At 41.9% G+C, this 57,671-nt stretch carries 55 protein-coding genes, 1 pseudogene and 1 riboswitch (2 of these 57 cut by a window edge); of the genes and pseudogenes, 6 read left to right on the top strand and 50 right to left on the bottom strand.

Annotated elements, in window-relative coordinates:
- The 19 genes from O3644_RS03160 to O3644_RS03070 all read right to left on the bottom strand — a co-directional run.
- Positions 1-145, bottom strand: the beginning of a protein-coding gene (locus O3644_RS03160; protein ID WP_371595069.1) for a DNA/RNA non-specific endonuclease. Its footprint begins 149 nt before the window's first position; only the first 145 of its 294 coding nucleotides appear in the window; it begins with the start codon at positions 143-145; its stop codon lies off the left edge, out of view.
- 56 nt (positions 146-201) lie between these two features.
- Positions 202-495, bottom strand: coding sequence for a DUF4176 domain-containing protein (locus tag O3644_RS03155; protein ID WP_371595068.1), 294 nt, complete (start codon positions 493-495; stop codon positions 202-204).
- An 826-nt stretch (positions 496-1,321) separates the two neighbouring features.
- A complete protein-coding gene (locus O3644_RS03150) occupies positions 1,322-1,594 on the bottom strand; it encodes a hypothetical protein (RefSeq protein ID WP_371595021.1) in 273 nt (90 codons plus the stop codon).
- 222 nt (positions 1,595-1,816) lie between these two features.
- A complete protein-coding gene (locus tag O3644_RS03145) occupies positions 1,817-2,227 on the bottom strand; it encodes a hypothetical protein (RefSeq protein ID WP_371595067.1) in 411 nt (136 codons plus the stop codon).
- Between the two features lie 197 nt (positions 2,228-2,424).
- The gene (rlmD, locus tag O3644_RS03140) at positions 2,425-3,795 is read right to left on the bottom strand and encodes a 23S rRNA (uracil(1939)-C(5))-methyltransferase RlmD (RefSeq protein WP_371595020.1); all 1,371 of its coding nucleotides are present in this window, start codon (positions 3,793-3,795) and stop codon (positions 2,425-2,427) included.
- A gap of 182 nt (positions 3,796-3,977) precedes the next feature.
- The gene (locus O3644_RS03135) at positions 3,978-5,315 is read right to left on the bottom strand and encodes an LCP family protein (protein WP_371595019.1); all 1,338 of its coding nucleotides are present in this window, start codon (positions 5,313-5,315) and stop codon (positions 3,978-3,980) included.
- Entirely contained in the window at positions 5,312-6,160 is an 849-nt protein-coding gene (gene pheA / locus O3644_RS03130; RefSeq protein WP_371595018.1) for a prephenate dehydratase, read from the bottom strand. The genes O3644_RS03135 and pheA overlap by 4 nt, the downstream gene beginning before the upstream one ends.
- Positions 6,157-6,633: a shikimate kinase gene (locus tag O3644_RS03125; RefSeq protein WP_247951322.1), complete on the bottom strand. Its 477-nt coding sequence runs from the start codon at positions 6,631-6,633 to the stop codon at positions 6,157-6,159. The genes pheA and O3644_RS03125 overlap by 4 nt, the downstream gene beginning before the upstream one ends.
- Positions 6,626-7,909 carry a 3-phosphoshikimate 1-carboxyvinyltransferase gene (gene aroA / locus O3644_RS03120; protein WP_062005210.1) on the bottom strand — a complete coding sequence of 428 codons (1,284 nt, stop codon included), beginning with the start codon at positions 7,907-7,909 and terminating at the stop codon, positions 6,626-6,628. Before aroA ends, O3644_RS03125 begins: the two co-directional genes overlap by 8 nt.
- Before the next feature lie 213 nt (positions 7,910-8,122).
- Positions 8,123-8,314 (bottom strand): DUF3272 family protein, encoded by a 192-nt coding sequence (locus O3644_RS03115; RefSeq protein ID WP_062005208.1) that lies wholly within the window; start codon positions 8,312-8,314, stop codon positions 8,123-8,125.
- A gap of 38 nt (positions 8,315-8,352) precedes the next feature.
- Positions 8,353-10,017 carry a DNA polymerase III subunit gamma/tau gene (dnaX, locus tag O3644_RS03110; protein ID WP_048764276.1) on the bottom strand — a complete coding sequence of 555 codons (1,665 nt, stop codon included), beginning with the start codon at positions 10,015-10,017 and terminating at the stop codon, positions 8,353-8,355.
- Positions 10,017-10,514: a GAF domain-containing protein gene (locus tag O3644_RS03105; RefSeq protein ID WP_048764274.1), complete on the bottom strand. Its 498-nt coding sequence runs from the start codon at positions 10,512-10,514 to the stop codon at positions 10,017-10,019. Before O3644_RS03105 ends, dnaX begins: the two co-directional genes overlap by 1 nt.
- 221 nt (positions 10,515-10,735) lie before the next feature.
- The gene (locus tag O3644_RS03100) at positions 10,736-11,338 is read right to left on the bottom strand and encodes a lysozyme family protein (protein ID WP_048764272.1); all 603 of its coding nucleotides are present in this window, start codon (positions 11,336-11,338) and stop codon (positions 10,736-10,738) included.
- Complete coding sequence (locus tag O3644_RS03095; protein ID WP_371595017.1) at positions 11,338-12,312, bottom strand: nucleoid-associated protein; 975 nt, start codon at positions 12,310-12,312, stop codon at positions 11,338-11,340. Before O3644_RS03095 ends, O3644_RS03100 begins: the two co-directional genes overlap by 1 nt.
- A gap of 1 nt (position 12,313) precedes the next feature.
- Complete coding sequence (glyA, locus tag O3644_RS03090; RefSeq protein WP_371595016.1) at positions 12,314-13,576, bottom strand: serine hydroxymethyltransferase; 1,263 nt, start codon at positions 13,574-13,576, stop codon at positions 12,314-12,316.
- Positions 13,577-13,623: 47 nt separating this feature from the next.
- Positions 13,624-14,214 (bottom strand): L-threonylcarbamoyladenylate synthase, encoded by a 591-nt coding sequence (locus O3644_RS03085; protein WP_371595015.1) that lies wholly within the window; start codon positions 14,212-14,214, stop codon positions 13,624-13,626.
- Positions 14,207-15,037 (bottom strand): peptide chain release factor N(5)-glutamine methyltransferase, encoded by an 831-nt coding sequence (prmC, locus tag O3644_RS03080; protein ID WP_371595014.1) that lies wholly within the window; start codon positions 15,035-15,037, stop codon positions 14,207-14,209. Before prmC ends, O3644_RS03085 begins: the two co-directional genes overlap by 8 nt.
- Complete coding sequence (prfA, locus tag O3644_RS03075; RefSeq protein ID WP_005589827.1) at positions 15,037-16,116, bottom strand: peptide chain release factor 1; 1,080 nt, start codon at positions 16,114-16,116, stop codon at positions 15,037-15,039. Before prfA ends, prmC begins: the two co-directional genes overlap by 1 nt.
- 35 nt (positions 16,117-16,151) lie before the next feature.
- Complete coding sequence (locus O3644_RS03070; protein WP_048764258.1) at positions 16,152-16,724, bottom strand: thymidine kinase; 573 nt, start codon at positions 16,722-16,724, stop codon at positions 16,152-16,154.
- Between the two features lie 161 nt (positions 16,725-16,885).
- Between O3644_RS03070 and O3644_RS03065 the strand changes: the two are divergent.
- Positions 16,886-17,074, top strand: a pseudogene (locus O3644_RS03065) (4-oxalocrotonate tautomerase); the annotation flags it as partial.
- A 53-nt stretch (positions 17,075-17,127) separates the two neighbouring features.
- Here O3644_RS03065 and O3644_RS03060 read toward each other — a convergent pair.
- The 12 genes from O3644_RS03060 to nox form a co-directional block, all read right to left on the bottom strand.
- Positions 17,128-18,468 (bottom strand): MATE family efflux transporter, encoded by a 1,341-nt coding sequence (locus O3644_RS03060; RefSeq protein ID WP_048764255.1) that lies wholly within the window; start codon positions 18,466-18,468, stop codon positions 17,128-17,130.
- Between the two features lie 87 nt (positions 18,469-18,555).
- Positions 18,556-19,821, bottom strand: coding sequence for a nucleobase:cation symporter-2 family protein (locus O3644_RS03055; protein WP_048764253.1), 1,266 nt, complete (start codon positions 19,819-19,821; stop codon positions 18,556-18,558).
- 1 nt (position 19,822) lies between these two features.
- A complete protein-coding gene (locus O3644_RS03050) occupies positions 19,823-20,404 on the bottom strand; it encodes a xanthine phosphoribosyltransferase (protein WP_048764251.1) in 582 nt (193 codons plus the stop codon).
- A 101-nt stretch (positions 20,405-20,505) separates the two neighbouring features.
- Positions 20,506-20,603: riboswitch (purine riboswitch) on the bottom strand.
- A complete protein-coding gene (gene guaC, locus O3644_RS03045) occupies positions 20,598-21,581 on the bottom strand; it encodes a GMP reductase (RefSeq protein WP_061423003.1) in 984 nt (327 codons plus the stop codon). It overlaps the preceding riboswitch by 6 nt.
- Before the next feature lie 170 nt (positions 21,582-21,751).
- The gene (locus tag O3644_RS03040; RefSeq protein WP_239192387.1) at positions 21,752-21,937 is read right to left on the bottom strand and encodes a twin-arginine translocase TatA/TatE family subunit; all 186 of its coding nucleotides are present in this window, start codon (positions 21,935-21,937) and stop codon (positions 21,752-21,754) included.
- On the bottom strand, positions 21,937-22,644 hold the full coding sequence (gene tatC / locus O3644_RS03035) for a twin-arginine translocase subunit TatC (protein WP_371595013.1): 708 nt from the start codon (positions 22,642-22,644) through the stop codon (positions 21,937-21,939). The genes O3644_RS03040 and tatC overlap by 1 nt, the downstream gene beginning before the upstream one ends.
- Positions 22,637-24,334, bottom strand: a complete 1,698-nt coding sequence (locus O3644_RS03030; RefSeq protein ID WP_371595012.1) for an FTR1 family protein — start codon at positions 24,332-24,334, stop codon at positions 22,637-22,639. The genes tatC and O3644_RS03030 overlap by 8 nt, the downstream gene beginning before the upstream one ends.
- Positions 24,312-25,520 carry an iron uptake transporter deferrochelatase/peroxidase subunit gene (gene efeB, locus O3644_RS03025; protein WP_048764294.1) on the bottom strand — a complete coding sequence of 403 codons (1,209 nt, stop codon included), beginning with the start codon at positions 25,518-25,520 and terminating at the stop codon, positions 24,312-24,314. The genes O3644_RS03030 and efeB overlap by 23 nt, the downstream gene beginning before the upstream one ends.
- Positions 25,521-25,524: 4 nt before the next feature.
- Positions 25,525-26,397, bottom strand: a complete 873-nt coding sequence (gene efeO / locus O3644_RS03020) for an iron uptake system protein EfeO (RefSeq protein ID WP_005589812.1) — start codon at positions 26,395-26,397, stop codon at positions 25,525-25,527.
- A 127-nt stretch (positions 26,398-26,524) separates the two neighbouring features.
- Positions 26,525-28,078: a ClC family H(+)/Cl(-) exchange transporter gene (locus O3644_RS03015; protein ID WP_048764246.1), complete on the bottom strand. Its 1,554-nt coding sequence runs from the start codon at positions 28,076-28,078 to the stop codon at positions 26,525-26,527.
- A gap of 183 nt (positions 28,079-28,261) precedes the next feature.
- Positions 28,262-29,080: a PrsW family intramembrane metalloprotease gene (locus tag O3644_RS03010; protein ID WP_048764243.1), complete on the bottom strand. Its 819-nt coding sequence runs from the start codon at positions 29,078-29,080 to the stop codon at positions 28,262-28,264.
- Between the two features lie 203 nt (positions 29,081-29,283).
- Positions 29,284-30,663: a H2O-forming NADH oxidase gene (nox, locus tag O3644_RS03005; protein WP_048764240.1), complete on the bottom strand. Its 1,380-nt coding sequence runs from the start codon at positions 30,661-30,663 to the stop codon at positions 29,284-29,286.
- Between the two features lie 240 nt (positions 30,664-30,903).
- Between nox and O3644_RS03000 the strand changes: the two genes are divergently transcribed.
- The 3 genes from O3644_RS03000 to O3644_RS02990 are packed head-to-tail and all read left to right on the top strand — an operon-like array spanning position 30,904 to position 33,716.
- Positions 30,904-31,833 (top strand): FAD:protein FMN transferase, encoded by a 930-nt coding sequence (locus O3644_RS03000; protein ID WP_338107681.1) that lies wholly within the window; start codon positions 30,904-30,906, stop codon positions 31,831-31,833.
- Between the two features lie 19 nt (positions 31,834-31,852).
- Complete coding sequence (locus tag O3644_RS02995; protein WP_048764236.1) at positions 31,853-32,461, top strand: NADPH-dependent FMN reductase; 609 nt, start codon at positions 31,853-31,855, stop codon at positions 32,459-32,461.
- A 22-nt stretch (positions 32,462-32,483) separates the two neighbouring features.
- Positions 32,484-33,716, top strand: a complete 1,233-nt coding sequence (locus tag O3644_RS02990) for an NAD(P)H-dependent oxidoreductase (protein WP_048764234.1) — start codon at positions 32,484-32,486, stop codon at positions 33,714-33,716.
- A 48-nt stretch (positions 33,717-33,764) separates the two neighbouring features.
- Here O3644_RS02990 and sdbB read toward each other — a convergent pair whose 3' ends face one another.
- The 12 genes from sdbB to brnQ all read right to left on the bottom strand — a co-directional run bounded on the left by sdbB (position 33,765) and on the right by brnQ (position 46,629).
- Entirely contained in the window at positions 33,765-34,316 is a 552-nt protein-coding gene (gene sdbB, locus O3644_RS02985) for a thiol-disulfide oxidoreductase-associated lipoprotein SdbB (RefSeq protein ID WP_015604721.1), read from the bottom strand.
- A gap of 12 nt (positions 34,317-34,328) precedes the next feature.
- Positions 34,329-35,036, bottom strand: a complete 708-nt coding sequence (ccdA2, locus tag O3644_RS02980; RefSeq protein ID WP_045496866.1) for a thiol-disulfide oxidoreductase-associated membrane protein CcdA2 — start codon at positions 35,034-35,036, stop codon at positions 34,329-34,331.
- Positions 35,037-35,222: 186 nt separating this feature from the next.
- Positions 35,223-36,926 carry a sensor histidine kinase gene (locus tag O3644_RS02975; protein WP_048764232.1) on the bottom strand — a complete coding sequence of 568 codons (1,704 nt, stop codon included), beginning with the start codon at positions 36,924-36,926 and terminating at the stop codon, positions 35,223-35,225.
- Positions 36,923-37,657 (bottom strand): response regulator, encoded by a 735-nt coding sequence (locus tag O3644_RS02970; RefSeq protein ID WP_048764231.1) that lies wholly within the window; start codon positions 37,655-37,657, stop codon positions 36,923-36,925. The genes O3644_RS02975 and O3644_RS02970 overlap by 4 nt, the downstream gene beginning before the upstream one ends.
- A gap of 59 nt (positions 37,658-37,716) precedes the next feature.
- A complete protein-coding gene (msrB, locus tag O3644_RS02965; protein ID WP_048764229.1) occupies positions 37,717-38,835 on the bottom strand; it encodes a peptide-methionine (R)-S-oxide reductase MsrB in 1,119 nt (372 codons plus the stop codon).
- A 15-nt stretch (positions 38,836-38,850) separates the two neighbouring features.
- Complete coding sequence (locus O3644_RS02960; RefSeq protein ID WP_048764293.1) at positions 38,851-39,414, bottom strand: redoxin family protein; 564 nt, start codon at positions 39,412-39,414, stop codon at positions 38,851-38,853.
- A gap of 68 nt (positions 39,415-39,482) precedes the next feature.
- Positions 39,483-39,803, bottom strand: coding sequence for a hypothetical protein (locus tag O3644_RS02955; RefSeq protein ID WP_048764227.1), 321 nt, complete (start codon positions 39,801-39,803; stop codon positions 39,483-39,485).
- 27 nt (positions 39,804-39,830) lie between these two features.
- Complete coding sequence (gene ccdA2 / locus O3644_RS02950; protein ID WP_048764226.1) at positions 39,831-40,541, bottom strand: thiol-disulfide oxidoreductase-associated membrane protein CcdA2; 711 nt, start codon at positions 40,539-40,541, stop codon at positions 39,831-39,833.
- Positions 40,542-40,684: 143 nt separating this feature from the next.
- The gene (locus O3644_RS02945; protein WP_048764225.1) at positions 40,685-41,719 is read right to left on the bottom strand and encodes a HAMP domain-containing sensor histidine kinase; all 1,035 of its coding nucleotides are present in this window, start codon (positions 41,717-41,719) and stop codon (positions 40,685-40,687) included.
- On the bottom strand, positions 41,716-42,414 hold the full coding sequence (locus O3644_RS02940) for a response regulator transcription factor (protein ID WP_048764224.1): 699 nt from the start codon (positions 42,412-42,414) through the stop codon (positions 41,716-41,718). The genes O3644_RS02945 and O3644_RS02940 overlap by 4 nt, the downstream gene beginning before the upstream one ends.
- An 80-nt stretch (positions 42,415-42,494) precedes the next feature.
- The gene (locus O3644_RS02935) at positions 42,495-45,059 is read right to left on the bottom strand and encodes an SSURE domain-containing protein (RefSeq protein WP_371595011.1); all 2,565 of its coding nucleotides are present in this window, start codon (positions 45,057-45,059) and stop codon (positions 42,495-42,497) included.
- A 238-nt stretch (positions 45,060-45,297) separates the two neighbouring features.
- Entirely contained in the window at positions 45,298-46,629 is a 1,332-nt protein-coding gene (gene brnQ / locus O3644_RS02930; RefSeq protein ID WP_125381694.1) for a branched-chain amino acid transport system II carrier protein, read from the bottom strand.
- Between the two features lie 230 nt (positions 46,630-46,859).
- Between brnQ and O3644_RS02925 the strand changes: the two genes are divergently transcribed.
- A complete protein-coding gene (locus O3644_RS02925) occupies positions 46,860-47,873 on the top strand; it encodes a YdcF family protein (RefSeq protein WP_371595010.1) in 1,014 nt (337 codons plus the stop codon).
- Between the two features lie 55 nt (positions 47,874-47,928).
- Complete coding sequence (locus O3644_RS02920; RefSeq protein WP_048764217.1) at positions 47,929-48,612, top strand: B3/4 domain-containing protein; 684 nt, start codon at positions 47,929-47,931, stop codon at positions 48,610-48,612.
- Between the two features lie 91 nt (positions 48,613-48,703).
- Here the strand turns inward: O3644_RS02920 and O3644_RS02915 are convergent, their stop codons facing one another.
- The 7 genes from O3644_RS02915 to O3644_RS02885 form a co-directional block, all read right to left on the bottom strand.
- Positions 48,704-50,476 carry an ABC transporter ATP-binding protein gene (locus O3644_RS02915; protein ID WP_048764215.1) on the bottom strand — a complete coding sequence of 591 codons (1,773 nt, stop codon included), beginning with the start codon at positions 50,474-50,476 and terminating at the stop codon, positions 48,704-48,706.
- 9 nt (positions 50,477-50,485) lie between these two features.
- On the bottom strand, positions 50,486-52,222 hold the full coding sequence (locus O3644_RS02910) for an ABC transporter ATP-binding protein (protein WP_148876467.1): 1,737 nt from the start codon (positions 52,220-52,222) through the stop codon (positions 50,486-50,488).
- A gap of 157 nt (positions 52,223-52,379) precedes the next feature.
- Positions 52,380-52,607 (bottom strand): hypothetical protein, encoded by a 228-nt coding sequence (locus O3644_RS02905; protein WP_187423309.1) that lies wholly within the window; start codon positions 52,605-52,607, stop codon positions 52,380-52,382.
- 111 nt (positions 52,608-52,718) lie between these two features.
- The gene (locus O3644_RS02900) at positions 52,719-53,315 is read right to left on the bottom strand and encodes a response regulator transcription factor (RefSeq protein WP_148876465.1); all 597 of its coding nucleotides are present in this window, start codon (positions 53,313-53,315) and stop codon (positions 52,719-52,721) included.
- Positions 53,296-54,024, bottom strand: coding sequence for an ATP-binding protein (locus O3644_RS02895; protein ID WP_262366226.1), 729 nt, complete (start codon positions 54,022-54,024; stop codon positions 53,296-53,298). Before O3644_RS02895 ends, O3644_RS02900 begins: the two co-directional genes overlap by 20 nt.
- A 926-nt stretch (positions 54,025-54,950) precedes the next feature.
- On the bottom strand, positions 54,951-56,966 hold the full coding sequence (locus O3644_RS02890) for an FtsX-like permease family protein (protein ID WP_371595009.1): 2,016 nt from the start codon (positions 56,964-56,966) through the stop codon (positions 54,951-54,953).
- 12 nt (positions 56,967-56,978) lie between these two features.
- Positions 56,979-57,671, bottom strand: partial view of an ABC transporter ATP-binding protein gene (locus O3644_RS02885; protein ID WP_371595066.1) — the 3' portion only. The gene runs 42 nt beyond the window's last position; only the last 693 of its 735 coding nucleotides appear in the window; the start codon falls outside the window, past its right edge; it ends in the stop codon at positions 56,979-56,981.

Genomic DNA, 57,671 nt, shown 5'->3' with positions numbered 1-57,671 from the left:
TCCATTCTCTCTCAAGACGACGATGCTCTTTCAAGTTAACATCTTTCGCTTGTGATAATAAATGAAAAATTAAAGCAAGCCAAATGACTCGCTTATATTTGATGCAATAACCATCTCGGTTAGTGAAGTAGTTGTACTCACCCACTTCAACAACCGATTCTGTGAAGCTACTCTGGTAAAAATAATAGTATAAAAATGATACTATTTCGTTCTTCCTTTTACCACTTTCTCCTTGTTTTCCTCCAACCACTGTAGATAAAGCTTTGCATAGCGCTCTTCCTCATCATTACGGTAACCTTCAAATATGACTTCGTCAATATCTTCTTCGTTAAAATAATAAATCTCTTCTGGCTTGAGACCGTCTGGAAAAACAGAGCCTGTATAGTCAAAAACAACATCTGTTCCCTCCTGATTAACAATCATTCCACGACCAATAATCACAACTTTCTGGTTGCCGTCTGCTAGGTAAACAATACTCCCTAATGGTAATAACATTTTATGCCTCCTATGCTCCTGTGTATTTTTAATTTGAAACTTATATTTATTTAGAGTTATTTCTATAAAATAAGGGTACAATATCAAAGCATATCCCCCAACAAAAGTGAAGAAGAATAATGTAAAATAATTTGATGTGAGTATTCCGACTATAAAGCAAGCGGATAATCCTAAAACAAAGGAAATAAATTTTGCTAATTTTTCAGGTAAATATGTTTTCTCAGATTTAATTACTGTAGTAGGGCTTATTATTTTATGGTCTAATTGTCCAAGGTCAATGCTTTTATCCAAGCCTAAATTTAAAAAAGTAATAATCAGTAGCAGACCTACAACAAATACAACTAAAATCGGAAGCCATAACTGAGGGATTTTATCATTATGAGCAAAAGTAGGTGGAAAGAACAATAACCACAATGCTACCACTAAACTGATAAAACTACTAGCATTGATACTTTTAAAAACAGATAACCATTTTGGATTAGGCTTAATTTTATATCTATCTGATATATCTGTAACATCATAAATATTATAACTTGAAAAATGTTTTGGAAAAAATCCCCACAAATAATTCCGAACGTCTCTAGGATTAAAATAATCTATTACATAAAGACGGTTATGGACTTCTATTAAATAATAACGATTGTCTAGTCTACCTACTACACGGGCTACATATTTATCTTTTTTTTCCATTATCCAAAAACTCCTTTAATTGCTTTAAGTGGATTGCTAAATAAAATAATAAACTAGCGTTTTTTAATTGCTGATTCAAAAATTCTCTATATTCTCCATTTGAAATATAAAAAGGACTCAGAGATAATTGATTATATTAATGACGATTTACGGATTTCACAGCTACCACTGCCACAATAGTCGCTAAAACAAATAGAGTCATTTTAACATAACTATTTTCTAAAATGGTTAGAGGATAACTCTTCCTTATGATAAACAGAGCTACTAATACTGCACTGAGAATCCAACCATTTATTTTGTAAGGAATTTCTTTTGACTGAGATACTTTAAGACTTCCTTCATTCAAATCGTAATAGACTGGATTCTTTTTATAGTAGCTAAAGGGAATTATTTTTTTATAATCGTACATGTCTTTTACTCACTTGAACAACACTTCCAATAGTCAAGTAATTACTCATTCTCTAACTCCTTTATCAATTGTGAAAAGGCAACACTTTGATACAATTCCAATAGATACATCTTTCATCCTCTCAATATTTGAAAAACTAACCGAGATTCTAAGCAACTTACAATCAAATTATATATCCTTAGTATACAAATGTATTATATAACGAAGATAATTAAGTTTGGTTTATCCAGGATCTACATCTATAGAAGTTATTTTGTAGCCATCCTCATTGTATAAAAATTCTAATTGTAGGGTTAAATCTACCAATTCAGAATCGGAGGTCATCTGATATTCAACAGCAAAGCCAGTTTGATCATTAAATTCATAAACTTGTAATTGAGAATACTCATAATTCGGATTGAAATTACATTCGACACCATATTCATCAATTTTATCAAAATCATTTAATTGTAATGAATCGTCAATATATTCAAGTAACTCTCTTACATCATCAACTTCTGAACCATCAACACAATCCATAATATCTCTATAGTTATTTAGATGAATTGCTCTTAAAATCTTTTTAAGTACTTCAATTACTTTTTCTTCATTTTGGTAGTTTTCTTTGTACTCAAAATCATCGAATATTCCCATGATAATATTTCCTTTTTTAGTAGTCATTTTTAAATCTTATGAAGATTAAAAATGTTTTTCTAACAAACTCACACACTCGGCGGTTCAGACTTACCGTAATATCTCGTCGGTGCCCCTCCTCATTCTACGAGTCCTTTACCCCAGGGCACCTTCTCGACCTTCGGTCTCACCTTATCGCATGGGCGGAGCATCTAGTTCTACTTCGCTGATACCTCAGCTCGAACAAGCAGTGCTACCGCCTCAACATGATGCGTCTGCGGAAATAGATCAACAGGCTGGACTTTCTTCAGTTCGTAGCCTAGCTCTTGATAGAGTTTGATATCACGCGCCATGGTGGCAGGATTGCAGGAGATATAGACAATCCGCTGGGGCTCCATGCTGACACTAGAAGTGATAAAGCTCTCTGTCAAGCCCTTGCGCGGCGGATCGACTAGGATGACATCCGCCTTGATACCCTGATCCAGCCAAGTTTGGATGGCTTTTTCTGCAGGGGCGCAAACATAGCTGGCATTGGTGATACCGTTGAGCTCTGCGTTTCGCTGACTATTTTCCACAGCCTCAGGAATGACCTCGACTCCATAGACCTGCTGGACTCGGTCAGCCAGCGACAGACCAATAGTGCCAATGCCTGAGTAGGCATCCAGCACAATATCCTCTTTTTTAAAATCAGCAAAGTCAAAGGCCGTCTGATATAGCTTTTCTGCCATCTCAGTATTGACTTGGTAAAAGGCTGGCGCAGCAATCTGGAATTGCTTGCCCAGCATGCTGTCAGTGATGAAGTCTTGGCCATAGAGTGTCCGAAATTCCCGACCGAAAATAGCATTGCCCGGCTGGTCGTTGATATTTTGCATGATAGACTTAATTGCTGGGAAAGCCTCTGTCAAACGTTCAACCAGCTGCTCCACTCGAAAAATCTTAGGCCGACTGGTCACCAAAATCACCATGATTTCACCCGAATAATGGCCACGACGAACAACCAGATTGCGGATCAGACCAGTGCCTTCCTTCTCATCGTAAGGCTTGAGGTCAAATCGGCGCAGCAAGTCACGTATAAAAACAATCACTTGGTCAATAACTGGATCCTGAATATAAAAGTCCTCAATCGGCAGGAGGTCATGGGAATTTTTTCGGAAAAAGCCAGTTTCCAGCTGGCCATTGACACGACGGACTGGCACTTGAGCTTTATTACGGTAGGCCAGCGGCTGATTCATGCCCAGTGTTTCCAGCACTTCTACACCCGAAATGCCAGCAATTTTATAGAGACAGTCCTGCACTTGCTTGCCTTTAAAAGCTAGCTGAGCTGGGTAAGCCAAGTGTCCCAAATCAGCAATTCCAGTCCGCAAATAGGCCAAATCGACATGCTCATTGCGCTGAACAGACTTCTTCAAAAACTCCTCAACTCGGCCGAAGCCGATTTTTTTATTGACCTTGAGGACACGCATGCGAATCACTTCACTCGGCAGGGCATTTTCAATGAAAAAAACGCGGCCGTCTACCTTGGCCACACCCGCTCCCTCATGACTCAGATCTACAATTTCTACTTCAATAATATCGTTCTTTTTTAACATTTCTTTACTTTCTAATCCATCCTGCGCTCAACTGCAATTATACTAAAGCAGGGAATCACAGGCTTTTCTACTGTTTATTTCTTTCTTCCTATTGGAAAATATGTTCACATTTCTGCTCTGCTATTTTCCAAAAAGAAAGGGAAGAGACAAAATCTGCCACTTCCCATTATATCATAAGAGCCCTATCTTAAGCCCATTTGTTTCAATCTTTCTTTATAGGCTTCAAAATCAATCAAGAGTCCTTGTCCACCATACATATCATAGGTATCCGTCCAGTCGCCTAGTTCTGGTATAGTGAGGCGCTCTATCCCATTGCGTGAATCAAGCACCAAGGATAAGCCTTGTGACCAAATAAAACTCTGAGGTACATTGGTCGAGGTCAAGGCAAAAACTTTTCCTAACGCTTCAGATCCTGTAAAAAGCTTCGTAGGGTCTTTTATCTGCTGCATGATAGCGGTCAAGACTTCTTGCTGGCGGCGTGTACGTCCAAAGTCACCCTCATCGTCCTTACGGAAGCGGGCATAGTTTAAGAGCGTCCGACCATCCATGTGCTGACGACCAACTTTGATGGTTTGAGTAGGAACCACTCCATCCTTCATGTTCAAATCATCTGGGACTTCCACTTCTGTGACTTTTTCGCCATCAATCGTCGAAAATTTAGCATCCATAAATACACCATTTGGAAAGAGGGTGTCAATTGCAGTCGCAAAGGTGTTAAAGTCCACTAGAGCATAGTATTTAATGTCAATATCGAAGTTATCTTTCAAAGCTTGACGAACTGCCTCAGCTCCACGATGATTGTCTTGTTCACCAAAAGTATAGGCGGAGTTCAATTTTTGATCATAATAATCATCATCCGTCGGCTCCGTGTAGGAATTGCTGACACCGTCAATATGAATCAAGGTATCACGCATAAAGCTGACCAACTTCATTTTATGGTCTTTATTGCCAACGTTCAAGACCATAATTGAATCGGTCCGAGTCTCCGTTGAATTTTCTCCAATTCGTCCGTCTGTCCCTAAAACAAGAATATTGATCCCATCTCGAGCATCATGACCATCAAAGTACTCAACATCAGCTGCTTTAAGATTTCCTGGTCTCGCTGTATTTAAGCCTTTGAAAAACATAAAGAGCATGCCAGAAACGACCAAAAGCACAAAAATCAGGAGCCACATCAGCACGCGCTTCGGACGAATTTTTTTGTAGGTTCTCGGAGTTTTCTGAGTTGATTTTTTCGTTTCTTGCTTTAAAGAATTACGGGAATTCTTTTGACTTCTGCTGAGAGAACCTTTACCCGGGTATTTGGGTAACAAACCGGATGAATCCGTCTTCGGATCTTCTGATGAAGCCTGCACATTCTCCCTAGTAGACGCCTTTTGCGCAGCATCTGGCCGTCCTTTCGACTTTTGGCGGAGGTAATTATACTCCTCTTTTTCATGTTCGTTAAGATAGTAATAGTTTGTATGGAGATAATCCAGCCTTAACTGCTCGTGTCGACTCAGATTTTCTGTTTCTCTCATCTCTGCTCCAATCTATAATCCTGAATTTGAAAAACGGGATAACTGCCTAGAATTTTATAGGTTATACCAAGTGCGGTAAGCTCTTGGTAAGCGAAATCCACTAATTCTTTCCGTTCATTATCAATATCAATAATAAAGAAATATTCCCCTAGGGCTGTTTTAAGAGGGCGACTTTCAATCTTTGTCAGATCAATGCCACGCCAAGCAAAGGTTGATAGTGCCTTATACAATGCACCGGGCAGATTATCCGGTAAGGTCAGAGCTAAACTCTGCTTTTCCTCTTGCTTTAGAAGCTTAAGAGTAGGGGTGGTTTGTCCCAAAATCCAGAAACGAGTGAAATTTTCCTCCATTTCCTGAATATCCTGAGCCACCACTTGCAAGCCATACTCAACTGCCGCAGTCCGCGGTGCAATAGCCGCAAAAGGTTGGTCAGGATGCTCTGCTACAAAGCGAGCCGCATAAGCTGTACTAGCTGTAATTTCTATTGCTGCTTCTGGATAATGCTGGCGAATATAGCCTTTCCCCTGAGCAAGCGCCTGAGGATGGGAAAAAACTTTCTCAATGGGCTTGTCCAAACTGGTCGCCAATAACTGCTGCTTAATGGGCTGAACAATCTCTGCTACCGCTTGGATCTCAGCTTGATGGAAAAGATAATCCAAGGTCTCATGGACACTTCCTTCAATCGAATTTTCCACGGGAACGACTGAATAATCCACTTCTTTCCCTTCATAGGCCTTCATCACTTCTGTGATATTTTGGTAGGGCACCAAGTCTGCTTGGGGAAAGGCTTCTTGGGCAACATGGTGGGAAAAAGATCCCTTGGGTCCTAAAAAAGCTACTTTCATTGAATTTCCTCAATAATTTCTTGTGGCGTTTTTCCTACCACGTCAATTGTTTGTGTCGCGACCGTCTCATAGAGAGCCTGGCGTTGTTCAAAAATCTCCTGCAAATCTGCCCTGCTCTTTGTCAGATACAAGGGACGCTGATTTTCCTGATCTCCCTCAATCCGACGAAAGAGGGTCTCAAAGTCAGCTTTCAAATAAATATTTTGGGAGTTTTGAGCCAATAAGTCACGGTTTTGGGGGCTCAAGACGACACCGCCTCCCGTAGAAAGCACGACATCCTGCTGGATACACTCAGCCAAGACTTCAGCTTCAATTTTTCGAAAGGCTTGCTCGCCGTATTGAGCAAAATACTCTTGGATGGACATGCCGATTTTTTGGACAATCAGCTCGTCCATATCCAGAAAATCTGCTGACAAGGCTCTCGCAATCGTTGATTTTCCCGCTCCCATGAAGCCAAGTAAAATCTTAGCCATTCACTAAGCCCTCCAAGTCTGAGAAGAAGCTTGGATAGCTGGTATTGATTGCTTCTGCCCGCTCCAGCTCCACCTCTCCATCCGAAACTAACAGGGCCGCAATGGCTGCCATCATTCCAATACGGTGGTCACCGAACGTATTGATGGTTGCACCATGGAGAAGCGTTTTTCCATCGATAATCATGCCATCTGCTGTAGGGCTAATGGCTGCTCCCATGCTATTTAAGGCGTCTGCGACAACCTGAATCCGATCGGTTTCTTTGACCTTTAACTCCTCGGCATCTCGGATCACCGTTCTGCCCTCAGCTTGGGTGGCTAAAAGGGCAATTATCGGAAGCTCGTCTATCAAGCGCGGAATAATTTCTCCGCCAATCTCAGTTCCTTTCAGCTCAGAAGTCTCAACGGTAATCGTAGCGGATTTGGCCACCTCATCTATATTAGAAAGGGTCATCTTACCGCCCATTGCCTTGATAACATCAAGAATCCCCGTCCGAGTTTCATTGATTCCAACATTTTCTAGGACGATTTTGGAATGGGGAAGAATCAAGCCTGCAACTAGCCAGAAGGCTGCACTGGAAATATCACCAGGCACTCTCACTTCTTGCCCAGTAAAGGTCTGACCACCCTGCACACGGATTTCTTTATCCTTGACCTCAATTTGACCACCAAATTGGACAATCATATCCTCTGTATGGTTACGGGTAATTTCCTTTTCAATAATGACTGACTCGCCTTGAGCCTGTAAAGCCGCAAAAATCAAGGCTGATTTGACTTGAGCGGAAGCCACTGGCAGCTGGTAATGGATAGGCTTTAAATCTTTTCGGCCATGAATGTGTAGTGGCGGTAAATCTCGTTCTGTCTGACCCCAAATATCCACACCCATTTGACTAAGAGGCAGGGTTACCCGATCCATCGGACGCTTGGACAAACTATCATCGCCAAACATCTCTGCTGCAAAATCCTGACCTGCCAAGAGACCCGAAATCAAGCGGATAGAGGTCCCTGAATTTCCCATGTCTAATTTATTGTGTGGCGCCTTGAGACCATCAAACCCAACACCATGGATCTTGACAGTCTTTCCATCATCCTCTATCTTAACGCCTAAATCACGAAAGACCTGCATCGTAGAAAGGACATCCTCACCTCTCAAAATATCGTGAACCACTGTAAGGCCCTTGGCCAAGCTCCCGAACATAATCGAACGGTGACTGATTGATTTGTCGCCCGGCACACGGATGCGACCATTCAGGCCTTTTACCTTTGTTCTTAACTTCATAGATGCCCCTTTCAATTGCTACTAACTTCTATTTTATCATAAAAATAGCAATTTTCTAAAAAATTCTTGTATTCATTCCGACTTCTTGCTCTTTTCTCCCTTTTCTACATCATAAAAGAGGCTGCGACAATCGTCTCTCAGCCTCCCTTTGTTCCTTGTCAAAACCACTCTAGAGTGCCAGATTCTCACTCTAGTCAATCTCTGATTTAGTCATTATTTGTGTCCTAGATGCTTATCAATCTCATCCATAATTCGCCCCATCACATAGCTAATCTGCAGATTACGACCAATCAGAATGGCCCAGAAAATAGCCATCAGATAGTCTTCAGACATGATTGATTTATTAAAAAAGTACGTTTCTAGGGCTGTAAAAGCCGCCATTACAATAAATTGTCGTCTATTCATTCTTCCATTATAGCATGAAAAATCATAAAAATCTAAATTCAATCATCCTGCACGGTGATTTTTTCCGCTAGAAAATCAAAGCCTTCCGGTATCAAACTTTCTTCCTGCTTTTCAACTGCTTCTGCTTTATTGCCGCGACTTCTAGCTGAAAATTCTGCCCGAATCTGAGTCCAGTCTTCGAGAGAAATAGCCAGAATATCTGGTGAAAAGCCAGCAGCATTGCTCAGCAGATTTCCAAACATGGTATTGAGATTTTCTCTTTTCATGGTCTGCTCAGCGTTGAAATGAGACTCAAAAGCCAAAATAGCATGATTTTCGTTAGCTGCAACTGGCTGCGAACCGATGAGCAGCGCCTTGTCCGCTCCTGCCAAACTCTCGATAATTTCACCCCAAGCATTTTGCAGCTTGGTCAAATTGCTGCGAGCCAAGTCAGGATTTTCCACTGCCTCTTCCAAAATGGCATTGACCTTATTGCGATCTACTCGATAGGTCTTAGCCTTCTGAGGTCGTGCCTCTGATTTCTTAGCTGCTGGAGCTGGCTGACTGCCGACATTGGCCAATTGCTGCTTGAGCTCTTGAATTTCCTGCTTGAGATTAGACAGTTCTTCTGCCAAGTTGTCAGGAATCTGGTCCAAGCCTGCTTTTTCCTCAGCCAGTCGAATAGTCATCATTTCTGTATAAATCTTAGGCTGCAGGGTATTTTTGATGTCTGCTAAACTCTTGGTCGCTATCTCAATCATGGCAAAGAGAGTCTCCTGCGGTGTCTTGATATTTTCCAGAAAGAGCTCACTAGTATGATGATTTTCTCCGCCAGTTTTGACAATGATTAGGTCACGCAGGTATTGCAGGAGGTCCGTCACGAAGCGAGCCATGTTTTTGCCACTGTCAAAAATCAGATTGAGATTATCCAAGGCTGCTACTGCATCATGAGCAATCAAGGCTGCTACATAGGCATCCAAGGCACCTAAGCTGATAGAGCCTGTGATCTCTTCAGCAATATCAGTAGTCAAACGATTTTCTTGGGTCAAGCTAAGAGCCTGATCGAGGATAGACAAGGCATCTCGCATACCGCCCTCAGCTCGACGGGCAATAATCTGCACACCTTCTTGCTCAAAATCAATGCCTTCCTGCTCCAGAATCCACTCAATATGACCAATGATGTCCTGCGTCTTGATAGACTTAAACTCAAATCGCTGAACACGAGAAAGAATGGTCGCTGGAATCTTATGCAGCTCTGTCGTCGCTAGGATAAAGACCACATTTTCGGTTGGCTCTTCCAAGGTCTTGAGCAAGGCGTTAAAGGCTCCAGTCGAGAGCATGTGCACCTCATCAATGATATAGACCTTGTGCTTGGCAAGACTGGGCGCATAGGTAGACTTGTCCCGAATATCACGAATCTCATCGACACCATTATTAGAAGCCGCGTCGATCTCAATGACATCTTCAAGACTCCCCTCAGTGATGGCCTGGCAGATATAGCAGTCATTGCAGGGCTCACCATCCTTTTGATTAGGACAGTTCATAGCCTTGGCAAAAATCTTGGCAACACTGGTTTTTCCTGTTCCACGTGGACCAGAAAAAAGATAGGCATGGCTGATTTTCCCTTGCTCAACAGCCTGCCGCAGAGTGGTCGCTACTACCTGCTGACCCACCAGCTGACCAAAGGTCTGACTGCGGTACTTTCGATATAAAGCTTGATACATTAGGCTTTTTCTCCAAACATTTCAAAATTCCAGGTCGTTTTTTCAAGCAAAATCTGGACAAACTTTTCCAGATATTCCTGGTCTGCGTCATCATAATCCCCAGTCAAGGCCGAGTCCAAATCCAACACTCCAAGTAGGCGACCGTCTTTTACCATGGGCACCACAATCTCGCTCTTAGCACGGCTATCACAGGAGATATAGTTGGCATGCTGGGTCACATCATCTACGATAATCGTCTGCTCTTTCTCAGCAGACTCCCCACAAACACCCTTGCCTAGAGCAATATGGACACAGGAAACACCGCCCTGAAAAGGTCCCAGAATCAGCTCACTCCCATCAAAAAGATAGAAACCAGTAAAAACCGAATGAGGCAGGGCTTGATTAAGCAGGGCGCTAGCATTAGAAAGATTGGCCAAAGCATTGGTCTCACCCTCCAATAAGGCTTCTAGCTGAGCCAGTAACAGTTGATAATTTGAAATTTTTTCCCTTTTATTCATACTTTCTATTATATCAAAAAGCCCGTCCTACAGAAGAAAAAATCAAAACTTTTTAGCTTCTTTTCTAGTTCGAAGCTCAAGTTGAAAAATATCTTCTAATTCTAATCACTACAAAAGAGAGACCAAATCCTTATTTGTCCTTCTTTAAAAATAAGAAGCTGAGATTATCCATCCCAACCTCTTATTCCTATAGAAAGGCGAGCTATACTCCAATCATCTGTTTACAGCCAACCTATAAAGCGGATAAGGTACATATTTAGTCGCACCTGCCGTGAATAATAGTAATTTCCACCATTGATATAAAGCTTGGGACCGTAAAAAATGGAAAGCACATTATAGTATGAATAGGTTTTTCCAGTCACGTTGCCAAGACTCGGAGCAACCACTTCTTTTGAGTATTTTTTTGCTAGCTCAAGCGTATTCTCACCGCCATTTTGCGCCACATAGTCGATATAGGCCTGACCAAAATTGTAGGCCTGAACCGCTGTCCAAACATCTACCTTTTTCTCGCTGGCCAGCTCTAGATTGTCCGATAGAGTCTGAATCCCTTGCCGGACACTTTCTTTATTGTCTGTAATCGAATTGATTTCGCCTGTTGCACTCTCACTAGACTGCATGAGGTCGTTGTTTCTTCCCTTGGTTTCTGTGTAGATCATGGCTAGGACAAGCTCTTCATTAGCCGCAGTGTCCTGCTCGTCTAGCACTTCTCTAACCAAGCTTTGATAGGTCATAACCTGCTTAACATCACGATGGACTTGATAGCCTTTTATCGCGATGGCAGCCAGAATGATGAGCAAAATCAATCTTCTGATAAATTTAAACATTATTTACTTTGTATATCCTCTATATTTTTGATGAGAATAGAGTAGGTCCCGTTGTCGTTCTGGATAAATTCCACGGATTCAGCATCCTGATAGACATTATTGGGAACGATCAGCTCTATTCCATTAGAGAGGGATAATTTTTGATTTTCGAACTTCTTTTTCTGGCGACTGCTGTCAATCTCATCAAACTTGATTGGCTCTGGCACAGTTTCCTTAACCTGGTCAATAAAGGTAAGTCGGGCTGTCAGATTGCTGTCAAACAGCTCGTCTGCCAACTTTTCAGGAGACAATTCGTCATTTTCTTCCAGATTTTTGAAAATGCTGGATTTGACCTTAGACTGGAACTGAAAGTCATCTGTATTAAAGCTTTCAGCAATCTTTTGAGCTGTTTTTTCCAGAGTCTTGATAGATTTTTTTGGTGAAATCTTAGGACTGACCTGCAAGAGATTATCCGAAAAATAGTTGAGAAAGGCGCCATTGTACTTGATACGCTTTTCAATCAGATGGTACTTGCGAGACTGGAGATTGATGACCAAAGCCTCGTCCGCCCCCGTACCAAAGCCAGGCAAATTGTTCTGCGTCAGTTTGATTGGATTGTCCGTCTCGCCACCCAAGTGGGTCAGGGTTTCCCGCAGGGCAATCCGCAGAAAAGCGAAGTGCTCCACGCCTTCCTTGTCAAACTGAACGAAAATCAAATCATTTGTTTTCTGGTTTTCACTGACAGAAAACTCCTCCTGCCAAAGCTTAGCCACTGTCACGGATGTTTCCAGTAAGTCGTCTGAAAGCTGGGCTAAAAAGACATTTTCGGGATCGAAAACACCTGTTTTCGCCTCATCAGAATAAACTCGCTCGATTTTCTTACGCAAGTATTCTTCAATCTTGGGAGTAATGTTGAGAAACTTATCCGCCAGCAGCAGTTCGGTATCAGCTGGACTGAATTGATGAATGATGGCCTTTTTTACGTAAATGTCCATCTTAGTTCAAACCTTCATAGAGCGGAAAAGCATCCGTCAGTTCGCGAACTTCCGCTCGCACTTGGTTCAGCACCGCTTCGTTTTCAGCGTTTTCCAGAGCCTTGATAATAAGCTCAGCCACCTTGATACTTTCTGTGACACCAAAACCTCGAGCTACAATAGCTGCTGTACCGATACGAATGCCGCTGGTTTTAAATGGTGACAAAGTCTCGTAAGGGATGGAGTTTTTATTAAGAGTGATATTGACCTCATCTAAGAGATTTTGAGCGACTTTCCCATTTTCTACAACCTTAGTGACATCAACCAAGAAAAGATGATTTTCAGTACCGTCAGAAATCACACGGAACTTATCATGCTGACGGAAGACTTGCGCCATGGCTTGGGCATTGTCCAAAATCTGTTGGGCATAAACCTTGAAAGCTGGGTCCAGCACTTCTTTGAAAGCCACAGCTTTGGCTGCAATGACATGCTCTAATGGTCCGCCTTGAATACCTGGGAAGATAGCTGAATTGATTTTCTTAGCTAAGTCTTCATCATTTGTCAAAATCAAGCCACCGCGAGGGCCGCGCAAGGTCTTGTGGGTTGTCGTGGTTGTGATATCCGCATAAGGAACTGGACTTGGATGGAGACCTGCAGCAACCAAACCAGCAATATGAGCCATATCGACCATAAGCTTGGCACCTACAGCGTCAGCGATTTCACGGAATTTTGAAAAGTCAATGATATGAGAATAGGCTGAAGCACCCGCCACAATCAGTTTAGGCTGAACCTCTTTGGCTTGCTTTAGGATGGCATCAAAGTCCAGTAATTCTGTTTCAGGATCAACGCTATAGGATACAAAATTGTAGGTTTGACCAGAGAAACTGACTGATGCACCATGAGTCAAGTGGCCGCCCGCAGACAGATCCATGCCCATCACTGTGTCGCCTGGCTCAATCAAAGCCATATATGCCGCACAATTGGCCTGACTGCCTGAGTGAGGTTGCACATTGGCAAACTTGGCACCAAAAATTTCCTTAGCGCGCTCAATGGCCAAGCTCTCCACTACATCCACTACGTCTGTTCCACCATAATAGCGGCGACCTGGGTAGCCCTCAGCGTATTTATTGGTCAAAATAGAACCTTGAGCCGCCATAACAGCTTTAGAAACGACGTTTTCTGAAGCAATCAGCTCGATATTATGTTGCTGACGCTCTTCCTCATTGGCAATGGCATCCCAGAGTTCTTTGTCAAATGCTTTGTAGTCTTCTTGGTCAAAAATCATAAAGTGTCTCCTTCTTTTGAGAAAATAGGGCGCTAGGCTCCTAATAGTTAAAATATTATATCATTTACTTGGGCGAGAATATCCTCGCGAGTGATGGCACCCTGACGCAGAATACGTGCCTTTTCTCCAGATAAATCCAGAATGGTTGAATCCTGACCTGTCAAAGCGGCATCATCTTCTACTCCCAAGACTTGCTCTTGAAAATCCAGCATAATCTGCTGGAAAGAAGTTCCACTGGCTTCTCCAGAAAGATTGGCGGATGGACCAATCAAGGGACCATACTTGCGAATCAAGTCTAGCGTAACCGGATGCTTAGGAATCCGAAATCCTACGGTTTCCATACCAGAGTTAATCCAAGATGGTACACGGTCATTAGCTTGGAGGATAATAGTCAGCGGCCCAGGTAGAAAGGCTTGATAGAGTTGATCCAGATAGCTGGGCTGGTTCTTGGAAAAGGCATAAATATCTTCCAAGCTAGCCACATTGAGATTGAGAGCCTTGTCACGCGGTCTTCTTTTTAATTCGTAGACTCGTTCAACCGCCTCTTGGTTTAAAGCCTGGGCAAAGAGGCCATAAACAGTTTCTGTCGGCAGGACAACCGCTCCGCCTGCTGCCAGAGTCTTTTCTATCTTATCCATTGTCAACCACCACCATTCTATCTTTGCCAAATTGATCCTTCAGGACTCGGATTCGTTTTTGCGGGAAAGATTTTTTGAATAACTCCGCAACACCGTCTCCTTGCTTGTAACCAATTTCCAGATAAATTTTTCCTTTTTCTGTCAGATAGTCTCCTGCCTGCTCGGCTATTTTCCGATAGACGGCATAGCCATCCTCCTCAGCAAAGAGGGCCATGTGAGGCTCTGACGTCAGAACATTGAGGCCGACTTCGTCCTTATCCGCTTCTGAAATATAGGGCGGATTGGAAACGATGATGTCAAAGCTCCCACTGATTGCTTCAAAGCAATCGGATCGGACAAAAGTAGGATTGAGGCCGCAGGACTGAGCGTTTTCCGCCGCCAAGGCAAGAGCATCGCCAGAGAGATCAGAAGCAGTAATCTGCCAGTCTGGGCGACTGCTTGCCAGTGCCAGAGCGATGGCCCCACTACCCGTTCCGATATCCAAGACAGACAGAGAACCTTCGAGATTTTCTGACAAAATCAACTCCACTAGCTCCTCCGTCTCAGGCCTTGGAATCAACACCCGCTCATCCACCTTGAGAGTCAAGCCGTGAAAGTCACTGCTCCCAATAATATACTGGGCTGGCTTATGAGCGAGCAGCTGTTCATGAATTGCTTTCAGCTGGTCACGATCTTCCTGACTAACCTCTGTCTGAAGCTTGAGAACAAAATCGGTAAAGGAGAGCTCATTGAGAGCTCGATAAACGAAAGACAGGCTTTCCGCTTCTTCTCCCGCTACTACCAGTTCCAGCTCTAACTCAGCCAAATATTGAGCTAAGGTCATTATTTATTCAGCTCTTCTAGTTTTTGCGTTTGGTCATAGAGCACCAAGGCATCTACAACTTCGTCCAATTTACCAGACAAAATGGTATCTAGTTTTTGAAGAGTCAAGCCGATACGGTGGTCTGTGACACGATTTTGTGGGAAGTTATAGGTACGGATCCGCTCTGAACGGTCACCAGTACCAATCGTTGACTTACGTTCAGCGTCTTGCTCATCCTGAGCAATCTGCGCAAAGTGGTCAGCCACACGCGCACGGATAATCTTCATGGCCTTCTCACGGTTCTTCTGCTGGGTCCGTTCTTCCTGCATCTCAACCTTGATATTGGTTGGCAAGTGAACAATACGAACGGCTGTCGCAACCTTGTTGACGTTCTGTCCACCAGCACCTGATGCGTGGTAGATGTCGACACGAAGGTCTTTTGGATCAATATCGTATTCTACTTCTTCGATTTCTGGCATAACCAAGACAGTTGCTGTTGAGGTATGAACACGGCCTTGACTTTCTGTTACTGGAACCCGTTGCACACGGTGGGCTCCAGACTCATACTTGAGTTTAGAGTAAACGGATTGCCCTGAAACCATGGCTACTACTTCTTTGAAACCACCTACACCGTTCATAGAAGCTTCCATGACTTCAAAACGCCAGCCTTGGGCTTCTGCATATTTCTGATACATCGTCAGCAAATCTCCAGCAAAAAGTGCCGCTTCATCTCCGCCCGCTGCTCCACGAATTTCAAGGATGATATTCTTATCGTCGTTCGGATCCTTTGGAAGGAGCAAGATTTTCAGTTTTTCTTCGTACTCTTCTTTTTCAGCCTTAGCATCTTTGAGCTCTTGCTTGGCCATTTCTTCCAAGTCTGCATCTCCGCCTGATTCCTTAATCATCTCTTCAGCATCAACGATGTTTTGAAGGACTTGCTTGTATTCGCGGTAAGCTGTTACCGTATCACGAGTGGAAGCCTCTTCTTTTGAAAGCTCCATGAAACGCTTGGTATCAGATACCACATCAGGGTCACTGAGCAATTCTCCAAGCTCTTCATAGCGGTCTTCCACTGCCTGTAACTGGTCATAAATATTCATCTTTGTAATCTATCTCCTTGATTTTCTAATTCATTCTACTTAATGGGTGGATTGAAATAATGCTTGCGGCAAACCGAAATATAGGTCTCATGGCCACCGATTTTGATCTGTTCGCCATCATAGACAGGTTTCCCATTATCCGTCCGCAAAACCATGGTTGCCTTTTTAGAGCAATATTGGCAAATGGTCTTGATTTCGTCAATCTTATCAGCCAGGAGCAAGAGGTGCTTGGAGCCTTCAAAGAGTTCATTGCGAAAGTCATTTTTCAGACCAAAAGCCATGACTGGAACATCCAGCTCATCCACTACTCTAGCCAAATCATAGACATGATGGCGTTTCAAAAACTGAGCCTCATCAATCAAAACACAATAAGGTTTTTCAGGAAGCTGCTGGATATAGCCAAAAATATCCGTCTGGTCTTCAATAGCTATGGCATTTCGTTTCATGCCGATACGACTAGAAACGACGCCAAAGCCATCACGTGTATCGACAGCTGAGGTCATGATTACTACGCTTTTCCCCTGCTCTTCGTAGTTGTGGGCCACTTTCAAAATTTCAATGGTCTTGCCCGAATTCATTGTGCCATATTTATAATATAACTGAGCCATTTTATTCTTACATTCTCTCTAAGTATTGTCTTTCTAGGACTTTCAACTTTATCCATAGACTCGGCTGAAAAGACCGACCGTACTTCCTATTATTTTACCACAATTCACTATTCTTTAAAACCTAATTTGTGATAAAATAAGATTAGCAAAAGAAAAGGAGAAATCATATGCCATTTGTCAGAATTGATTTATTTGAAGGCCGCAGCTTGGAACAAAAGAAAGCTTTGGCTAAAGAAGTCACCGAAGCCGTTGTCAGAAATACTGGCGCACCTCAGTCTGCTGTCCATGTCATCATCAACGATATGCCAGAAGGCACTTACTTCCCTCAAGGTGAAATGCGAACAAAATAAAATCAAAAGGGCTGAGATAATAACTCAGCCTTTTGATTTTATGATGAAAACGCTCAGCGGCGCTTCTTTTGGATATAATTCAATCGCAGTTGGTAAAGGATGGCGCTCACGACCAAACTTGCAATTAGTCCAATCCAGTAACCATACGGTCCCAAGTCCGTAGCCTGATCTAAAAACAAGCCCAGAGGCAAGGAAACGCCCCAGTAAGCTAGTAAGCCCAAGTAAAATGGAGCTTGAGTATCCTTATAACCTCGCAAAATTCCTTGCAAAGGAGCGGCAATCGTATCAGCTAATTGGAAAAAGAGGCTAAAAGTCAGAAAGATTGAGGTCAGACGAATAAACTCTGGATCAGAGCCATAGAGACTGGCAACCTTGTCTCGGAAAATATAGAGAAAAATCAAGGTAAAGACCGCGAAAATAGATGCCACAATTCTCCCCAAAGTACAATATTTCTTCACATCGTCAAGTCTTTCAGCTCCCAACTCATAAGAGACGATAATGGCCATAGCTGTAGAGATACTCATAGGGAAAGCATACATGAGAGTAGAAAAGTTCATAGCGGACTGATGGCTAGCGATAATCAAAGATGAAAATTTTGACATCACCAGTCCGACGATTGAAAAGATGACAACTTCAGCAAAGACTGTCCCTCCTATTGGCAAACCTAAGCGAAAACCTTCAGCCAAACCAGCTTTGCTCAAGGGACGAATTTTCCAGAGTTGGTATTGGCGGACTTTAGGATGTTTGATGGCCAGTAATAGTGATATGACTAATAAAACCCAATAAGCTAAAGAAGTGCCTAGTCCCGCACCAGCCCCGCCCATCTCTGGAAAGCCAAAAGCCCCATAAATCAACACATAATTAAAGCTAGCATTCAAAGGTAGGAGCAAAAGCATCAAATACATAGAAAGTCGAGTCAGCCCCAAAGCGTCCAAGAGAGAGCGAATAACACTAAAGAGCAAGAAGGGAATGATACCGATGGACAAGTACCAAAGATAATGCTGGGCCACATCTTTTACCAAAGGGTCTAAGTCTAGACGCTGCAAAACCAAAGGGGCGCCCAAAAATACCAGCGCAAATAAAATCAGCGATAAAGCCAAAGAAAGATAGATGAACTGATAAAAATCTGATGCAATTTTTTCATCTTTCCCCTGTCCCAAATGATGACCAATGATCGGAACCAAGGCAGACACAATCCCCGTCAGAAAGGAGAAAAATGACCCCCACAGACTGGTCGCCATAGAGACGCCTGCCAGATGCAAGGTATCGTATTGGCCCGTCATGGTCGTGTCAACAAAGGAAGCCGAGAAATTTGCCAGCTGATAAATCAAGATAGGAAGAAAAATTGAAACAAACAAGCTTAGGCGTTGTTTCAAATGATAAGTCTGATACATGTCGAATTCCTTTTTTTAATCTTCTTTTTTAACTATACTACAAGCTAGCTGAATAGTCAAAAAAAGCCGGAACATCCAGCTCTTTTCTTATTTATTTTTGCGATTTAAGATGGCGTTTAGGACAATAGCAATCAGACTGGCCATGACAATTCCATTTGAAAAGAACATCTGAAGGCTGGTCGGTAGGCTGTTGAAAAGACTGCTACCATTGAGTCCGACACCTGCTGAGATAGAAATCGCTGCAATGAGGAAATTATGCTCACTGTGCACAAAGTCAACACGCGCTAAGATTTGCATCCCCTGAACGGACACAAAACCAAACATGACCAGCATGGCACCACCAAGGACTGGACTTGGAATAATCTGCGCCAAGGCTCCGAATTTTGGCAAAAGGCCGAGAAGAATCAGGAAACCAGCGGCATAATAAATCGGCAACCGCGTCTTGATACCAGATAATTTGACCAAGCCAACATTCTGAGAAAATCCTGTGTAAGGGAAGGTATTGAAGACACCACCCAGCAGCACCGCAAGTCCTTCTGCTCGGTAACCATTTCGTAAGCGGGTGCTGTCAATTTTATCTTTGGTAATGTCAGAAAGAGCTAAGTATACACCCGTTGACTCCACTAGAGAGACCGTTGCGATGATACACATCATTACGATAGAAGAAAATTCAAACTTCGGTGCTCCGAAATAGAAAGGTGTTGGCACATGGACCAGCGGAGCCTGTGCGACGGGCGTCAGATCCACCAAGCCCATGGCTCCGGCAATGCCCGTACCGACAATCAAACCAATCAAAATAGAGATGGATTTGATAAAACCTTTGGTAAAAATGTTAATCAAAAGAATAATCAGAACCGTCACAGCTGCTAGAATCAGACTTTGGGCGGTCGGCTTGTCTACATTATTTCCCATATTGCCAATGGCAACTGGAATCAAGGTCAACCCAATGGTCGTAATGACCGAACCAGTCACCACTGATGGAAACAGATTAGCGATTTTTGAGAAAATCCCAGCGATCAGAACCACATAAAGCCCTGATGCAATCAAGGCACCAAACATAGCGCCACTACCGTGACTCTGCCCAATGATAATCAAAGGAGCAACAGACTGGAAGGCTACGCCCAGCACGACTGGCAGACCGATACCAAAATATTTATTTAGCTGGAGTTGCAAGAGAGTGGCAACACCACACATAAATATATCAGTCGAAATCAGATAGGTCAGCTGCTCGGCCGAGTATCCTAAAGCCCCAGCAATCATAATCGGTACCAGAATGGAGCCTGAATACATAGCCAACAAATGCTGCAAACCTAAAATGGCTGCCTGTGAATGTTTTTCTTCATTATAGTTCATCTTATAGATCTGCCTCTCTAAATACAACTTTTCCATTTTCAAATCGGTCAATTCGGGCCAAGGAAAAAACTGTTTGGCCTTGAGCTTCTAGCAAGCTTCGACCATCTTGGAAGGATTTCTCAATCACGATTCCAACGGCTGCTACTTCAGCGCCAGCTTCTTCAATAATTTTAATCAAGCCCTTGGCTGCCTGACCATTTGCCAAGAAATCATCAACAACCAGGACCTTGTCACTTGACTCCAAAAACTTGCCAGCGATGGAGACCGTCGAAGTGACCTGCTTGGTAAAGGAATATACTTCTGCCGTTAAAATTCCTTCAGTCATGGTGATGTTCTTAGACTTTTTAGCAAAAATCATTGGAACACCCAAGGCTTCCGCCGTATAGACAGCCGGTACAATCCCTGAAGCCTCAATCGTCACAACCTTTGTAATGCCTGCATCCCTGAAATGCTCAGCAAATACTTGTCCGATTTCTTTCATGAGCGAAAAATCAACCTGATGAGTCAGGAAAGAGTCAACTTTGAGAATATTTTCTCCTAAAACGTTCCCGTCTTGCAGAATTCTCTCTTCTAATTTTTTCATGTATCTCCTTTTAACATATCTTGGTTCAATGAAGAAAGGACCTGCCACGATAAGCAAGTCCTTCCTTTTAATGACAAATAGCCTGACACTGAAAGTACCAGAAAGTCATTAGACTCACTTATTGTTAGATGTTTGGCATCTTGTAGAGACCTTGCCCCAATCATTAGCAAGATAAATAAGTTATTCTATTTCATTAATGAGCATCGCCGTTCCAGATGGAATTTTTGACGATGACATAGTCCACACGAGTCAGGCTATGCAAGTCACGACCACCAGCATAGGAAATGGAACTCTGCAAATCCTGCTCCATTTCAGTTAATGTGTCTTGCAAGTGGCCCTTGGCCGGCAGCAAAATCTTCTTACCTTCGACATTTTTATAAGCACCTTTTTGATACTCGGATGCAGAACCATAGTATTCTTTAAACTTATCACCATCTACCTCGATGGTTTCACCTGGGCTTTCAATGTGGCCGGCAAAGAGCGAACCAATCATGACCATGCTGGCTCCGAAGCGGATCGATTTGGCAATATCACCATGCGTTCGAATCCCTCCGTCTGCAATAATAGGCTTACGGGCAACCTTTGAACACCAACGAAGAGCAGACAACTGCCAGCCGCCCGTACCAAAACCTGTCTTGACTTTGGTAATACAAACCTTACCTGGACCAATGCCGACTTTAGTTGCATCCGCGCCAGCATTTTCCAGTTCCCGCACAGCTTCTGGAGTTCCGACATTGCCAGCAATGACAAAGGTCTCTGGTAATTCTTTCTTAATGTGTTGGATCATTTGAATCACACTGTCTGAGTGCCCGTGCGCAATATCAATGGTAATGTATTCAGGCGCATCATCTTTGAGGCTGCTAACGAAGTCATACTCATAGTCTTTCACACCGACGGAGATCGATGCAATCAGGCCTTGCTCATGCATTCGTTTAACGAATGGTTTGCGACCTTCCTCATCGAAACGGTGCATAATGTAGAAATAGCCTCCTCGAGCAAGCTCTTCAGCGACAGATTCGTCAATAATCGTCTGCATATTGGACGGAACGACCGGCATCCGAAACCTATGTTTACCAAATTTCACACTGGTATCAGCCTCTGAGCGACTTTTCACAATACATTTCGCTGGAATTAATTGAATATCTTCATAATCAAAAACCTGAAAATCATTGAGCATGGAAAACTCCTTATCAATACTTAAAAATGACCTACCTATGCTCTTCAGCATCGCTACATCTATCCAGACGTTTCCAGAAAAAGTATATCACAAGGTACAGGTTTTGTAAAATATTTCAAATATATTATTGATAATGTTCGGAAATTAAGAAAAACACGGTCGCCCGTGTTTTATTCTTTCTTATCTTTTTCTGAGTTGGAGTTTTCTGCTCCTCCGTCAACTGCCTTTTTAAACTCTGAAAACATTTTTCCAATAGACTGCCCTAGCTCTGGCAGACGTTTTGGTCCAAAAATCAATAAAGCTCCTAGGACGATAACGATAAGGCCCGGTAGTCCGATGTCTTTTAAAATTCCCATTACGATGTTCTCCTTTTCTCAATCATTTTACTCAGTAGGATACTGACTTCGTAGAGTAAAATCAGTGGCACTGTCATTGATAAGTCACTGATGAAATCAGCTGGCGTCAAGATTACTGCTAATACTAATAAAACGAAATAAGCATAGCGTCTATATTTTATCAAAAATTGCGGTTTGAGCAAACCGATTGATGTCAGAAAAGCCACAATGACAGGCAATTCAAATAAGCAAGCAATCGGAATGGTCGTGTGAAACAGAAAGGCCAGATAGTTTTGCGCTGTCATCTGGACGGCAAATAAACCATCTCCTAAAGAGAGCAAAACTTGCAAAATAGCGGGGCTGACAAAGTAAAAACCAAAGGCCAAGCCCAAGACAAAGCTGAAAAATGTGGCTGGTATATAAGCAAAAATCGCTTTTGCCTCACTATTTCTAAGAGCAGGGCGGATAAATTCCCAAATCTGATAGACCATAAAAGGCAGGGTCAGTGAGAAAGCCACAAGACTAGCCAAGCTAATATAAATCCAAAGAATGTCGTCTGGTCCCAATACAATCAACTTCTGCTCAAAAGAAGCGGTCAACCATTTGTAAATATCCGCTGCAAAAAGCAGACTGACCAGAAAAATCAAACCGAAGCAGATTAAGACAGCTATAAAACGCCATCTAAATTCCGTCAGGTGTTCAACAACGGTCTGTTCCTTATTAGACATCTGCTCGCTCCTTTTGCCGATTTCTAAAGGTCACATAAAGGACAACGACCAGAAAGATGGCTTGACTTAGAAGCACTTCTAGGCTCGGATAAATTCCCAGCCAATCAATGGTTGGAAGATGAGAAATCAAGTGACTAGGGAAAATAGCTGTTAATTGCAGGGCATGAATGCTGACACCCAGCATCTTAAAGGCCAGCGCATAAATCAGCCAAGTCAGACCAAAGAAAATTCGATGAGGCCGAATGAGACTGCTGGCCTTGGTCATTAGAATTGCAAGCAAAACTAAAACCAAGATAGCAAGTCCCAATCCTAAAAAGAAATCTAGAGCAGTAATGCGCGGTAAAATTCCTGCGTAGAACAAGATGGTCTCTGCTCCTTCACGAAAGACAGCGAGAAAGCTCAGGGCAAACATGGAAATAAAACTACCACTAGCTGTCACTGCCTGCATCTGACTTTCCATGAAGTCATTCCATTTCTTGACAGAGGACTTACTGTGGAGCCAAATGCCGACCAAAATCATCATGACAACCGCAAAAATCCCCACTGCCCCCTCAATAATTTCACGATTGGAGCCAGAGGCGACGGCTGGAAAAAGAGTTTGCAGCAAAATGGCAATGGCAGCGCTGGCTAGTACTCCCAAGCCAGCACCAGTATAGACCCATTTGAGACCTTTTTTCATCTTGGAAGCCTTGAGCGTCGTGACAAGTGCCATCACGATCAAGAGAGCCTCAACGCCCTCACGCAGCAAAATCAGCATAGCATCAAAGAAAGTATAAGATCCGCTGGTGTCAATCTGTTCTAGCTCACTGATTAAGGACGCGAGCTGGTCTTGATACTCCTTATCCTTGCCCTTCACCATGATGACAGGCGACTGGCTTTCTACTTTGGTATAGAGGGAGGGATTTTTAGTGCTGACATCTCCTTCAACGCTTGGCCAAATCGTGATAAATTTCTTCATCACAGCCTTGCCCTGCTTCTCGTCTCCTTTTTGGAAAGCAAGCAGAGCCTTTTTCAGAAGGCCAATACCATCCGCCAATGTAAGATTCTCACTGCTAGCAGACGCCTCTTCTCCCTTGACAAAGCTATCAATCGCTGCTCTCAAGTCATCATAGGAAGTTTGAATAGCTTCAAAATCCGTTGGCTCTGTCTCGATGGCACTCCGTAAAAAGGAAATGGCCGTCTCCACTTTGCCATAATGAGCCGTACTATGATCCCTTACCACGCCTTCATTGGCGGTCCAAGTCGAATTCATTTTTTTATAGGCTTCACGAATTTTTTCAAGATCCTTACTCTTAATCGCTGCCTGAAGAGCTTGAAATTTTGATTCTAGTTTATTGACCAGCTTAGTTTTTTCCGCCTCAAGATCAACGGGATTCTGCTCCTTTTCAAAAGCCAAAAGAGCAGCTGAAACCTTGGTCAGCTTGTCCTCTGTCACATCGCCTGAGATAGTCAAGGCCTTGTTGACTTCTTTCCCTGCAGCTGAGTCATGGTTGCTTAAAGCCGCAAATTCAGTCTGGATTTCTTCCAGCAACTCTTTGGCACTAGCTTGGTCACCCTTTTGAACGGCGGTACTGGCATCCGTAATCTTGATAAAGAGACTGCTATAGGAATCCTCAGCCGATACAGGCTGAGCTAGGAGTACGAGCGCCAAAAGTAAAAACAAGATCTTATTCAAATAATTTCTGACCAAGATATTCTCCTTCTTTGACGCCGCCGAAGCAAGCAAACAAGCCACTGCCCACATGGGTGATATATTCATTCATCTTATCCTGTGCTCCAAGATTGGTCTGCACTTTGATAAAGCTGTCAGGATCCTTTTGGAAAGAGATAAAAAGGAGGCCTGTATCAAATTGACCCGTTGTTTCGTCAATACCATCCGAATAAGAATAGGAACGGCGATAGAGAGGCCTGTCCACTTCTTTGGCCAGCCGTACATGAGCATCAACTGGAAGCAGGTCCAAGTCTACCTCGTCAAATTCATTCTTCTTGCCAAAGGGCGCTCCACTCTCCTTATAACGACCAAAGGTGTTTTCTTGCTCTTGCAAATTGGTCCGATCCCAAGTCTCAAGAAACATCTGGATCCGACGGACAGCCATGTAAGAGCCACCCTTCATCCAGTTCTTGCTATCACACCAAACCACCTTATCAAAGTCTTTTTCCTTGGTGACATTGGCCGTACCGTCTTTAAAACCAAATAGATTACGAGGAGTAGACATACGATCACCTATAGCAGCAAAACCAGCCTGACTCCATTTCATGGTGACAGCATTTCGCGCTTTACGAACCAGATTGCGAACAGCATGAAAAGCCACCTGCTCATCATCAGCACAAGCTTGAATGACAATATCACCACCAGTATATTTCTCTTTTAGTTGTTCCTTAGGGAAAGGAGGCAGGTCGCGAAATTCCTTGGGCTTTTTATTCTCCAAGCCCATTTTTTTCAGGAAAGAGGCGGAGACGCCAAAGGTCAAGGTCAGTCGGTAAGGGTTGAGTCCGACCGTTTCTCCAGTATCCGTAGGTGGCAAGAGGGCATTAGAACCATCTTTTTTGACTAGCTCCCCATTGACCAACTTTTCACTGTAAGCGGTCCAGTCCTTGAACATCTGGATAACGGTCTCTTTATCCGTCGTATGCAGGTCCAGAATGACAAAATAGATATTCTTTTGCATGGCTGTTGTGATGCCAGCTTGATGCTCACCGTAAAAACTGATTTCTTCTTCACCGTCAGCTAATTTTTTGTCTTCTTTTGCTTGATTAGCGAAAAAAGCAGATGCACTGGAGACACCAAGTGCTAAGCCTACGCCTCCAATCCCTGCTTTTTTAAGAAATTCCCGACGATCCATTTTTTTATTAAACCATTTTTCGTCCTTGGTCATCTTCTTACTTCCCATCTAGGATGATACCCATTTGAGAGAGAGGCTCGCCCAGTTTTGTGACAGCTTCTCCTAGCTCTTTAGTATCTTCCTTGCTCAATTCGGTATAAAGTTTATAATTCTTAGAATCAGTCATGTGCTTGTCTAGCAAACTATTGACATTCTTGAACTCAGTTTCTATACTTTTTACCAGTTTTTCATCTTTCTTCTCAATCAAAGGTTTAAAGAGTTCGAAAATCTTTTCTGCCCCTTGGATATTGGCGCGGAAATCATACAAATCTGTATGTGAAAAGATTTCTTCTTCACCAGTAATCTTGCTGGTCGCCACTTCGTTAAGGAGATCGACTGCACCAGTCAGCATAATGTCTGGTGTGACCTCAACAGTCGCGATTTTAGCCTTTAATTCTTTGATGTCATTGACCAACTGGTCTGCATATTTCTCTGTACCAGTCGTTGTATTACTTTCCCACAGAATTTTTTCAATCCGGTGGAAGCCTGACCAGCCTTCTTCGGTCTTGTTTTCATCCACATAGTCAGCTAAGCGGAAGTCAATTTTCACATCAGACTCTCCGAAGCTTTCGGCAATCGGCTCTGAACGCTCGTAGCTCATGCGAATTAGCGGATACATTTTCTTGGCTTCATCAAGCTTGCCTTCTTTGAGCGTATCTCTGAATTTCTCCGTATCCGTCAATAATTGATCAATTTCTTTCTGTACAAAGGCTTTATACTCTGCTGTTGCCTTATCCAAAGCTTTCTGGTCAGAAGCCGAAAGACTCGTTTTAGCTTCCGAACTGCTGGCACTTGTATTCGATTTTTGATTAGCAGCACAGCCAGTCAGTAAAATAGCTGTTGACAATAAGACAATTCCAAGTTTTTTCATCTTGACTCCTTTATTTTCCCTAAAAGGGGCGAATTCATATAAATTATAACAATTTATTTCTCATATTTCAATAAATTGTCAGATAATTATAATAAAACTCTTCTTTCTGAGTCAAGAAACAAGTATTTTAAAGCAAAATATCTTTAATTTTGCCAATTTCCGTTTTCTTAACGACTACATAAATCGTATCTCCTAGGTAGAGACGACTGGTTCCGTTGACCGTCTGAGTCTTGCCCTTATGGATATTCATCGTGATTAAAACACCATGCGGTAGCTCCAACTCATGCACCTGCCGACCTGCGATCTTTTCTGAAACAGGAATTTCAATCAAGGTTGTCTCTCCGTCATCTTCAATCCGATCTGGCAGCATTTTTTCAAGCATGGCTTCATAAACAGGTGCTCCCTTTAGCAGATCCATAGCAATATAGGCCATCAGAGTGACCAAGCCCAGTGGCATGAGGTTTCGAATATCTCCCACCATCTCCGTCACGAGAATCATAGCTGTTAGCGGAGCTTTGGAAATGGCGCCAAAATACCCACTCATTCCCAAGATGATAAAAATTGGAAATTGTTCTTGCGTGATGAAACCAGCTTCTACACAAAGGGCTCCAATTGCTGCGCCTAGTAAAGAACCCAAAGCCAGAATGGGCAGAAAAATGCCACCAGGAAGTCCGCTACCATAACTAATCATACTCCATACAAAACGGAGTAAGAAAAAGAGAATCAATGTTCCAACTGTGTAATGAGCACTCGTCAAAGACAAAATCAGCTGATTCCCGCCGCCCAGCAAATGAGGCAGAAAATAGCCAATCGGAATGATTAAAACAAAGGCAAAAATCGGATAGTAAGCTTTTGGTATTCTAAAAAATTTGCCTAGGGCTTCATAAACTAGATGAATATTAAGGACTGCTTTTTCATAGAGAAAACCTGCCAATCCTAAAAACAGGCCCATCAAGATATAAATCCAGTACTGATTCAGCCCCATGAAAGGAATATTATCCGGCATATCCAAAACAGGAGTCAGGCCAAATATAGACAGCGAAATAAAATTTGCCACTAAACTTGCAGCCAAGGTTGAAACCCAAAAGAAGCGGGAAAAATGATGGTACACTTCCTCAACAACAAAAAGCAAACCTGCAATTGGCGCATTAAAAGCCGCAGCCAAGCCCGCAGCTGCACCACTAGCAATCAAGGTCCGCTCCTCTACCGGACTCAAGTTCAGCCACTTAGATATGCCTTTTCCACTCATCGCTCCTAGCTGAATACTCGGTCCCTCACGTCCCAGCATCAAGCCACTGGAAATCGCTAAAATACCAACTAAGAATTTTTTCCAGAGAATGCTCCACCAAGAAAGTGACATCAAGCCTTTCAACTCGGCCTCAACTTGTGGAATCCCTGAACCTTTTATGTCCTTTTCTGTAGCTACCAATCTAGCATTGATAAAGACAATGAAAGTATACAAGAAAAGTAAACCCACCAGCCAAATCCACTCGCTCCTGCCCCTCATATAAGCCGCCTGAATCAAGTGAAAACTTTTCTCAATCAATAAACGAAATGCTCCCACTACTAGTCCAGCAAAAATGCCCACCAGAATCCCCCTGAACACTTGGGAAATGATGGAGCTGGACATAAAATTAAATTCTTTTCTCGTATCAGAAATCTGTTCTTTTTGTTTGATCATAATCTCTCTCCAAAAGATCTTATAGCAACATTTTAGCACAACATGTGGTCAAGAAACAAGGCGATATCCATGAACATTTTGCTTTTGGACATAAATTTTTTAACATCAACTTTATCAGATTTAAAAGAATGCCAAAAATGTAGTTTGAGCATCAAAAAAACGACCTTGAAGGTCGTTTCGTGTTTAGATTGACAAATCTTCTCGATCAATCTTGCCAGATGTTCGATAAGCTTGGTAGAAAATGAAGACAGCCACAGCAGTCATGATGGGAACGATAACTGGGATATCCGTTTCAATAGAAGTCAATGGAGAGTTCCAGAAGAAGTGGAGAACAAAAGCTGATAAGAAGTAAAATAGACCAGCTTTAAAATAGGTTTTTTGAGTCTTAGCAAATCGGAACATCAGGGCTAAGCCGATAGTGGTCAAAGCAGTGTAGAGCCAGTGAGAAGCTACCCCACCAGTGATACGGCCTAAGATACCAGAGATAGTAAAGGAAAAGCCTTCAGGTAGGTCAGAGAGGATATATGAGAAATCTTCACTGATTTGGAAGCCCATACCAGCTGTAATTCCTAGCAGTAAAAAGGCTTTCAGTTTCTTAACTGGAACTAGATAGACAGCGAAAGCAACTGCCAAAAGCTTAAGCGGCTCTTCAACCAGCGGAGCTGCGAGAGCATTCTCCAGATAACTAATCACTGTATTTGGAAAGCTCGTACTAACCCACTCGTGGATATAAGTATTAGCTAAGCCAGATGTCCATCCAGAAATGAATAGCCCACCTAGCAGAGCAATCCCAAGGCTAAGTGCAGGCGTCTGCCATTTTTTACCCAAGCTGCGGATCAAAAGCAGAGCTGGGATGATATAGAGCAGGGCCAAAAGGGCTGACAGTCCGACAATTCCATAACCAGTACCTGACATACTGCCAGTAGTATAAGCTTGCGTCTCGTATTCCAAGCCAATCGCGCTTAGAAGGAGAAAAATGAAAAGAACAATATTTTTCTTCATGAGTAACTTTCTAAAATTTTATTTTCATCTTAGTATAACAAAAAAATCTAAAATAGAACTAATTTTAAAACTCATTAGAATGATTATTAATTATTGTACTAGTTGATAAACTTATAATATATATGCCTTGTTCTGTATTGTATTGACAATTCAACTCGATAAAACAAGCGACAAAAAAGTCCCTTATCGGGACTTTTGATAGATTATTTTTCAGCTGTTAGTGCAGCCATAGTGATGTAATTGTATGGTTTATTGAAGTGTGGCAAAAAGAAGAGATCTGTCAAGGCCAATTTATCAATTGTCACATGCTCTTGGATAGCAAGTGAGAACATGTGGATTCCCATGCTAATTGCAGAGTCACGAGACACCATCTGCGCACCAAGGATTTCGCGACTGTCTTTGTCAAAAACAATCTTAATCGCAACTTCGTGGTTATCATGCTTCATAAATTCTGGTTTTTGAAGATCGTTAAAGCCTGTTTCAGTTGCATTGTAACCTGCTGCTTTTGCTTTTTCAAGAGTCAAACCAGTTGAAACCATGTGAAGACCGTAGATAGAGATACCATTTGATCCTTGAACTCCGATTCCTTCCAATTCATGTCCACAAGCGTTGTAAGCACCCACGATACCAGTACGTACAGCGTTAGATGCAAGGGCGATGTAGCTTGTGTCTTTACGAGCATTGTCATAAACAGTCGCACAGTCACCAACAGCGTAGACACCTGGGATAGATGTTTCTTGTTTCTTATCTACAAGGAAGGCACCGTTACGGAAGAGTTCAATCTTACCATCAGCAAGAGCTGTGTTTGGACGGAAACCAACAGCAAGAACTACCATATCCACATCAAATGTTTCTTTGTCTGTTACCAAGCGTTCCACTTTACCATCACCTTGGATTGCTTTAACTGTTTGACCAAGTGCCAAGCGGATGTTGTGGTCTTCCAAGTTTTTCGCCATCATTTGGGTAAAGTCTTTGTCATAGTAGCCGTTCAAAACAGTGTCTACGATGTCCACAAGCACCACTTCTTTTCCAAGACGCTCGAAAGCTTCGGCAAGTTCTACACCGATGTAACCACCACCAACAACGGCAATGCGCTCAAGGTGTTTGCTCTTGTCAGCAAGTTTTTCGATGACTTCTTCTGCATTTTGGTACAACTTAACAAATTGTACATTTTCAAGAGTCGCTTTGAATTCGCGGTTGCCCTTAACGATTTCTACACCTTCGATTGGAGGCAAGATTGGAGTTGAACCAGTTGCAAAGATTAATTTGTCATAAGACTCTTTGTGCTCTTTACCTTCAACTTCAGCAGTCACAACTTTGTTATCGTAGTCAATTGAAAGAACTGGTGAGTTCATGTAAATTTTAGCACCTTTTGCTTCCAATTTTTCTTTATCAGAGTAGAAGAGACCTTCTGGGCCATCAATTTGTTTCCCAATCCAAAGCGCCATTCCACAACCAAGGAATGAAATATTTGAGTTTTGGTCAAATACTACGATTTCGTTCTCATGACCAAAGTTATCCAACATCGTATTAATACAAGCTGTACCAGCGTGGTTAGCACCAACTACAATAATTTTACTCATAGAATAATCCACCTTTAAATTTAATTTACCAAACTAGTATACCATGTATCTGTTAGCGTTTACAAGATATATGCTCAGAATTTTTAAAAATATGGCAAATAAATTCGATTTCTCCATAAATTTAAGCAAAAAATTTCAATTTTTCTGAAAATACTATATATTTACAATTGTGAAAACGGTATCTTTATGGTATACTAATAGAGACGATTAAGAAATTTAATAGGGAAGGTTGTGATAAAAGTGGATCTTAAGTCTAGGTCCATCCATTTAATGGGATCAACTATTACTATTTCGATTCTCCATGAAGATGCTGACAGTCTTCTGGATCAAGTGTTTTCACTTCTTAGATTGTACGAAAAGCGCTTTAGTGCAAATGATGACAGCTCTGAGCTCATGCAAATCAATCACGCTGCCGGTAAACATCCCGTTTGTGTCCATCCTGATTTGTTTGAGTTGATTGAGTTGGGAAAAAAACATAGTCTCGCTCCGGACAGTCATCTCAATATTACCTTGGGACCCTTGATTCAAACTTGGCGAATTGGCTTTGCAGATGCAAAAGTTCCCAGTCCAGAAGAAATCAAGCAAGCGCTGTCACTCACTGACCCTGAGTGTATCGAGTTAGATGCAATTGCCTCCAGTGTTTTTCTGACAATGGAAGGCATTAAAATCGACTTAGGCGCCCTTGCCAAAGGTTATATTGCGGATAAAATCGCTGCGTTCCTACGGGGACAAGGTGTCACTTCTGCCCTCATCAATCTTGGTGGAAATATCTTAACCATTGGTCTAAATGAAAAAAATAATCGTTGCTGGCGGATTGGCATTCAAAATCCAATCTTGCCACGTGGAAACAACCTAGCTCTTCTGTCCGTTCAGAATCAGTCTGTCGTGACTTCAGGAATATATGAAAGAAAACTGCAGGTAGATGGCAGGGTTTATCATCATATTTTTGACCGTACCACAGGCTACCCAATTGACAATCAACTAGCTAGTCTCACGATTGTTTCATCAAAGTCCGTCGATGGTGAAATATGGACAACCCGTTTATTCGGGGAGAACCCTACTTCCATCTTAGAAAAAGTCGAACAAGAAAATGGAATCGAAGCCTTCGTTATTACAGAAAATCATCAAATTTTTTATTCATCTGGTCTCAGCCCAGAAATCTTATCCTAAATCCAGAAAGGAACCTACTATGTTAAAATTTATCGGTCTAGTTGGTACAAACTCAAAGAAATCAACCAACCGCCAACTCCTTCAATACATGCAAAAGCATTTCGCTGATAAAGCAGAAATCGAGTTGATTGAAATCAAAGATATTCCTATTTTCAACAAACCGGCTGATATGCAAGTGCCAGAAATCGTTAAAGAGATCGCTGCGAAAATTGAAGCTGCTGATGGTGTTATCATCGGAACGCCTGAATATGACCACTCTATTCCCGCTGTTCTTATGAGTGCCTTGGCTTGGTTGTCTTACGGTATCTATCCACTACTTGGTAAACCAGTGATGATTACAGGAGCCTCTTATGGAACTCTAGGGTCATCTCGCGCCCAACTACAACTCCGTCAAATTTTGGATTCGCCAGAACTCAAGGCTTCTGTTATGCCAGGTTCTGAATTCCTACTTTCTCACTCACTTCAAGCCTTTGATAAAAATGGTGACTTGATTGACCTCGAAACCATTCAAAAATTAGACGCTCTTTTTGATGACTTCCGTTTGTTTGTTAAAATTACAGAAAAGTTATCAAGCGCCCAAGCACTTCTTCATCAAGAAGCTGAAAACTTTGACTGGGAAAAATTGTAAGAACTAGAAGGGAAAGAATCACATGAAATTTGTTGGACTTGTCGGCTCAAATGCAGACCAATCATACAACCGTAAATTACTAGAATTCATCAGAAAACAATTTAAACTCAAATTTGAATTAGAAGTCTTGGAAATTGATGAAGTTCCACTCTTTAATCAAGATGAAAAATGGGACGAATCCTTCCAGCTGCGCCTTTTGTACAACCGCATCACGCGCGCTGACGGTGTCATCATTGCCACTCCTGAGCACAACCACACCATTACAGCAGCTCTCAAAAGCGTCCTTGAATGGCTCTCTTATGAAGTTCACCCATTTGAAAGCAAACCTGTCATGATTGTGGGAGCTTCCTACTACGACCAAGGAACGTCTCGTGCCCAAGTACATTTGCGTAAGATCTTGGATGCTCCAGGTGTCAATGCTTATACTTTACCAGGAAATGAATTCCTTCTTGGTAAAGCGAAAGAAGCTTTTGATAATAAAGGCAACATCACAAACGAAGGAACTGTTAAATTCCTTGAATCTTGCTTAGATAACTTTGTTAAATATGTTGAGGTAGTCTCAAAATTGAAAAAACCTAAACCAATTGCTCCTGAAGACTTAGATGTCACGAACCCAATCGCAACAACCATCACAGAAGTTGACCCTGACGATCCAGAATGGGTAGAAAAAGCTGCAAAAGCTGTTGGTGCTGTTTCTGGCGATACCTATGTCAAGCTTGACCATGGTATCCTGACTGTTAACCAAATCGACATGTTCTTAAAGGCTATGCCGTTTGAGTTGACTTACGCAGATGATAACAACCAGTTCCTTTACTATAACAACGCTCATCAAGATCCAGACACTATGTTTGCTAAACGTGTACCATCCCAATCAGGTGGCCGTCTCTCAACTCTACACAACTCTCTTCCTGCTGCCCGCATGAAGAACGTGGAATGGGTAGTTGGTGTTCTTCGTAACGGTGATCAAGAGTATGTTCGTACAATCGTGCCTGGCTCACCAGCAGGTGTTATCAATACCCACAACTACCAAGCAATGTACTATCCTGACGGATCTTACGCTGGTATCAACGAAATCGTCTTCAACTTCCAGCCTTGGCTAGATTGGTATCTAAAAACAACTGGTCAACGCTTGGTTGGAGGAAGCGGTCCTTTTGCTCCTGCAGCTGCAGCCGCCGATGCCACTTCTGGTGCTTCAGATACTGGCGGTGGTCACGGCGGTGGAGATGCCGATGCAACATCTGGCGCTAGTGCTTAATCAGAACAGAATGAAAAGAATGGATTTTTACATCCATTCTTTTTTATTTTATTTCATTTCCTTGAAGGCCTTTTCTGCTTCTTCGTTGCTGATTGCTCCAAATTGAATCTTCCCAATTTTTCCTTGGCTATCAATAAGGATTTCTGTTGGAATACTGCGAACCTGATAGGCTTGGAAGATTGCACCAGACGTGTCAAATAGAACGGGCACATCCTTATATCCTTGTTCTTGATACCATTTTGGGAAGTCCTCAACAGACTTCTCTCCTTGGAGGCCCGGTGCTACAATAGACAATATTTCAAAATCACGGTCTTTTTTACCAGCTAACTCAACCAATTCTGGCATGCTTCGCTTACAAGGTCCGCACCAAGAAGCCCAAAACTTCAGATAGACTTTTTTTCCACGGTAATCAGAAAGCTTGACAGTTTTTCCATCCATCGACTGAAGAGTGAAGTCCGGTGCCTCCTGACCAACTGCAACCAGCGATTGGACACTTGTATTGGACTGGCTTTGACTATCCATCCCCTTTTCATCAGATGAACAAGCTGATAGTGTCAGAAAAGCTATCGAAGCAACAACTAGCGAAAGAATTTTTTTCATCTTTTTCTCCTTTTATCCAAAAATTCCTGATAAAGCATTTAACTGCCCGAGCATGAGAAGGATTCCCATAAAAATAATTAAGGCTCCTCCAATTTTTTTCATTAGCCCCATATAGGGTTTGATTTTTGAAAAATACCGCATAACGAAGCTAGAAGCTAAAGCTAAGATGAGAAATGGTAAGGCCATTCCCAAAGTATAAACCAGTGTTAAAAGCGCTCCCTGGATAGCTCCATTTCCTCCAGAGGCAGCTAGAGCCAGAACCGAACTAAGGACAGGGCCAATACAAGGTGTCCAACCAAAACTGAAACTAATACCAAGTAAAAAGGCTGAAAGAAAATCATTCCGACGACTGTTCTTCTTAAATTCCACATTTTTCTGGAATTGTAACTGCCTGATATTAATCAGCTCCATCTGGTGAATTCCGAGCAAAATGATGATGATCCCCATCAGATAACGGAATTTCTCATCGTAAATCACTCTGCCTAGGAATCCTGCACCAAAGCCTAGTAGGAAGAAAACTAAAGATATTCCAGCAATGAAACACAAGGTCTTGATCAGACCAGTCCAAGCAATCTTTCTGCCTAAAAACTTGACTTCTCTAGGCTCTTCTTCATCCAGCAATATCCCTATGTAGACTGGTAACAAGGGAAAGATACAGGGTGAGAAAAACGAGAGAATTCCAGCCAAAAAGACCGAAACAAAAAATAAACCAGACTCCATCCCAACCTCCTTTAAGATGTGTTTTCAATATTATTATAACAAACGATTTAAATTTTTCCACATTTTGCTACACTATCCTCATTCTAGTATCATTTATCGGAGAAGCCGTCTGTCAAAACACTATTTCGTTCCTAAACAGCAAAAAAGCCGGAAATTTTCCGGCTGGAGTACTGAAGGATAGCGAACTTAATCATCTGAATCTAGTGGCAAATAAAGGCTAATCTGGGTGAATGTATCTGGTTCGGACTGGATTTCCATATGGTAGTCTTCTCCGAACTGCAGTTTCAAGCGTTGATCGACATTTTTCAGACCAACACCACCTAAGCGAAGGAGAGTCGCATCCATAGAGGCGTTGACATCAAAGCCTCGGCCGTTGTCATAGATAGACAGTATCAGCCGCCCCTCTTCTGCTTTCGACGTCACCCGAATCATGCCTTGTCGGTCAATTTCCTTGATACCATGGTAGATGGCATTTTCAACCAAGGGCTGGAGTACCAGCTTGGGCAATTTATAATCAGCTAGAGATTCATCCTCTTCAATCTCATATTGGAGCTTGTCACCATAGCGCTGCTTCTGGATAAAAAGATACTGACGAACGTGATCAATCTCATCTTTAAGAGAAATCTGTTCATGTCCTTGATTGAGCGCCAAGCGGAAATACTGGGCGAGTGATTTTGTTACCTCAACAACACGCTTGCTGTCATTAAACTCAGCCATCCAGACAATTGTATCTAAGGTATTATAAAGGAAATGGGGGTTGATTTGAGCCGAGAGAGCTCGGAGCTCATAACGACGGACATTTTGTTCTTCAGCCTTGACAGCTTCCATCAGCTGTTCAATTTGATCCAGCATTTTATTGAACTGCTGAGCCAAGTCAACCAACTCTGGAGAACCCTTAGCTTCCGCTCGCAGGTTTGAGTCACCTGCGCCAATCTTCAGAATGACAGCCTGCAGATTCTGCAGAGGCTTAATCCACAAACGCAGGACAAACCAAATACCAGTCAAGCACATCAGGAGTGCTAAAACGCCCAGTCCCATAAAAGAATAAAGCATCTGTGACTGAAGCATCTGCAATTGCTCTAATGAGGCAACGCCAATTAAAGTCCAGTCGCTGTCTGCGATATCAATTTGATAGACAAAAGCCTGTTTCTGGTCTGCGTAACCGTCCTTGACCGAGATATAGGGCTGCATAGCTTTCATTTCCTGACTAGAGGAATAAACACTCTTCTTAGGATGATAGACAAATTCATGCTGGCTATTGACAATAAAACTAAAACCCTTCTTTCCTAGCTGAAGCCGATCCAGATAGGCTTTGAGACTGTTATAGCCGATATCCAAACGTAAAACACCGAGATTCTGACCTGCTTCATCCACTACTTCCTGAGTGACGGAAACAACCCACTTTTCCTTCTCAGATGACAGGGACTCTTTGCGAGCAGGAGTCAAGACAGGCATGGCTTTGGTATGAACAGCTTCCTGATACCATTTTTCATTCATCATATCAGAAGATGTCTGCATACTAATTTGAGAATCTGTTGAGACCACGCGCCCGTCCTTGGTAACCAGTACTGCCGACACCAAATCCGGATCTGTCTCAATAATGGTTTTCATCAAAGCCTGTACTGGCGTTTCGCTGCTTTCTTGATTCTGAGCAAATTCACGAATCGTTTCTTCCTTACTCAGTGTAGAGGTGGTTTGTTTTAATTTTTGCAAATAGGAAGCAATGAACTGCCCGCTTTGCTCCATGCTATTGCGCGTCGTCCGCTCTGTCAGCTGCCGAATAGTCCCCGAGCTAGTCTGATAGTAAAGACTTCCAACAAACCCTAAGAGTAAAAGAACCAGCAGAAAAATATAGACAATCAACTGGATAAGAAGCGGATAACGTTTCATTTCTCCTCTCCTTTTTTAAACTGCCGAGGTGTCAGCCCAACCACCTGCTTAAAGCGCTGAGAAAAATAGTTCATATCGTCAAAACCAACCTGCTCTGCTATTTCATAAATCTTCAAATCTGTGGTCAGGAGTAAGAGCTTTGCTTTTTTCATCCGCTCTTGGATCAGATAATCCTGAAAGGGCAAGCCTAATTCTTTTTTGATAAGAACGCTAAGATAGGACGGACTAAACCCCAATTGGAAAGCCAAACTTTTCAGGCTTAACTCTGAATCAGCTAGACGCGCATGAATAGCCTCTTCCAACTCAGAGTGCTGTCCCTGATCAAACAAATTTTGAATCTGGGCTTTTTTACGTTCCTTATCAAGTTTAGTCTGCACCTTGGCCAACATCTCCTCAACATCATCCTTGGAAAAAGGCTTTAGCAGATAGTCATCTGCACCTAGCTTAATGGCCGTCCGAGCATAGTCAAAGTCATCATAGCCCGTCAAAAAAACAATATGGCACTTAGGAGCCTGGTCCCTGACTAGCTTGGCCAGTTCGAGACCGTTCATCTGTGGCATATTGATATCGGTCAGCAGAATGTCAGCAGGATTTTCCTGAAATTTCTGCCAAGCTTCTCTTCCATTTTCAGCCTGGGCAATGACTTGCATACCAAACTGTTCATAGTCTACTAAGGACGCAATCCCCTGTCTTACCAGATACTCATCCTCTACAATTATAATTGAATACACAAGATTCAACTCCTTATTTTAGATGGATTTATTATAGCAAATTTTCAATCAAAATGCTCTTAAACATAATCCAACAGATAACCGTAGCCCTTCTCCTCCATCTCAGCTTTTGGAATGAACTTAATGGACAGACTATTGATGCAATAACGCAAGCCGCCCTTGTCCTTAGGACCGTCTGTGAAAACATGGCCCAGATGTGAATTTCCAACCCGGCTACGAACTTCCGTCCGTGTCATGTTGAAGCTCTTATCTTCTTTGTAAGTCGCAACATCAGGACTGATAGGGCGTGTGAAACTCGGCCAACCGCAGCCTGAATCAAACTTATCCTTTGATGAAAAGAGAGGCTCGCCTGTCACCACATCCACGTAGATACCAGCATCAAACTTATCCCAATAGCGATTAGAAAAGGCCCGCTCTGTGTCATTCTTTTGTGTGACTGCGTATTCTTCTGGCGAGAGCTTAGCCTTAATCTCTTCATCGCTAGGCTTAGGATAGCGACTAGCTTCGATAACAGGATAAGCAGCTTGATTGACATCGATATGGCAATATCCATTAGGATTCTTTTTTAAGTAATCCTGATGATAATCTTCTGCTTTGATAAAGTTTTTCAGAGACTCTTTTTCAACAGCCAAAGGCTTATCATATTTCTTAGCAACTTCATCAAAAACTTGATTGATGGTATTCAAATCTGCTTCATCCTTATAATAAACACCTGTCCGATACTGGGTACCCTGATCATTTCCCTGCTTGTTTTTAGAAGTTGGATCAATAATGCGGAAATAATGAAGCAGAATTTCTTTTAGAGATATTTTTTTTACGTTATAAGTAATTTTTACCGTTTCAGCGTGACCAGTTTGAGAGACCAATTCATACTTGGTCGTGTCGCTCCTACCATTTGCATAGCCAGACTCAGCATCAATGACACCTGGCACACGAGAAAAGTACTCCTCTACTCCCCAGAAACAGCCGCCAGCCAGATAAATCTCCCGTTTGTCCTCTTCCTTGACATCTTCTTTCTTTTGTTTAGTCACTTCTGTCTTGCTCATAGAGGCTTTCTTGATTTGCTCAATATTGGCCTGAGATGGGTTAATAGACATGGAGCCCTTGATTAAGAAAAATAGACCAAAACAGGCAAGCAAGCCAACCAAAACTAGAAAAATCTTCCATTTGCCTTCCATGCTCTTTACTCCTTTCTACTTGATTTCTTTCAATGTTTTCTCAATATCTTCCTTGCTCATATAGCCTACATGAGTTTTAGCAAGTGAGCCATCACTATTGATAAAGAGAGCAGATGGATAGGAGCGAATACCGTATTCTTTCAGCAATTCTCCCTTGGTGTCCATGAGAACTGGGAAGTCTTTGTAGTCCAAAGACTTGTACCATTTCTTAAAATCATCTGCTGACTTTTCTCCATTAAAGGTCGGAGATACCACTGATAAGACGACATAGTCCTTCCCTTCCTGCTCCTTAGCCAAATCATTGGTATCTCCAAGAGTGGATAGACAGATAGAGCACCAAGAAGCCCAAAACTTTAGATAGACTTTCTTGCCTTTGAAATCAGACAGCTTGTAGGTCTTGCCGTCCACTCCTTGCAGACTAAAATCCTTGGCCATCTTTGTAGCTTGATTAGAATTTGCCTTACTAGTCATGGAACTTTTATCATTTTTAGAAGCTTCCGAATTCATTTGCTGATTTGAGCAAGCTCCCAATAAGCCGACACAAAGCAGACTGGCAGTCAAAATCGATAGTTTCTTCATCATTTTCTTTCCTTTCAAAATAAGGAGAAAGCCGACAAAACTGACGACTTCCACCCTTATTGATAACTTTATTTTTCAGATGACATTTCAGATGAATCTTTCATGTCATCCTTCATGCTTGAATCGCTTGATTTCATATCATCTTTCATGTCAGACTTACTATCGGACATCATAGACGAGTCCTTCATGTCATCCTTTTTCATTTTATCATCAGACATGCTGGAGTCTTTCATATCCTCCTTCTTCATGTCGTCTTTTTTCATATCATCTTTCTTCGTCATGCTGCTGTCATCCATCTTTTTCATGTCTGAATTTGACTTTTGACTGGAGCAAGCAGCCAAGGCAATGATACTAAGAGTAGCCATTGTAAGGGTAGCGATTTTTTTCATGATATTTCTCCTTTAATTATATAATATTTATCCAAATAGCGATGCTAAAGCGTTTAGATTTCCGAGCATAAGCAAGATTCCCATGAGGATGATGAGTGCCCCGCCGATTTTCTTAAGCGTTCCCATATAAGGTTTGAGTTTCGAAAAGCGCTGTAATACCCAGCCAGAGGCCAAAGCCATGGCTAGAAACGGAAGTGCTAATCCTAGTGTATAAACCAACATAAGTAAGCCTCCCTGAAGAGCGCCGTTACCGCCAGAAGCAGCAATTGCTAAGACAGAACTCAGAACAGGTCCCACACAGGGCGTCCAACCAAAGCTAAAGGTGATGCCTAAGAGAAAAGCGTTAAGAAAATCTCTTCTTTTACTATTCTTTTTAAGTTGGATGCTCTTTTGCTTTTGCAGTTGTTGGATATTGATAAGTCCCATCTGGTGGATTCCCAGTAGAATGACAATTCCACCCAGAATATAGCGAAACCAAGGGGCATAGAGGACTTGCCCTAGAGCGCCAGCTCCATAGCCCAAAACCAAAAATACAGTAGATAGACCTGCTATAAAGCAGAGCGTCTTAACCAATCCATACCAGGAAATCTCTTTTCCCATAAACCGAACCGTTTTCGGCTGATCCGAATCCAGCAAAATCCCCACATAGACTGGCATCAGCGGTAAGATACAAGGGGAGAAAAAGGAAAGAATCCCCGCCAGAAAAACAGAAATAAAGAACAAAAAACTTGTTGCCATTTCAAAAACCTCTCTATCAATTTTCTGACTCTAGTATAAAATAAAAATCCCCCTAAAAATAGGGAGATCGATTTGAAAAAACTTGAATTTGGTTTTATCTTTGCTAAATCAAGAATTGAAAACGTTTACTAATTTCTGTAGATTTATGTTAAGTTGAGAGTAAATGTAAAAGTGCTTCCTAGGCCACACTGGCTTTCAACCATTATTTCTCCACCCAGCTGATGAGCCAATTCACGCGCAATAGCAAGACCCAGACCATGCCCGCCTGTCTTCATATTACGAGATGTTTCTACACGATAAAGGCGTTTGAAAATCTTATCCAAATCCTCAGGAGCAATACCCTGTCCTTCATCTTTCACACTTATTGTCAAGATTTGCTCAGTTAATTGAGCCACGACCTCAATTTTAGTTCCAGGGTCTGAGTACTTAAAGGCATTATTTAGCAAGTTGACCAAGATACGGGAAAGTTTATCGTAATGGCTCTTAATTTTCGCTGACTCAGGAGACACTTGAATGTAGATGTCTCGCTCCTCCTGCTCAATCAATAGTTGAAATTCACTCATAGCCTCAATCAATAGCTGATCTAGAAAGACTATTTCAGCTTCTCCATCTGATTCTATTCGAGGCTGGGCATTAAGAGTCAAAACATCCAATTCTTCCACCAATTTATTCAAACGCTCTGTCTGACGGCTAATCGTAGTCAAGTAATGAATCTGCTCGTCTTCCTTGATCACTCCATCTAAAATCCCCTCCACAGTCGCCTGAATAGAGGTAATGGGAGTTTTAATATCGTGAGAAAGCTGGGCAATCATCATTCCTTTTTCTCGTTCACTTTCATCAAGCGATTCAAACGTTTCTTGCAAATTATGTGACATATCGTTAAAAGCCTGACCCAACTCTTGAAATTCGATAGGGCCCTTGGCGTCAATCTCTGTACTAAAATCCTTGTCAGCTATATTCTGAGCCTGTTTTTTCAGATGCCGAAGGGAAGAAAATACTGGCGATAAAAGAAAGAGACTGACTGCCGCCCCTATAAAACTAGCAATCAAGGTCATTCCAACTAGGAAATAAATCTCACTTTTTACAATCAACATTCGCTGGACTGCCCAGAAAACAAGCAAAATCGTTAATAGGCTAGAAATCAGATACCCCACCAGAATGTAACTTTTTAATTTCATTTTATACCTCGTGCTCCTTCCATTTTATACCCCAGACCCCAGACAGTTTTGACGGCAGGAGTGTCTGAACTGGCATACTTGGTCAATTCCTGTCTCAGAGCATGTATATGAACATTAAGGGTATTGGTATCATCTACGAAGTCTTCCTGCCACACCTTTTCGTAAAGCTCCGTCTTTGAAAAAACTCTCTCAGGATTACTAGCTAAAATCCAGAGCAGTTCAAAGGATTTCACTGTTAATTCCAAAAAATGCTCTCCGATGCGAGCCTCATGAACCGCATGATTCATCACCAAATCACCGAGCTCAATTTGTTCGATCTCGCCTCCACGATGCAGTCGGCGCAAGATATTATTGACCCTTAGAACTAGCTCACGCGGACTAAAAGGTTTGGCTATAAAATCATCTGCTCCTAAGCTCAAACCGTAAATTTTGTCTTGATCGCTAATCTTAGCCGTTATAAAAAGAAAAGGCTGATCAGGTGCTATATACTGAACCTCACTGATAAAGTCATAACCGTCCATATTCGGCATCATGATGTCCGTGATGATCAGGTCAACAGATTTCTTTCTGAAAAGATCCAACCCCTCCACGCCATCTCGAGCCACTAAAACATGGTAGCCTTCCTGCATAAGATAGCGCTTTTGAATATCTAGAATATCCATCTCATCATCAACGAGTAAAATTGTCTTTCCCATTTGCCAATCTCCTGATAAAAACAGTGTTATACTGGCTTTAGTATAACACTATTTTTAGTAATTTTTAAATGATTTGAACCTTAATCTTTTTGTTTTTCTTTCAAACCTAGAAGGCTAAGAATTCCTGCCAAAACTAGTCCTAAGAAACCAATGGTAGCTGTTTGAGCTTCACCAGTTTTTGGTAACGTAGGCTTATCATTTTTTTTCATCGTATCTGCCATCGGCTTAGAAGTTGGGTGTTCCCCCTTCACATCAGTCATGCGATGATCTACTTCCTTCGTACCCTCAGCTGTACTCATAGAATCTGTTGCAGAAGGCTTCTTATTCATCTGACCTTCTTGAGATGGTGTTGTAGAAGGTTTCATATTCATTTGACCTTCTTGAGATGGTATTGTAGCCATTTCTTTTCCACGAAGCTGAATCGTTACTTGACGAGTCGCGATAAGATTTGTCAAATCTGGTTTGCCGTCTTTGGCACCATATACCTTGACCGTAGCTTGGTAAGTGTGAGTTCCGTTAGCACGAAGTTGGTCAAGAAGGGCTTGCCCGTCTTTATCTGTAGTATTGCCGTTCAAATCCACTTCGTAGAAGTATTGACCTTTGGCCAAGCCTTCAAGCGGTAAGAGAGCTGGATTGTTAGCTGTTCCATTGTCTGACCAAGGAGCCTTGTCAGAAGATTTGAGCAAGAGGCGCGTCAACATACCATCTCCACCGAAAGCTTCATACGGGATGACTTGATTGACACCAGCCAAGAATGGACCAGGAACATTTGCTTTTTCTAGGTAGCTGGCTGGAACGTCGATATGGTCTTTAATATTTTTAGTGACTGAATCTTTGACTGCTTCTTTTGAAATAAGACCATTCATGTCAACCGTCACATTTTTTGTCGCAACAAGATTGCTTAAATCTGCTTTGCCATCTTTGGCACCATAGACCTTGACAGTAGCTTGGTAAGTGTGAGTTCCATTAGCACGAAGTTGGTCGAGAAGGGCTTGCCCGTCTTTACCGGTAGTATTGCCGTTCAAATCCACTTCGTAGAAGTATTGACCTTTCGCCAAGCCTTCAAGTGGCAAGAGGGCTGGATTTTTAGCTGTGCCGTTGTCTGACCAAGGAGCCTTGTCAGAAGATTTGAGCAAGAGACGCGTCAACATACCATCTCCACCGAAAGCTTCATACGGAATGACTTGATTAACACCTGCCAAGAATGGACCGGGAACGTTCGCTTTTTCTAAATAGCTGGCTGGGACGTCAATATGGTCTTTAATATTTTTGGTGACTGAGTCTTTGACTGCTTCTTTTGAAACAAGGCCGTTCAAGTTAACAGTTACATTTTTTGTAGCTACGAGATTGGTCAAATCTGCTTTTCCATCTTTAGCACCATAGACTTTAACAGTAGCTTGGTAAGCATATGTGCCATTAGCGCGAAGTTGGTCGAGAAGGGCTTGTCCATCTTTACCTGTAGTATTGCCATTCAAATCTACTTCGTAGAAGTATTGACCTTTAGCTAAGCCTTCAAGTGGTAAGAGGGCTGGATTTTTAGCTGTTCCATTGTCTGACCAAGGTGCCTTATCAGAAGATTTGAGCAAGAGGCGCGTCAACATGCCGTCTCCACCGAAAGCTTCATACGGGATGACTTGATTAACACCGGCCAAGAATGGACCGGGAACGTTCGCTTTTTCTAAGTAGCTAGCTGGGACATCAATATGGTCTTTGATATTTTTAGTGACTGAGTCTTTGACTGCTTCTTTTGAAATAAGGCCATTCAAGTTAACAGTTACATTTTTTGTAGCTACGAGATTGGTCAAATCTGCTTTTCCATCTTTAGCACCATAGACTTTAACAGTCGCTTGGTAATCATATGTACCATTAGCGCGAAGTTGGTCGAGAAGGGCTTGTCCATCTTTACCTGTAGTATTGCCGTTCAAATCCACTTCGTAGAAGTATTGACCCTTCGCTAAGCCTTCAAATGGCAAGAGGGCTGGATTGTTAGCTGTTCCATTATCTGACCAAGGTGCCTTATCAGAAGATTTGAGCAAGAGACGCGTCAACATACCATCTCCACCGAAAGCTTCATACGGGATGACTTGGTTGACACCCGCCAAGAATGGACCGGGAACGTTCGCTTTTTCTAAATAGCTGGCTGGAACGTCTACTGAGTCCTTAGTATTTTCTTCAACTCCTTTTTTAACTTCATCTTGAGTCGTTACTGATTGAGAAATAGCCGCTTCACGAGCTTGGTTTGAAACTACATCAAGAGTTGCCACTGGCTTAGTTTCTTCTTTCTGATCGGTAACTTCTGTAATATTCTGTTCTTCTTTGGTTTTTGTTACTTCTTCCTTTGGAGTTAGGCTAGACTTGTCTAAAGAAATAGTTTCATCAGCTACTTCCTTTGAAGCTGACTGATTTTCAGGAAGAGTTGAATCCACTCCTTCTTTTAAAACTGTCTCTGGCAACTCATTCTTTTCTAGTGATGATGAATCTGTTTGAAGAACTTCAGTCGGAGTCGTAGTGAGAACATCTGCATGTACAGTGTTTGGTTGACCAACTAGCAAAAAGAAACCACTGGCAACTACGACGGAAGCCACACCCACGCTTAAACGACGGATTGACCAGCGAGCATACTTTTGATTTAGGTTGAATTTCATAAGATTCTCCTTTAGGTTTGTTTTTTTATGAATCTAGTATAATCTCCTAAGATTAAATGGAGATAAGAAATAGTTAAAATTTCTCTTAAATCTATCTTATAAAATGCTTATATTGTCTTATTGTTCATAAGAAACAACTTGAGTTTCTTCACCAAACATTCCCAGTCTTAAACTTAAATCACCTACTACAATTGACAATGAGTCAAAAAAATCCACCACACTGTGGTGAATTTTCTTCTTATGCTTCAAATTCAAATGCTTCACTTTTTTGCTTGTTTGGCAAAAGGAGTGAGAGCAAGATTCCAACCAGCGCCGGCAGCAACCAAGGCAGAGAAGCTTGAGCAAATGGCAGAGCATTAACCAGATTGAGAATGGCAGTTAGCTTGAATTGTCGTCCCAAAATGCTAGCAAAAGCAATCAGCGTCACTACTGCGATGGTCAACTGCATACCTGGTTTAGAAAGTGGCAAAAAGCGATTAACCATGACAATCATCACAATCGTAATGGTAATAGGATAAAGAATTTCCAGAGCTGGAACTGAATACTGAATAATAGCATTCAAACCAAGATTTGCAATAGCAAAACCAACTAGCGTAAAAATGGTCGCATACACCTTATAAGATACTTTCGGGAAAGTATTATGGAAAAATTCGCCAGTTGAGACGATAAGTCCAGCTGTTGTTGTAAAACAGGTCACCGTTACCATAATCGCTAGGAAAATTTGAGCCATCGGCCCAAAGATAGCCTGAGTTGCAGAAGACAAAACAGAAGCCCCTACATTTGCTCCTTTCGGCAAATTCGCTAGATTAAGTGGGAAGTGATTTCCAAGAAAGGCAAGACCAATATAAAGAACGCTAAAGCCTAGCGCCACAAGGATACCCACGATCCAAATGGTAGAAATGTATTCTTTTTTATTCTTGAAACCGAGCTGGTTGAGTGTCGTCACGGCAACCACACTAAAGGCAACTGAAGCCAAAGCATCCAGAGTATTGTAGCCCTGAAGAAAGCCTGCTCCGAAAGCTGAAGCAGCATATTCCCCTGTTGCTCCTTGAGGAGCAGTGGAACCATATTTGGCAGCGCCTAATACAACTAAAACTACAATCAATAAGGCAAAGATTGGAGTTAAATAACGACCAATACTATCAAGGATTTTCGATGGATTAAGTGCAATCAGATAGGCAAAGGCAAAATAAACCAGCGTAAACCCAAAAAGCCAAATGGCATGAGAACCTGCAGGCAACATGGGCTCAATCCCGACAGAAAATGCAGTGGTCGCCGTCCGAGGAATGGCAAAGAAGGGACCAATTGCAAGATAAAGGGCTACCAAGTAAACTACCGCAAACCAAGGGGCAATCTTTTTCGAGATTTCATCAATATAGCCCTTGGGATTTAAAGTACCTATAATCAAGGTTAGAATAGCAATACCGACGCCCGATAGGACAAAGCCCCCAATAGCTGGCCAGAAATTTTGACCAGATTCCAAACCCAATTGAGGTGGAAAAATCAGGTTACCGGCTCCGAAAAACATTCCAAATAAAAGCAAACCGGTCAAGGATCCTTTTTTTATCATCGTCATCTCCAGTCTTTTTAAGATTTTTCCATTATACCGATAAACACCACTCATTGCAAGGATTTTGAAATAAAAATCGCCTTTTCTCAACCTTAAGAAAATCGCGAAATATAATTCGATTTATTACGAATTATTCTTATTTGTTTTCGATTTATATCATATACGTAATTCCTTTTTTATGAGATGGACTTATGCTATACTAGTTATAAGTTCAATTGCGAGGTTTTAATATGTTACTTCATCTAATCTGGCTCATTCCTGCTGCTATCTTTACTTTTTTAGTCTATCGGGAACCTAGAAGTTTATTCAATGCTTATCTCCTGACCTTCACTCTTATAATGATGGGCATTGTTTTAGCTGGGCTTACGATTGTTAGTCTTGAGCGATTTATTGGTTATACACCAGCTATGATTAGCTTTTATATCCTGCTTTTAGCAATTCCTATTAGTATTTTCGCTTCTACTGCTTATTTGATTTTTAATGGTCGCCAAATGCTACAGCTAGAGGGGCTCAGACTAGCCAATCTACTATCGCTTCTCTACGGCCTAGCGATCGTGGGGCTTGCTTTACTGCATTTTCTCGCTCCTCGGTCATTTCTTGCAACTTTGATTTCCCTCGCTGATTTGCTACTATTTTACGGAACCTTTCTCTATCTTTCCTATATCATCTATGCATTCTTTTTAAATATTTTTCCAGTCAAGAAAGAGCCTCAGACCATTATTATCCTCGGTGCAGGATTGTTTGGAGATAAGGTGCCTCCCCTGCTGGCTCAGCGCTTGGATAAAGGGCTAGCCATCTATGAAAAATTTAATCGGAAGCCAGCCATCATTGTCTCTGGCGGTCAGGGAGACGACGAGTGGATTTCCGAAGCAGAGGCTATGGCAGGTTATTTGATGGAAAAAGGAGTCCCAACTGACAGTATTTTCCTCGAAAATAAATCTCGCACTACGCTTGAAAATCTCATATTCAGTAAACAGCTTATGCTATCACAAGGACTGGAGCAAGATCGAGTTCTCCTAGTCACAAATTCTTTCCACGCGCTACGTGCTGGCATCTATATGAAACAAGTCGGTCTCAAAGGTCGCAGCATTGGTTCTCGAACGGCCTTCTATTTCCTTCCTTCTGCATGGATCCGAGAAACCGCTGGTTTGATCCGTATCTACTGGAAATGGCATGCGTTTATCATAGGAATTCTGCTACTTCCCTTCCTTTCCTCCTTATTCCACTCATATTTTTCATTGTAAAAAGCCCTAGAAAAGAGTACAATAATGGTAAGAAAAAAATGGAGGTCCGTCAAAAATGAAATTTACCATTGATAAAAGTTTAGCAGAACTTGGCATCACAAGTGTCGTCCTTGGCATTGCTAGAAACGTCGATCCCCAAGCACCTTTATCAGAAGCCTTTCTCCAAAAACAGAAGGAAGCAGAAAACTGGGCTTTGAACTGCAATTTAGCAGAAATCACTGACCATCCGACTATCCAAGGCTACTGTAATTTGCTACAGAAAGTTGGGCGCAGTGTTAAAAAGAACCCGCCAACAGTACCAGCTTTGATCCGCAATATCCAACACCGCGGCTCCATTCCAAGGATTAACAGCGTTATTGATATTTATAATGTAGAATCCTTGCATTCTCTCCTAGCTATCGGCGGTCATGACCTTGATAAAATCGGTGATGAGATTGAGTTTACTGTCAGTCAGAAGGATGATATTTTCCTTCCTATCTTATCCAAGGAAAAGCACGTGGCTCCGACCGACTATGTCTATCGAGATGAAAAAGGCATCCTTGCTTGGCTTGATGTCCGTGATAGTGACCTTTATAAATTTGATGATAGCACCAAAAATGCCATTTTCATTATCCAAGGAAATGCCCATACATCTGTCCAAATGCGACTAGAAGCCCTTGAACGCATTCAACAGGATTTAGCAGCAGCCATGCCAAATCTCGAATTTGAAACCCACGTCATTCAAGTAGAAGATCTTTAAGCAACTTTTCACTCGACAAGTTTTTGAAGTAAAACTCCATCAAATTATAAATCAAAAAGGAAACTCAGCTGAGTTTCCTCTTTTTGTATGTCTAGTCTTCTTTCTTATCTGAAAATTGGCTCATATACAAGTCATGATAGAAGCCCTTGTCAGCTAGCAGCGACTCGTGATTGCCTTGCTCAATGATTTGCCCATCCTTGAGCACCAAAATCTTGTCTGCTTCTTGGATAGTGGACAAGCGGTGAGCAATAACAAAGCTCGTCCGCCCCTGCATAAGAGTTTTCATAGCCTTCTGAATCAACAACTCCAAACGAGTGTCCACTGAGGATGTCGCCTCGTCCAAAATTAGAATCTTAGGATCGGCCAAGAGAGCCCGTGCGATCGTCAGAAGTTGCTTTTGACCCAGCGAAATATTGCTAGACTCCTGATTCATTTCCATATTGTAGCCACCTGGCAAGGTACGGATAAAGTGGTCCACATTGGCTGATTTGGCTGCTTCCACAATCTCCTCATCAGTAGCATCAAGGTTACCAAATCGAAGATTTTCCTTGATAGTCCCCTCATAAAGCCAAGCGTCCTGCAGAACCATACCAAATTGCTTACGATAGTCTTGGCGGGATAGCTGGCGAATATCGTGGCCATCCACGCTGATAGAGCCCTTGGTCACATCGTAGAAACGCATGAGAAGATTGATCAAGGTCGTCTTACCAGCTCCAGTCGGCCCGACAATAGCCACCATTTCACCCGGCTGGACTTCCAGATTAAAGTTGCGAATCAGCGGCTTGTCTGCCACATATTGGAAGTCTACATCTTTGAAGCTGACTTGACCAGTCAAGTCCTTGTCTAGCTGGATAGTATTATCCATGACTTCATCTGGCTCATCCAAAATCCGGAAAATCCGATCCAGCGAAGACTTGGCACTCTGGAGCTGACCAGCCAGTTGGGTAAGGTTTTGGATGGGTTGATTGACCTGCCAGACGTACTGGACAAAGGCCTGCATATTCCCGATGGTCAGCTGACCAGCAATAACCTGTAAACCACCCAAGAGAGCAACGATAAGATAGGTCAAATCTGAAATCCCATTAAGGACGGGCATCATGAGTCCTGAGATAAAGCTGGCTTTAAAACCGACTTCCTGCAAATTTTGAGTAATAGCTCGAAAATCCTCAGCCGAAGTCTCTTCCCGACCATAAAGCTTGAGAACATTAAAACCAGACAGATTTTCCTGTACGAAGCCATTCATAGCACCCAAAACATCCGCCTGCTGCTTAAAGTAAGGCTGAGATTTTTTAAGAATAAATCTAGCTCCAAAATAAGTCAGAGGAATGCTGACGATAACAATCAAGGCCAGCTGGACATTCAGATAAAGAACCATCCCAATGACCAAAATAAGGGTCATGACGGCATTGACCACCTGCAAAAAACTTTGTTGAAGTGCATTTGAGACGGTCTCCACATCACTGGTGAAGCGCCCAATCAGATCACCGAACTGGTGCTTGTCAAAGTAGGAAACAGGAATTCGATTGATTTTACGACTGAGCTCATTGCGCATATCGCGAACGGTGCTCTGCACAGCATTGGTCATAAAATAGTTAGAGAAATAGGCACCAATCTCATAAAAGAGGGCACGAATAAAGTAAAGCAGCATAATCCAAGCCACGTAGCTGCTATTGATGGCTGCACCGGGCACTCCCTTGGCCATATCTAGCAGATTTTGTGTCAGCTCTGTGATAGCAAGCCCTAGGACAAAAGGCTCTAGGACACTCATGACCACGCTGACAATCTTGAGGAAGACTGCAAGAAGCACGGCAGCTTTATAGACTTTTAGATAGCCCCATAAGCGGACAAAACTATTTTCTTTCATCTCTTCCTCCTATTCTTCTGTTAGTGATTGGCTATTGAGCTGGGAATTGGCAATTTCGCGATAGATGGCATTATTTTCCATCAGCTCCTCATGTCGGCCTCGACCCACGATTTCACCCTTGTCTAGGACAATAATCTGATCCGCATCCATAATGGTTCCAACCCGCTGAGCCACGATGAGAACCGTTGCATCCTGCGTCACTTCCTTGAGTCGGCGGCGCAAAGTCGCATCTGTCTTGTAGTCCAGAGCCGAGAAGGAATCATCAAAAATATAAATGTCTGGCTCTTTAACAACCGCACGCGCAATGGACAGACGTTGCTTTTGACCACCGGATAGATTGCTGCCGCCTTCAGCCAAATGCGTCTCGAAGCGCTCTTCTCTGCTCTCGATAAAGTCGCGAGCCTGAGCCACATCCGCTGCTTGATTGAGCTCCTCAGAGCTAGCATCTTCCTTACCATAGCGGATATTTTCAGCGATCGTCCCGGTAAATAGCAAAGCTTTCTGCGGGATAAAGCCAATCTTCTGACGGAGAGCCTTGAGATTATAGGCGCGGACATCCACACCATCCACCAAAATCTTGCCCAAGGTCACATCATAGAAACGCGGAATCAGCTGAACCAAGGAAGATTTACCAGAACCTGTTGAGCCGATAAAGGCGATCGTTTCCCCCGGTTTGGCCTTGAAAGAAATATTATGCAGAACAGGATTTTCCGTCTCACCTGGATAGGCAAAGGTTACATTGTCAAATTCCAGATAGCCATGAGTCGCAGTTTCCGTGATCCCATTCTCATTTGGATCGATGGAAATCGGCATATCCATGACTTCCTTCAGCCGCTCGCTAGAGACCGCCGTACGTGGATACATGGTAAAGAGACTGGACAGGAGCAGGAAGGACAGAAGGGCATGGAAACTGTACTCGATAAAGGCAACTAAATCCCCGATTTTCAACTCGCCGCTGCCTAGTGGTTTCAGGGCAAACCAGACAATGGCCACAATCATGGCAATGATAATCTGCACAAAGAGAGGCTCCGTCAAACCTGTCAATTTGAAGAGACGGTTGGAATTCTCCGCATAGATTTCATTTTCATTGGCGAAGCGCTCTTCCTGAAATTCCTCACGGGCAAAGGCTCGAATGACCCGCAGACCGGTCAGATTTTCCCGAGCATACTGGTTGATCTTGTCCAGTGTCTTCTGCTGCTTTTCAGACAGGGGACGCGTCTTGACCGCCACATACCAGACTACGATTGCCAAAAAAGGCACTGAAATCGCCACAATCCAAGCCATGGACGGACTGGTCAGGAAAATCATGAGGATGGAAGACAGCATCATGATAGGCGTGATAGCTCCCATTTTGAGTGTTTGCTCAGCAAACTGCATGAGGACAAAGGCATCACTGGTAATCCGTGTCACCAGCGAAGAAACGCCGATCTGCTCATACTCATGATGGGAATACTCCTGCAGCTTGTCATAGAGATCATTCCGCATATCTCGCACCATGCTGGTCGTTAATTTTCCAGCGGCATAGGAAAGGACGATCCGCCCCAAAATCCCAAGGATAATAACCAGCAGCATGATAAAGCCCCAGAAATACAGGCGTTCCTGATCGCCTTGGTTAATCCCTTCGTCAATCATGCGCGCCAAAACTGTTGGCAGCCCTAGATTGACCACTACAAAAAAGATGGCCGACACAAAATCCAGTACCAACCACTTGGGGTAGCGTTTCAAATAAGACCAAATGTAAAGCATAATCCCTCCATTTTCTATAACAATAAAAAAGCACTGAAGAGTACTTTTAGACAGAAAAGAGCGCGCAAATGCACGCCTTACTAAGAATAGTATAGCAGAAATATAAAAAAGCGTAAAGACCTACCAGCATATCTTTTCTTCGAGTTTGTATTATATTTTAAGAATGAATGCTTACTCTGAGCTTTTCCTGAGGGTTATATTCATCACATAAGATTGTTCCCAACTCTCGCTCAATGTAACCTTTTCCCCACTGCTCGTACTGAAGAAATTTTTCTTCCCAATCTTGTAGACTATCTCCAGAGGTAGTCTTTAAAAATTCATCTAACTGCTCATCATCTTCGATATTATTAAATAAACTTAACCATTTTTCAGATACCATAGACATAATGATTTCCTCCTTAATTACTAATAGATTATCAAATTTACCGTTTATTAGAATGAGTAATATGTGCAATTTTTGTAAATAAATTAAAAAAGCTGCATCTTCTGCAACTTTTTAATCTGGTGGAAAATAGCCCAACTGCTCAGCGATGTGAATCGCCTCCTGCCTGTTAGTCACTCCCAATTTTGAAAAGATATTGGCCAAGTGATTGGAAACTGTACGTTTACTCACATAAATCCTTTCACAGATATCATCAATAGCCAAGCCATTTCTAACCAGTTCTAGCATCTCGATTTCTCGTGGTGTTAGCACCTCTACCATCACTTCATCTGAAAAGACCTTGCCACCTAGATAAATCTTTTCCAGCTTTTTCACCAACTCATCTGGGTTCATGCTTTTATCCAGAAAGCCATAAGCACCCATAGCTTTAGCTCGGTGTTCATACATCTTTTTGCTGTATCCCGTCAAAATTACAATCTTACTAGAACAACCATTGTCGATAATCTCTTGTGCCAAGGTCAGCCCATCAGCTTGATACAGACTCGTCAGGTTGATGTCAATCAAAATAATGTCGTAGTCATTAAAAGCAATCTCCGAGATAGTCGAAAAATTATCCACCAACTGGACCTTTTTAATGTTTTCCGATAACTCTAAAATCATCTTGATACTTTGGCTAAATAATTTATGATCATCAATTAACAAAATTTTCATAACACAACTCCTTATCAATCGGGAGAATAATTTCTACACGAAATCTCTTATTATTTTCAAAAATCTGCATTTGACCACCTAAAACACTAATTTTATTAGACATATTTTTCAAGCCATAACCTAAGGATTTTTCTGTTTGAAGGCAGTCATTTTCAGAAATGATAAAAATAGCGTCATCATGCACATCAATCTTCAAAAAAATTGTTCCACCACTAGCGTACTTAACGGCATTGGTCGCCAATTCCTCAACCAGACGATAGGCAATTTTATCGTAAGGAGATAAAAGCCTAAAGTGGACAGGAAACTGTGTGACGACTTCATTTTCTGCGTGATAGCGCTTGACAATCCGATTAATCAGCCCTTGATACTGGATGTCTAACTGCTCGTCTGTTTCTACCATTGGCTGATAATAATCCATCCGCTCACGAATCCGCTGAACCAACTCTTCTGTCACCAGATTGATCTGTTCACCAAAAGCTTGATTGCTACTATATTTATTGAAATTTTTTATTGCCATCACATTTTGCAGGATTTCATTGTGAAGAAATTCGGAGAACTGTTGTTCTGTGTCTTCATTTGCCAGCAGACTTTTTACCATACGGTTACGCTTTAAAAAGAGAACTTTTACATAATCCCTAGCATCTAGCATTTCAGCAGAACGAAAGAGACGAATCAATTCTTCCGAACAAATCCCGAACAATAGTAACATGATATTCAAGACCAAAAAGCTCGTGTTTAAATCTAGACGAAAGATGATGAAAATACCTACTAACAAAAACATAACTAGTAAAAATAAGTGTGAAAAAGCTTTTATATAGGATAATTTTAACTCTGATACCTTTTTTTGAAGAGAGCTGATAATAGTTTTGAAGTGTAAAAAAACTAAGATGCCAACAATTTCCAGATACCAGACTAGGTTCATCACTTCTGAGCTCGTCGTATTGATATACAAAAAGAAATAAGAAAGAGGCAATATTAGAGCTAATATCCACAAATTTCGTCTCTGATACCTGAGTTTACTTTTCAACTCTTCATGATATAAAATAAATAAAATCAAGGGAACAAGGTTTAAAAAGAAAGACGCAAACAAGGACAGAAAGAGAAAAATTGAAGGACTTAACAGATACGAACTAACGGTGATTAGTGTCAACACAAAGGACACACTCAACAGTTCTTCTCCTATTTTCTCTCCCAGAAAGAGAATAGACAGAGAACTATACACTAATAAAAAAGAGTTGAGCGGATGAAGAATATCAAAAAAGTGCAACAGGGTGCTCGTAACTCCTTGATTAAATATGGATTGCCAGCTAATGAGAAACATCATCAGGAGCAACCAGAGTTTCAACTCACTATAACGAAAGGTCACAATATTACAAATATAACTAAATGCAATTAAAGCAATAATCAGCAATAAAACCATCTGTAAGGAAAAATCTGTCGAAAAGTCCAGAGGAACCCTATAATAAATATAAATCATCAAAGTTAGATGATTAAAAATCGTCAACCACCACAATAAAAGTGAGTTTTTCGAGATCAATTTGACAAACTGTTTCATATGTATCCACTTCCTGAACTACTTTAATATCATTATAACACAATACCAGAATTGTCGGATAGGCAACTCTGGTATTTGACTTAATTTTCAATAATTTGCCAACTTACTCTGTAAGTCACTAGCAGGTAAAGGACGAAGAGTAAAACCGCTACTCCCAGATAGGTGATATCAATAGAAATGCTGGTATTAGCGAAATTCTCAAAATAGCCCAAAAGAGCTGTACTCAAGGCAAGTGCTAGCGGACCTGCGATAACCAGCGGAACCAAGAAATAACTTAGAATCTGTTGCAAAAGAATAGAGCGATTTTGCTTTCTCTTATTCCCAAGAAGGTATAAGATTTGATAATCATTGACACTATCCAAAGAACTTGTAGAAGTTTGAAGTGACAAGATACTGAGGGAAATAATGATAAAAATAACACTGACAAAAATCATGACAAAGACGATGACGCCCATAAATCCAAGATAAATCTCAAAAATTCTTCCTTTCGTTTGATAGGTGAACGGATTCAACTCTGTACCATCACGAGTGAAGTAGTATTTTTCAATCCACTGACTCAAGAATGCTTCTACTTTCCGCTTGTCAATATTTTCTTTGAAATTAGCAACATAGGTCATGTGGTCTTCCGTCAGTCCAATTACTACCTTATCGGGTACAATCAAGGTTCCTGTATCATTTGTACCTACTGAAGATAAAAAGTAAACCGTTTCAAGTGGCTTGGAAGATGCAAGATTGAGAGAATGACCGTTAATCGTGAGGTTTTTGGTCGTTGATAGAAAGTCCTGAATCTGCTTGGCAGTTCCTTTATAGTTGGCATTGACCAGAAATTGGTTATCTGCCAAGTCAACCGCTTTTTTCCCTTGCAGTTTACTGAGATGATTGTAGGCAGAAATTCCTAAAATCGGTACTTTTGATTCAGGAAGTTCCTTATCATGCGCCCAAAGATTGCTAGTATCAATCAAATCTTTATAGGTTAAATCACTAGAATAGATAGGATAGCTGTACTCCTCTTTGATGAGGTTAAAGTCAAATCCATCTGCTTTCAATCTGTCTTTGACAGATTCCTGAGAAAACTGGAACTCTTGACCACGATAAAGATTGACAGATACGTCATAAGGTGAGTATTTGTTCAGCTCTCGGTTCATAGTCGTATAGGCACTACCACTAAAAACTAGTAAGCTGAGAGCCAGTGTCAAGGTCAAGGATAAGACAGCCAACGTGACCGAATTACTGTCAGCTTGTTTTGAAAATTGACGAATTTTAAAACTGTTTAGTCTGTTATAGTAGGTTTGAGGCAGTTTTCTAAGGGAAACCAAGATAAAATGGCTCAAGGTATTGTAAAATAAAATCACAAAAATCACGAAGACAGATACAAGTAAGATACCCCAGCTTTTCAAGAGTGATAGATGGTAATAGTCTGAAAAATAGAGAGCACCAAAACCGATAACAGCTGTCGAAAGAATAAAGAGAAGTGCTTGAAGAACTGGCTTGCCTTTTGCCAAGACAGATTTCTTGACCCCATTTTCTTGAATGAGTGCAATGATATTTTGCTTTCTAAAGGTAAGAATGTCCATGACACCAACAATAAAACTGGTTACCAAATAGGAATAAACTAGTAAGATGACAGACTTGCTATCAAAGAAAAACAGACTACCAAAGTAATTGGCCATAAAAAACTCAGATGCAATCTTAGCTAGAATGACCAGTAAGATCACTCCAAGCAAGAAACCTAGAATCAAGGAAAAGATATTGACCAGCATGGTTTCAAAGAACAGGGTACGGATAATCTGCTTCTTCTTCATTCCCAGCGTTGCATAAAGTCCCAGCTCTTTCTTGCGCCGTCCCAGGACAAAGTTTGTGGAATAAACGACGAGAAAGGCAATCGCCGATAGAATCAGATAGGAAAGCAAGCCCATGTACTGGCTCATCACCGTCGTTAACATTTCCTTTGCTCCTGATAAACTTTGCATCACTGGATGGCTTGGTAAAGCATTAAAAGCGTAGAGCAAGCTATAAATCAAGGTCAGACTGAAAAAATAGATGGTATAGGTCTGTAAATTTCGAAATACATTTCGTAAAATCAATTTTGGATACATACTCTCCTCCTCCTATCTGGTACGGCTGTAAATCTCTTGCAAATACTGTTCATTAGATAAGCTGTTACGTTCCAAATCATACATAATCTTTCCATCGCTAAGTAGCACCATCCGTGAAGAGTACTTGGCTGCGGCAGGGTCATGCGTAACCAGTAAAATGGTAATACCAAAACTTTTATTGATTTCCTGCAAAAGCGCCATCAGTTTTTCAGAATTGGCAGAGTCCAAGGCTCCCGTCGGCTCATCTGCGATAATCAGTTTAGAATCATCAATCAAGGCTCTAGCAGTTGCCACACGTTGTCGCTGGCCACCTGATAACTGATTAGGAAACTTATCTTTTAAGTTTTGGATGGCCAACTTATCCAAAATTTCCTCAATCTTATCCTGATGTTTTTTGATATTTTTCCCCTGTATCTGGAGAGGTAGAACAATATTTTCATAAACTGTCAAGGTTTCCACCAAGTTGTAAGCTTGGAAAATATAGGAAATGTTTTTAGCACGATAGTCAGCTAGTTCATTTTCCTTGGCATGGATGATGTCAAAATCTTCAAATCGAATCTCACCTGATGTTGGTTTATCAATCGTTGAAATACAGTTGAGAAGTGTTGTTTTTCCACTACCACTAGCCCCCATAATTGCCAGAAATTCACCTTTTTCAACGGACAAGTTCACATCTAATAAAGCATGAACGATATTATCCCCTTG

The organism is Streptococcus sp. 27098_8_113 (assembly GCF_041432545.1).
Classification (GTDB): Bacteria; Bacillota; Bacilli; order Lactobacillales; family Streptococcaceae; genus Streptococcus.
Note: the sequence above shows the minus strand (reverse complement) of the source record. Positions and strands in the feature narration are given on the sequence as shown.

What these genes read in the sequence shown, in the direction of transcription:
- O3644_RS03125 (WP_247951322.1), bottom strand. Translation starts at nt 6,633, where the DNA reads ATGGCTAAGATTTTACTTGGCTTCATGGGAGCGGGAAAATCAACGATT.
- prmC (WP_371595014.1), bottom strand. Translation starts at nt 15,037, where the DNA reads ATGACCTTAGCTCAATATTTGGCTGAGTTAGAGCTGGAACTGGTAGTA.
- O3644_RS02905 (WP_187423309.1), bottom strand. Translation starts at nt 52,607, where the DNA reads ATGTCTATGGTATCTGAAAAATGGTTAAGTTTATTTAATAATATCGAA.
- O3644_RS03085 (WP_371595015.1), bottom strand. Translation starts at nt 14,214, where the DNA reads ATGGATAAGATAGAAAAGACTCTGGCAGCAGGCGGAGCGGTTGTCCTG.
- O3644_RS02890 (WP_371595009.1), bottom strand. Translation starts at nt 56,966, where the DNA reads ATGTATCCAAAATTGATTTTACGAAATGTATTTCGAAATTTACAGACC.
- sdbB (WP_015604721.1), bottom strand. Translation starts at nt 34,316, where the DNA reads ATGAAAAAAATTCTTTCGCTAGTTGTTGCTTCGATAGCTTTTCTGACA.
- guaC (WP_061423003.1), bottom strand. Translation starts at nt 21,581, where the DNA reads ATGCTCAATGATTTTCAGGTTTTTGATTATGAAGATATTCAATTAATT.
- O3644_RS03010 (WP_048764243.1), bottom strand. Translation starts at nt 29,080, where the DNA reads ATGAAGAAAAATATTGTTCTTTTCATTTTTCTCCTTCTAAGCGCGATT.
- O3644_RS02915 (WP_048764215.1), bottom strand. Translation starts at nt 50,476, where the DNA reads ATGAAAGAAAATAGTTTTGTCCGCTTATGGGGCTATCTAAAAGTCTAT.
- O3644_RS03055 (WP_048764253.1), bottom strand. Translation starts at nt 19,821, where the DNA reads ATGAACTATAATGAAGAAAAACATTCACAGGCAGCCATTTTAGGTTTG.
- O3644_RS02955 (WP_048764227.1), bottom strand. Translation starts at nt 39,803, where the DNA reads ATGAAAAAAATCGCTACCCTTACAATGGCTACTCTTAGTATCATTGCC.
- O3644_RS03105 (WP_048764274.1), bottom strand. Translation starts at nt 10,514, where the DNA reads ATGAATAAAAGGGAAAAAATTTCAAATTATCAACTGTTACTGGCTCAG.
- O3644_RS02925 (WP_371595010.1), top strand. Translation starts at nt 46,860, where the DNA reads ATGTTACTTCATCTAATCTGGCTCATTCCTGCTGCTATCTTTACTTTT.
- msrB (WP_048764229.1), bottom strand. Translation starts at nt 38,835, where the DNA reads ATGGAAGGCAAATGGAAGATTTTTCTAGTTTTGGTTGGCTTGCTTGCC.
- O3644_RS03040 (WP_239192387.1), bottom strand. Translation starts at nt 21,937, where the DNA reads ATGGGAATTTTAAAAGACATCGGACTACCGGGCCTTATCGTTATCGTC.
- O3644_RS02895 (WP_262366226.1), bottom strand. Translation starts at nt 54,024, where the DNA reads ATGTTACTATTGTTCGGGATTTGTTCGGAAGAATTGATTCGTCTCTTT.
- O3644_RS02940 (WP_048764224.1), bottom strand. Translation starts at nt 42,414, where the DNA reads ATGGGAAAGACAATTTTACTCGTTGATGATGAGATGGATATTCTAGAT.
- nox (WP_048764240.1), bottom strand. Translation starts at nt 30,663, where the DNA reads ATGAGTAAAATTATTGTAGTTGGTGCTAACCACGCTGGTACAGCTTGT.
- O3644_RS03095 (WP_371595017.1), bottom strand. Translation starts at nt 12,312, where the DNA reads ATGGACATTTACGTAAAAAAGGCCATCATTCATCAATTCAGTCCAGCT.
- O3644_RS02920 (WP_048764217.1), top strand. Translation starts at nt 47,929, where the DNA reads ATGAAATTTACCATTGATAAAAGTTTAGCAGAACTTGGCATCACAAGT.
- O3644_RS03060 (WP_048764255.1), bottom strand. Translation starts at nt 18,468, where the DNA reads ATGTATCAGACTTATCATTTGAAACAACGCCTAAGCTTGTTTGTTTCA.
- dnaX (WP_048764276.1), bottom strand. Translation starts at nt 10,017, where the DNA reads ATGTATCAAGCTTTATATCGAAAGTACCGCAGTCAGACCTTTGGTCAG.
- tatC (WP_371595013.1), bottom strand. Translation starts at nt 22,644, where the DNA reads ATGTCTAATAAGGAACAGACCGTTGTTGAACACCTGACGGAATTTAGA.
- efeO (WP_005589812.1), bottom strand. Translation starts at nt 26,397, where the DNA reads ATGAAAAAACTTGGAATTGTCTTATTGTCAACAGCTATTTTACTGACT.
- O3644_RS02975 (WP_048764232.1), bottom strand. Translation starts at nt 36,926, where the DNA reads ATGAAACGTTATCCGCTTCTTATCCAGTTGATTGTCTATATTTTTCTG.
- O3644_RS03155 (WP_371595068.1), bottom strand. Translation starts at nt 495, where the DNA reads ATGTTATTACCATTAGGGAGTATTGTTTACCTAGCAGACGGCAACCAG.
- O3644_RS03150 (WP_371595021.1), bottom strand. Translation starts at nt 1,594, where the DNA reads ATGTACGATTATAAAAAAATAATTCCCTTTAGCTACTATAAAAAGAAT.
- O3644_RS03015 (WP_048764246.1), bottom strand. Translation starts at nt 28,078, where the DNA reads ATGATCAAACAAAAAGAACAGATTTCTGATACGAGAAAAGAATTTAAT.
- glyA (WP_371595016.1), bottom strand. Translation starts at nt 13,576, where the DNA reads ATGATTTTTGACCAAGAAGACTACAAAGCATTTGACAAAGAACTCTGG.
- efeB (WP_048764294.1), bottom strand. Translation starts at nt 25,520, where the DNA reads ATGACCAAGGACGAAAAATGGTTTAATAAAAAAATGGATCGTCGGGAA.
- O3644_RS02900 (WP_148876465.1), bottom strand. Translation starts at nt 53,315, where the DNA reads ATGAAAATTTTGTTAATTGATGATCATAAATTATTTAGCCAAAGTATC.
- O3644_RS02960 (WP_048764293.1), bottom strand. Translation starts at nt 39,414, where the DNA reads ATGAAGAAACTATCGATTTTGACTGCCAGTCTGCTTTGTGTCGGCTTA.
- ccdA2 (WP_048764226.1), bottom strand. Translation starts at nt 40,541, where the DNA reads ATGGCAACAAGTTTTTTGTTCTTTATTTCTGTTTTTCTGGCGGGGATT.
- pheA (WP_371595018.1), bottom strand. Translation starts at nt 6,160, where the DNA reads ATGAAAGTAGCTTTTTTAGGACCCAAGGGATCTTTTTCCCACCATGTT.
- O3644_RS02935 (WP_371595011.1), bottom strand. Translation starts at nt 45,059, where the DNA reads ATGAAATTCAACCTAAATCAAAAGTATGCTCGCTGGTCAATCCGTCGT.
- O3644_RS02995 (WP_048764236.1), top strand. Translation starts at nt 31,853, where the DNA reads ATGTTAAAATTTATCGGTCTAGTTGGTACAAACTCAAAGAAATCAACC.
- prfA (WP_005589827.1), bottom strand. Translation starts at nt 16,116, where the DNA reads ATGAATATTTATGACCAGTTACAGGCAGTGGAAGACCGCTATGAAGAG.
- O3644_RS03145 (WP_371595067.1), bottom strand. Translation starts at nt 2,227, where the DNA reads ATGGGAATATTCGATGATTTTGAGTACAAAGAAAACTACCAAAATGAA.
- O3644_RS02990 (WP_048764234.1), top strand. Translation starts at nt 32,484, where the DNA reads ATGAAATTTGTTGGACTTGTCGGCTCAAATGCAGACCAATCATACAAC.
- O3644_RS03050 (WP_048764251.1), bottom strand. Translation starts at nt 20,404, where the DNA reads ATGAAAAAATTAGAAGAGAGAATTCTGCAAGACGGGAACGTTTTAGGA.
- O3644_RS03135 (WP_371595019.1), bottom strand. Translation starts at nt 5,315, where the DNA reads ATGAGAGAAACAGAAAATCTGAGTCGACACGAGCAGTTAAGGCTGGAT.
- O3644_RS03100 (WP_048764272.1), bottom strand. Translation starts at nt 11,338, where the DNA reads ATGTTTAAATTTATCAGAAGATTGATTTTGCTCATCATTCTGGCTGCC.
- O3644_RS02910 (WP_148876467.1), bottom strand. Translation starts at nt 52,222, where the DNA reads ATGCTTTACATTTGGTCTTATTTGAAACGCTACCCCAAGTGGTTGGTA.
- rlmD (WP_371595020.1), bottom strand. Translation starts at nt 3,795, where the DNA reads ATGTTAAAAAAGAACGATATTATTGAAGTAGAAATTGTAGATCTGAGT.
- brnQ (WP_125381694.1), bottom strand. Translation starts at nt 46,629, where the DNA reads ATGATAAAAAAAGGATCCTTGACCGGTTTGCTTTTATTTGGAATGTTT.
- aroA (WP_062005210.1), bottom strand. Translation starts at nt 7,909, where the DNA reads ATGAAGTTAAGAACAAAGGTAAAAGGCCTGAATGGTCGCATCCGTGTG.
- O3644_RS03115 (WP_062005208.1), bottom strand. Translation starts at nt 8,314, where the DNA reads ATGAATAGACGACAATTTATTGTAATGGCGGCTTTTACAGCCCTAGAA.
- ccdA2 (WP_045496866.1), bottom strand. Translation starts at nt 35,036, where the DNA reads ATGGAGTCTGGTTTATTTTTTGTTTCGGTCTTTTTGGCTGGAATTCTC.
- O3644_RS03070 (WP_048764258.1), bottom strand. Translation starts at nt 16,724, where the DNA reads ATGGCTCAGTTATATTATAAATATGGCACAATGAATTCGGGCAAGACC.
- O3644_RS02945 (WP_048764225.1), bottom strand. Translation starts at nt 41,719, where the DNA reads ATGAAATTAAAAAGTTACATTCTGGTGGGGTATCTGATTTCTAGCCTA.